Annotated in this window: 53 protein-coding genes (1 of these 53 only partly in view); 28 read left to right on the top strand and 25 right to left on the bottom strand. The window is 69.2% G+C overall.

Annotated features, from left to right (window positions below; translation table 11 throughout):
* Positions 1-1,476, top strand: partial view of an ABC transporter substrate-binding protein gene (locus ACWDNU_RS00530; RefSeq protein WP_449667103.1) — the 3' portion only. Its footprint begins 120 nt before the window's first position; only the last 1,476 of its 1,596 coding nucleotides appear in the window; the start codon falls outside the window, past its left edge; it ends in the stop codon at positions 1,474-1,476.
* 34 nt (positions 1,477-1,510) lie between these two features.
* A complete protein-coding gene (locus tag ACWDNU_RS00525; RefSeq protein ID WP_449667102.1) occupies positions 1,511-2,875 on the top strand; it encodes an NtaA/DmoA family FMN-dependent monooxygenase in 1,365 nt (454 codons plus the stop codon).
* 49 nt (positions 2,876-2,924) lie between these two features.
* Here ACWDNU_RS00525 and ACWDNU_RS00520 read toward each other — a convergent pair whose 3' ends face one another.
* Positions 2,925-3,308: a RidA family protein gene (locus ACWDNU_RS00520; RefSeq protein ID WP_449667101.1), complete on the bottom strand. Its 384-nt coding sequence runs from the start codon at positions 3,306-3,308 to the stop codon at positions 2,925-2,927.
* Between the two features lie 118 nt (positions 3,309-3,426).
* Here ACWDNU_RS00520 and ACWDNU_RS00515 point away from each other — a divergent pair, with 118 nt between their 5' ends.
* From ACWDNU_RS00515 to ACWDNU_RS00465, 11 genes are all read left to right on the top strand, one after another.
* Positions 3,427-3,807 (top strand): RidA family protein, encoded by a 381-nt coding sequence (locus tag ACWDNU_RS00515; protein WP_449667100.1) that lies wholly within the window; start codon positions 3,427-3,429, stop codon positions 3,805-3,807.
* Entirely contained in the window at positions 3,804-4,934 is a 1,131-nt protein-coding gene (locus ACWDNU_RS00510) for an LLM class flavin-dependent oxidoreductase (RefSeq protein WP_449667099.1), read from the top strand. Before ACWDNU_RS00515 ends, ACWDNU_RS00510 begins: the two co-directional genes overlap by 4 nt.
* Positions 4,927-5,262, top strand: a complete 336-nt coding sequence (locus tag ACWDNU_RS00505) for a RidA family protein (protein WP_449667098.1) — start codon at positions 4,927-4,929, stop codon at positions 5,260-5,262. The genes ACWDNU_RS00510 and ACWDNU_RS00505 overlap by 8 nt, the downstream gene beginning before the upstream one ends.
* Positions 5,259-6,026, top strand: coding sequence for an alpha/beta fold hydrolase (locus ACWDNU_RS00500; protein ID WP_449667097.1), 768 nt, complete (start codon positions 5,259-5,261; stop codon positions 6,024-6,026). Before ACWDNU_RS00505 ends, ACWDNU_RS00500 begins: the two co-directional genes overlap by 4 nt.
* A 12-nt stretch (positions 6,027-6,038) precedes the next feature.
* Positions 6,039-7,565, top strand: a complete 1,527-nt coding sequence (locus ACWDNU_RS00495; RefSeq protein ID WP_449667096.1) for a GMC family oxidoreductase — start codon at positions 6,039-6,041, stop codon at positions 7,563-7,565.
* A 63-nt stretch (positions 7,566-7,628) separates the two neighbouring features.
* Positions 7,629-8,885 carry an LLM class flavin-dependent oxidoreductase gene (locus ACWDNU_RS00490; protein ID WP_449667095.1) on the top strand — a complete coding sequence of 419 codons (1,257 nt, stop codon included), beginning with the start codon at positions 7,629-7,631 and terminating at the stop codon, positions 8,883-8,885.
* Entirely contained in the window at positions 8,882-9,730 is an 849-nt protein-coding gene (locus tag ACWDNU_RS00485) for an SDR family NAD(P)-dependent oxidoreductase (RefSeq protein WP_449667094.1), read from the top strand. The genes ACWDNU_RS00490 and ACWDNU_RS00485 overlap by 4 nt, the downstream gene beginning before the upstream one ends.
* A 101-nt stretch (positions 9,731-9,831) precedes the next feature.
* The gene (locus tag ACWDNU_RS00480; RefSeq protein ID WP_449667093.1) at positions 9,832-11,388 is read left to right on the top strand and encodes a class I adenylate-forming enzyme family protein; all 1,557 of its coding nucleotides are present in this window, start codon (positions 9,832-9,834) and stop codon (positions 11,386-11,388) included.
* 270 nt (positions 11,389-11,658) lie between these two features.
* Positions 11,659-11,952: a WXG100 family type VII secretion target gene (locus ACWDNU_RS00475; protein WP_449667092.1), complete on the top strand. Its 294-nt coding sequence runs from the start codon at positions 11,659-11,661 to the stop codon at positions 11,950-11,952.
* Between the two features lie 53 nt (positions 11,953-12,005).
* The gene (locus ACWDNU_RS00470) at positions 12,006-13,328 is read left to right on the top strand and encodes a colicin D domain-containing protein (RefSeq protein WP_449667091.1); all 1,323 of its coding nucleotides are present in this window, start codon (positions 12,006-12,008) and stop codon (positions 13,326-13,328) included.
* A gap of 1 nt (position 13,329) precedes the next feature.
* Positions 13,330-13,632, top strand: a complete 303-nt coding sequence (locus tag ACWDNU_RS00465) for a colicin immunity domain-containing protein (RefSeq protein ID WP_067594576.1) — start codon at positions 13,330-13,332, stop codon at positions 13,630-13,632.
* A 371-nt stretch (positions 13,633-14,003) separates the two neighbouring features.
* Here ACWDNU_RS00465 and ACWDNU_RS00460 read toward each other — a convergent pair whose 3' ends face one another.
* The 5 genes from ACWDNU_RS00460 to xsc form a co-directional block, all read right to left on the bottom strand.
* On the bottom strand, positions 14,004-14,723 hold the full coding sequence (locus ACWDNU_RS00460; RefSeq protein ID WP_449667090.1) for a sulfite exporter TauE/SafE family protein: 720 nt from the start codon (positions 14,721-14,723) through the stop codon (positions 14,004-14,006).
* Positions 14,724-14,916: 193 nt separating this feature from the next.
* Positions 14,917-15,633: a sulfite exporter TauE/SafE family protein gene (locus tag ACWDNU_RS00455; protein WP_449667089.1), complete on the bottom strand. Its 717-nt coding sequence runs from the start codon at positions 15,631-15,633 to the stop codon at positions 14,917-14,919.
* Between the two features lie 296 nt (positions 15,634-15,929).
* The gene (locus ACWDNU_RS00450) at positions 15,930-17,294 is read right to left on the bottom strand and encodes an amino acid permease (RefSeq protein WP_370937349.1); all 1,365 of its coding nucleotides are present in this window, start codon (positions 17,292-17,294) and stop codon (positions 15,930-15,932) included.
* Positions 17,295-17,589: 295 nt separating this feature from the next.
* Positions 17,590-18,954, bottom strand: a complete 1,365-nt coding sequence (locus tag ACWDNU_RS00445; RefSeq protein WP_378397667.1) for an aspartate aminotransferase family protein — start codon at positions 18,952-18,954, stop codon at positions 17,590-17,592.
* Positions 18,955-19,124: 170 nt separating this feature from the next.
* Positions 19,125-20,933: a sulfoacetaldehyde acetyltransferase gene (gene xsc, locus ACWDNU_RS00440; RefSeq protein ID WP_449667088.1), complete on the bottom strand. Its 1,809-nt coding sequence runs from the start codon at positions 20,931-20,933 to the stop codon at positions 19,125-19,127.
* A gap of 143 nt (positions 20,934-21,076) precedes the next feature.
* On the opposite strand from xsc, the gene ACWDNU_RS00435 reads away from it, so the two are divergent.
* The 3 genes from ACWDNU_RS00435 to ACWDNU_RS00425 are packed head-to-tail and all read left to right on the top strand — an operon-like array spanning position 21,077 to position 24,556.
* Positions 21,077-21,922: an IclR family transcriptional regulator gene (locus ACWDNU_RS00435; RefSeq protein WP_370937346.1), complete on the top strand. Its 846-nt coding sequence runs from the start codon at positions 21,077-21,079 to the stop codon at positions 21,920-21,922.
* Between the two features lie 13 nt (positions 21,923-21,935).
* Positions 21,936-22,880 carry an AAA family ATPase gene (locus ACWDNU_RS00430; protein ID WP_449667087.1) on the top strand — a complete coding sequence of 315 codons (945 nt, stop codon included), beginning with the start codon at positions 21,936-21,938 and terminating at the stop codon, positions 22,878-22,880.
* Complete coding sequence (locus ACWDNU_RS00425) at positions 22,877-24,556, top strand: cobaltochelatase CobT-related protein (RefSeq protein WP_449667086.1); 1,680 nt, start codon at positions 22,877-22,879, stop codon at positions 24,554-24,556. Before ACWDNU_RS00430 ends, ACWDNU_RS00425 begins: the two co-directional genes overlap by 4 nt.
* Here ACWDNU_RS00425 and ACWDNU_RS00420 read toward each other — a convergent pair.
* The 5 genes from ACWDNU_RS00420 to ald all read right to left on the bottom strand — a co-directional run bounded on the left by ACWDNU_RS00420 (position 24,553) and on the right by ald (position 30,655).
* Positions 24,553-25,992 carry a sodium:solute symporter family protein gene (locus ACWDNU_RS00420; RefSeq protein WP_449667085.1) on the bottom strand — a complete coding sequence of 480 codons (1,440 nt, stop codon included), beginning with the start codon at positions 25,990-25,992 and terminating at the stop codon, positions 24,553-24,555. The two genes, ACWDNU_RS00425 and ACWDNU_RS00420, sit on opposite strands and share 4 nt — an antisense overlap.
* Positions 25,992-26,225 (bottom strand): DUF3311 domain-containing protein, encoded by a 234-nt coding sequence (locus tag ACWDNU_RS00415; RefSeq protein WP_449667084.1) that lies wholly within the window; start codon positions 26,223-26,225, stop codon positions 25,992-25,994. Before ACWDNU_RS00415 ends, ACWDNU_RS00420 begins: the two co-directional genes overlap by 1 nt.
* Positions 26,222-27,886, bottom strand: a complete 1,665-nt coding sequence (locus tag ACWDNU_RS00410; protein ID WP_449667083.1) for an amidohydrolase — start codon at positions 27,884-27,886, stop codon at positions 26,222-26,224. The genes ACWDNU_RS00415 and ACWDNU_RS00410 overlap by 4 nt, the downstream gene beginning before the upstream one ends.
* A gap of 96 nt (positions 27,887-27,982) precedes the next feature.
* Positions 27,983-29,446, bottom strand: a complete 1,464-nt coding sequence (gene pdxR / locus ACWDNU_RS00405; RefSeq protein WP_449667082.1) for a MocR-like pyridoxine biosynthesis transcription factor PdxR — start codon at positions 29,444-29,446, stop codon at positions 27,983-27,985.
* A gap of 93 nt (positions 29,447-29,539) precedes the next feature.
* A complete protein-coding gene (ald, locus tag ACWDNU_RS00400; RefSeq protein WP_354742086.1) occupies positions 29,540-30,655 on the bottom strand; it encodes an alanine dehydrogenase in 1,116 nt (371 codons plus the stop codon).
* 205 nt (positions 30,656-30,860) lie between these two features.
* Here ald and ACWDNU_RS00395 point away from each other — a divergent pair, with 205 nt between their 5' ends.
* Together ACWDNU_RS00395 and ACWDNU_RS00390 are read left to right on the top strand one after the other, a co-directional pair.
* Positions 30,861-31,850, top strand: a complete 990-nt coding sequence (locus tag ACWDNU_RS00395) for a phosphotransacetylase (protein WP_449667081.1) — start codon at positions 30,861-30,863, stop codon at positions 31,848-31,850.
* On the top strand, positions 31,847-32,524 hold the full coding sequence (locus ACWDNU_RS00390; protein WP_449667080.1) for a phosphonatase-like hydrolase: 678 nt from the start codon (positions 31,847-31,849) through the stop codon (positions 32,522-32,524). The genes ACWDNU_RS00395 and ACWDNU_RS00390 overlap by 4 nt, the downstream gene beginning before the upstream one ends.
* Positions 32,525-32,529: 5 nt before the next feature.
* Here the strand turns inward: ACWDNU_RS00390 and ACWDNU_RS00385 are convergent, their stop codons facing one another.
* Together ACWDNU_RS00385 and ACWDNU_RS00380 are read right to left on the bottom strand one after the other, a co-directional pair.
* Complete coding sequence (locus ACWDNU_RS00385; RefSeq protein ID WP_449667079.1) at positions 32,530-34,056, bottom strand: HNH endonuclease; 1,527 nt, start codon at positions 34,054-34,056, stop codon at positions 32,530-32,532.
* A 38-nt stretch (positions 34,057-34,094) separates the two neighbouring features.
* Positions 34,095-34,661, bottom strand: a complete 567-nt coding sequence (locus tag ACWDNU_RS00380; protein ID WP_449667078.1) for a TetR/AcrR family transcriptional regulator — start codon at positions 34,659-34,661, stop codon at positions 34,095-34,097.
* A gap of 72 nt (positions 34,662-34,733) precedes the next feature.
* On the opposite strand from ACWDNU_RS00380, the gene ACWDNU_RS00375 reads away from it, so the two are divergent.
* Entirely contained in the window at positions 34,734-35,945 is a 1,212-nt protein-coding gene (locus tag ACWDNU_RS00375; protein ID WP_449667077.1) for an FAD-dependent monooxygenase, read from the top strand.
* Here the strand turns inward: ACWDNU_RS00375 and ACWDNU_RS00370 are convergent.
* The 3 genes from ACWDNU_RS00370 to ACWDNU_RS00360 all read right to left on the bottom strand — a co-directional run bounded on the left by ACWDNU_RS00370 (position 35,929) and on the right by ACWDNU_RS00360 (position 38,433).
* On the bottom strand, positions 35,929-36,567 hold the full coding sequence (locus tag ACWDNU_RS00370; protein ID WP_449667076.1) for a cysteine hydrolase family protein: 639 nt from the start codon (positions 36,565-36,567) through the stop codon (positions 35,929-35,931). The genes ACWDNU_RS00375 and ACWDNU_RS00370 overlap by 17 nt on opposite strands.
* A 73-nt stretch (positions 36,568-36,640) precedes the next feature.
* A complete protein-coding gene (locus ACWDNU_RS00365) occupies positions 36,641-37,567 on the bottom strand; it encodes a LysR substrate-binding domain-containing protein (protein WP_370937332.1) in 927 nt (308 codons plus the stop codon).
* A 35-nt stretch (positions 37,568-37,602) separates the two neighbouring features.
* Positions 37,603-38,433 (bottom strand): alpha/beta hydrolase, encoded by an 831-nt coding sequence (locus ACWDNU_RS00360; RefSeq protein ID WP_449667075.1) that lies wholly within the window; start codon positions 38,431-38,433, stop codon positions 37,603-37,605.
* Positions 38,434-38,589: 156 nt separating this feature from the next.
* Between ACWDNU_RS00360 and ACWDNU_RS00355 the strand changes: the two genes are divergently transcribed.
* From ACWDNU_RS00355 to ACWDNU_RS00335, 5 genes are read left to right on the top strand one after another with little or no spacing between them, the layout of a single operon-like run.
* Positions 38,590-40,047, top strand: a complete 1,458-nt coding sequence (locus ACWDNU_RS00355; RefSeq protein WP_449667074.1) for a 2-hydroxymuconic semialdehyde dehydrogenase — start codon at positions 38,590-38,592, stop codon at positions 40,045-40,047.
* Positions 40,044-40,775 carry a 2-keto-4-pentenoate hydratase gene (locus ACWDNU_RS00350; protein WP_449667073.1) on the top strand — a complete coding sequence of 244 codons (732 nt, stop codon included), beginning with the start codon at positions 40,044-40,046 and terminating at the stop codon, positions 40,773-40,775. Before ACWDNU_RS00355 ends, ACWDNU_RS00350 begins: the two co-directional genes overlap by 4 nt.
* Positions 40,776-40,777: 2 nt before the next feature.
* Positions 40,778-41,203 carry a RidA family protein gene (locus ACWDNU_RS00345; RefSeq protein WP_370937327.1) on the top strand — a complete coding sequence of 142 codons (426 nt, stop codon included), beginning with the start codon at positions 40,778-40,780 and terminating at the stop codon, positions 41,201-41,203.
* The gene (locus tag ACWDNU_RS00340) at positions 41,200-41,724 is read left to right on the top strand and encodes a 3-hydroxyanthranilate 3,4-dioxygenase (RefSeq protein WP_370937325.1); all 525 of its coding nucleotides are present in this window, start codon (positions 41,200-41,202) and stop codon (positions 41,722-41,724) included. Before ACWDNU_RS00345 ends, ACWDNU_RS00340 begins: the two co-directional genes overlap by 4 nt.
* A 2-nt stretch (positions 41,725-41,726) precedes the next feature.
* Positions 41,727-42,701, top strand: a complete 975-nt coding sequence (locus ACWDNU_RS00335) for an amidohydrolase family protein (RefSeq protein WP_449667072.1) — start codon at positions 41,727-41,729, stop codon at positions 42,699-42,701.
* On the opposite strand, the gene ACWDNU_RS00330 is transcribed toward ACWDNU_RS00335, so the two are convergent.
* Both ACWDNU_RS00330 and ACWDNU_RS00325 read right to left on the bottom strand, forming a co-directional pair.
* A complete protein-coding gene (locus ACWDNU_RS00330; protein ID WP_449667071.1) occupies positions 42,698-44,020 on the bottom strand; it encodes an NtaA/DmoA family FMN-dependent monooxygenase in 1,323 nt (440 codons plus the stop codon). The two genes, ACWDNU_RS00335 and ACWDNU_RS00330, sit on opposite strands and share 4 nt — an antisense overlap.
* Positions 44,021-44,037: 17 nt before the next feature.
* A complete protein-coding gene (locus ACWDNU_RS00325) occupies positions 44,038-45,153 on the bottom strand; it encodes an LLM class flavin-dependent oxidoreductase (protein ID WP_449667070.1) in 1,116 nt (371 codons plus the stop codon).
* Between the two features lie 142 nt (positions 45,154-45,295).
* Between ACWDNU_RS00325 and ACWDNU_RS00320 the strand changes: the two genes are divergently transcribed.
* Both ACWDNU_RS00320 and ACWDNU_RS00315 read left to right on the top strand, forming a co-directional pair.
* The gene (locus ACWDNU_RS00320) at positions 45,296-46,153 is read left to right on the top strand and encodes an aminoglycoside phosphotransferase family protein (RefSeq protein WP_449667069.1); all 858 of its coding nucleotides are present in this window, start codon (positions 45,296-45,298) and stop codon (positions 46,151-46,153) included.
* A gap of 4 nt (positions 46,154-46,157) precedes the next feature.
* On the top strand, positions 46,158-46,715 hold the full coding sequence (locus tag ACWDNU_RS00315) for a hypothetical protein (RefSeq protein ID WP_449667068.1): 558 nt from the start codon (positions 46,158-46,160) through the stop codon (positions 46,713-46,715).
* A 235-nt stretch (positions 46,716-46,950) separates the two neighbouring features.
* Here the strand turns inward: ACWDNU_RS00315 and ACWDNU_RS00310 are convergent, their stop codons facing one another.
* On the bottom strand, positions 46,951-47,730 hold the full coding sequence (locus ACWDNU_RS00310; protein WP_449667067.1) for a nitroreductase/quinone reductase family protein: 780 nt from the start codon (positions 47,728-47,730) through the stop codon (positions 46,951-46,953).
* Between the two features lie 25 nt (positions 47,731-47,755).
* Positions 47,756-48,778, bottom strand: a complete 1,023-nt coding sequence (locus ACWDNU_RS00305) for an LLM class flavin-dependent oxidoreductase (RefSeq protein WP_449667066.1) — start codon at positions 48,776-48,778, stop codon at positions 47,756-47,758.
* Between the two features lie 101 nt (positions 48,779-48,879).
* Between ACWDNU_RS00305 and ACWDNU_RS00300 the strand changes: the two genes are divergently transcribed.
* Positions 48,880-49,851, top strand: coding sequence for a quinone oxidoreductase family protein (locus tag ACWDNU_RS00300; RefSeq protein WP_449667065.1), 972 nt, complete (start codon positions 48,880-48,882; stop codon positions 49,849-49,851).
* Between the two features lie 2 nt (positions 49,852-49,853).
* On the opposite strand, the gene ACWDNU_RS00295 is transcribed toward ACWDNU_RS00300, so the two are convergent.
* From ACWDNU_RS00295 to ACWDNU_RS00280, 4 genes are read right to left on the bottom strand one after another with little or no spacing between them, the layout of a single operon-like run.
* Positions 49,854-51,437: a dipeptide ABC transporter ATP-binding protein gene (locus ACWDNU_RS00295; RefSeq protein WP_449667064.1), complete on the bottom strand. Its 1,584-nt coding sequence runs from the start codon at positions 51,435-51,437 to the stop codon at positions 49,854-49,856.
* A gap of 3 nt (positions 51,438-51,440) precedes the next feature.
* A complete protein-coding gene (locus tag ACWDNU_RS00290; protein WP_449667063.1) occupies positions 51,441-52,265 on the bottom strand; it encodes an ABC transporter permease in 825 nt (274 codons plus the stop codon).
* Positions 52,258-53,217 (bottom strand): ABC transporter permease, encoded by a 960-nt coding sequence (locus ACWDNU_RS00285; RefSeq protein WP_370937314.1) that lies wholly within the window; start codon positions 53,215-53,217, stop codon positions 52,258-52,260. The genes ACWDNU_RS00290 and ACWDNU_RS00285 overlap by 8 nt, the downstream gene beginning before the upstream one ends.
* Positions 53,214-54,791, bottom strand: coding sequence for an ABC transporter substrate-binding protein (locus ACWDNU_RS00280; protein WP_449667208.1), 1,578 nt, complete (start codon positions 54,789-54,791; stop codon positions 53,214-53,216). The genes ACWDNU_RS00285 and ACWDNU_RS00280 overlap by 4 nt, the downstream gene beginning before the upstream one ends.
* Positions 54,792-55,115: 324 nt before the next feature.
* On the opposite strand from ACWDNU_RS00280, the gene ACWDNU_RS00275 reads away from it, so the two are divergent.
* Positions 55,116-56,336 (top strand): MFS transporter, encoded by a 1,221-nt coding sequence (locus ACWDNU_RS00275; protein WP_449667062.1) that lies wholly within the window; start codon positions 55,116-55,118, stop codon positions 56,334-56,336.
* Positions 56,337-56,342: 6 nt separating this feature from the next.
* On the opposite strand, the gene msrA is transcribed toward ACWDNU_RS00275, so the two are convergent.
* Positions 56,343-56,843, bottom strand: a complete 501-nt coding sequence (gene msrA, locus ACWDNU_RS00270; protein WP_370937312.1) for a peptide-methionine (S)-S-oxide reductase MsrA — start codon at positions 56,841-56,843, stop codon at positions 56,343-56,345.
* Positions 56,844-56,848: the final 5 nt, after the last annotated feature.

The following is a 56,848-nucleotide window of genomic DNA, read 5'->3' as shown; positions in this document are numbered from 1 at the left end:
GAAGCCGGGGACGCCGCGCCGACCGGACCGCGCAAGCGGGGCGGGACTTTCCGGTTCGCTCCCTCGGATTTCGCCGGCACGGTGTCGATGGATCCGCAAGCCTCGGACTCGTCGTTCGCGCTCGCCACGGCGCTCACCGACACGCTGATGGCCCGCGACCACTCGTGGCGTCTTCAGCCGGGGCTGGCCGAGGAGTTCGAGCCCGCGCCGGGAAACTTCAAGACCTGGACTGTCCGGGTCCGCGACGGCGTCACGTTCCACAACGGGAAACCGCTCGGCGCGGACGACGTCATCCACACCATCCGGCGCAACCTCGACCCGAAGAACCCGGGCTTCTCCGCCGGGCTGTTGGCCTCGATCGATCCGAACGGTCTGTCCGCTGTGGACAAACGGACGGTGCGACTGGAGCTGAAATCGCCGAATTCGCAGCTTCGGGACGGGTTCGCCGAGGCGCCGACCGGCATCGTCCCGGTCGGCTTCGACCCGAAGAACCCCGTGGGGACCGGGCCGTTCAAGTACCGGAGCTTCCAGCCGGAACAGCGATTCGTCGGCGTCCGCAACGAGAACTACTGGCGCGAGGACGGCCCGTACCTGGATTCGCTCGAACTGGTCGGGTTCAGCGATCCGATCACCGCGCGGACGAACGCGTTGATCAGCGGCCAGATCGACGGGATGGACCGGGTGCCGGCGAACTTGAGCGCACAGATCCGGGCGAGGAGCGATCTCGCGCTGATCGTGTCCGAGACCGGGGCGTTCGAGTTCACCGGCATGCGGTGCGACCGGGGCGCGCAGTTCGCCGACAACCGGGTCCGGCAGGCGTTCAAGCTGATGCTGGACCGCGACCAGATGGTGAAGACGCTCTACTCGGGCTTCGGCGAGCCGGGCAACGACATCGGCGCGTGGGCGCGGATCGATCCCGCGGTGGACGGCTCGATCCCGCAGCGGCGCCAGGACCTGGACCGGGCCAAATGGCTGCTGAAGCAGGCGGGAATGGAGGGCATGCGCGTCACCTACCGGGTCGGGCAGGTCGAGCCGAGCGCGATGAGCACTGCCACGCTGATGGTGGAGTACGCGAAGGCGATCGGGGTCGAGCTGACCATCGAGCCGGTGCAGAACCTGTCGTCGTTCTACGGTCCCGGCTACTTCAGCTCGCAGCTCAAGAACAGCTACGACTACACCCAATCCCTCTACGACAACGCGTCCTACTGCTGGCTGCCCACCGGCGGGTTCAACGGCGAGCATTTCGACCACCCGAAGGTCAATTCGCTGTACGCGCAGGCGATGACCACGACGGGCGCGAAATACACCGAGCTGATGCACGAACTGTCGCGGGTGATCCACGACGAGGGGCCATGGCTGGTGTGGGGGAGACACAACATCCCCGACGCCTGCCGCAAGAAGTTCACCGGAGCGCGCAAAGACGCGTCCGGACTCGGTTTCAACGGCTTCCGCTGGGACGAGATCTCGCTCGCGTGAACCGTTCGCACACGACCTGAGGAGGCGATCGGCCATGGCCGGCAGGCTGACCTTGCACGCGTTCACCGCATTGGGCTGGCTCGACGGGCAGTTCGGCTTGTGGCGGCACCCGGAAGTGGTCCCGCCGCGCGCCGTCCCGGACCTGCAGTGGTGGAGCGACCTGGCTCGCACCGCCGAACGCGGCTGCATGGACTCGATGTTCTTCGCGGACGCCATGGGCATGGGCGGCTTCACCGCGGACGACCGCGAAGCGGAGGTGCGCGGCGGCCGGATGATCCTGTGGGACCCGGCGGTGACGATCTCCGGGCTCGCCGCGGCGACCGAACACCTCGGATTCCTGTTCACCAGCTCGATCCTGCAAGACCATCCGTTCACGTTCGCGCGCCGCGCCAGCACGCTCGACCAGCTCACCGGCGGCCGTGTCGGGTGGAACATGGTCACCTCCTACAGCCCGAACGCGGCCCGGAACCTGGGGTACGCCGACTTGCCTTCCCGCGAAGAGCGCTATGCGTGGGCCGAGGAATACGCGGACGTGGTCTACCGGCTCTGGGAAGGATCCTGGGAGGACGACGCGCTGCTCGCCGACGTCGCGTCGGGGGTGTACGTGGACCCCGCGAAGGTGCATCCGATCGACTTCGCGGGGGACCGCTACCGGGTGCAGGGTCCGCACCTGACTCATCCGACCCCGCAGCGCACGCCGCTGCTGGTCCAGGCGGGCGGCTCGCCGGCGGGCCGGGAGTACGCCGCCCGGCACGCCGAGATCCAGTTCATCGCGGAAACGGACGAGCGCGCGATGGCGGAGACGGTCTCCGACGTCCGGCGGCTCGCGGTGCGGTCCGGAAGGCGTCCGGACGACATTTCGTTCGTCGTCTCTTCCCGCTTCGTGGTCGGCAGCACCGAGGCGGAGGCGCGCCGGAAGGCCGGCGAACTGTTCGAGCGCGCGGACTTCCCCGATCTCGTCGCGCACCTCAGTTCCGCGATCGGGAAGGACTTCTCCGGACTGGGCCCGGACGATCCGGTCGACCTGCTGAACGACCCGGCCGGGAGCGGCGGCATGTCCGGCAGTCTCCAGGCGCTCGTCGACGGGCTGCCGAAAGACCGGATCCCGACCCTGCGGGAAGTGGTCCGGGCCAGCCGGAACCGCGGCCGGGTGGTGGGCACCCCGGAGCAGATCGCCGACGTGCTGCAGCGGTGGCACGAGGCCGGGGTCGGCGGCGTCACGGTCTCCATCGAGTTGCGGCCGACGTCGCTGGTCGAGTTCGTGGAGCACGTCATCCCGGTGCTGCAGGACCGCGGGCTCGCCCAGCGCGAATACGCGCCGGGCACGCTGCGCGAGAAGCTGATGGGATACGGCGACCGGCTGCCGGACCGGCACCCCGCCGCCCGGCATCGCCGGTGACCGTCCACCACGGACCGGGTTCCGCGGAACCCGGTCCGTTTTCGGAAAATCAGCCCGCCGACGCGATCACATCGATTTCCACCCGGCACGCTCCCGCGAGGCCCGCTACCGCCACCGACCGGATCGGCAGCGGACCGCCCGAGAAATAGTCGTCGAAAGCGGCGAGCATTTCCGGAATGTGCTCGGCCGCGCTGACATAACAGGTCGCCTTGAGCACTCCGGACAGCGCGCCGCCCGCCCCCTCCACGACCTCCCGGATCTGGTCGAGGACGACCCGGGTCTCGGCGGAAACCGTTGCGGTGCCGGGAAGTCGGGCGAACGTGTCCAGGTCGAGAGCCATGCCGCCGGCGAAGACGAGGCCGCCCGCGACCGCGGCTCCGGAAAGACCGAACCGGTCGGCCGCCGCCGGATCTTCGGTGAGGAAAGTGGGCATGGGATACCTCCTGCTTTCTGCGGGGAACGGAAGGAAAACAGCCGGGATTCTCGACATCATACCAAACGGTAGGTATGTTGAGAACGGCACCGAGACCAGCAAGCGTCGGGAGTTGTGCGTGGCGGATTATTTCGAACAGCGAAAGCATCCGGGTTCCTCCGGCGGTTCGGCGAGCGGGGATTTCGCGTTCGCCTCCGGAATCGCGATCGACCCGGCGACGATGCGCCGGGTCCCGGAGGCGGGCACCGTCGGCGAGGAGACCCGCGTGGTGCTGGCCTTGCTGGAAGACCAGCTCGCGCAGGCCGGCTGCGGCCTGGGCGACATCGTCAAGACCACCTGCTACGTCCGCGAGGAGACCGATCGGATGGAGTTCGTTCAGGCTTACCGCGACGTGTTCGCGCCCGGTCCGTACCCGGCTCGCTGCACGGTCGCGCTCGGCGTCGCGGGCGACTGCCGCGTGCAGATCGACGCGATCGCCTACCGAGGAGCGGAATCGTGAGAGTCGACCTTCTGCACGCGCTGGAGAACAAGGACGATGCGCGGCCCTGGCACGAAGTCCTGGAACAGGCGCGACGACGATTCGTCCTCGCCGACCAGCTGGGCATCGACGGGATCTGGATCGGCGAGCACCACTTCGACCACATGGGCGTCGACCAGTCGCCGAACCCCGCGCTGCTGCTGGCCGACCTGGCGAGCCGCACCCGCCGGATCCGGATCGGCATCGCGGCGGTCATTCTCCCGGCGTGGCACCCGATCCGGCTCGCCGAGGACCTGGCGATGCTCGACCAGATGACCGGCGGCAGGCTGGACGTCGCGCTCAGCCGGGGCATCCTGCGAGCGGAGATCATCAACCTCAATGCCGAGGCGGACCGCTCCGACGACGCCCGCAGCAAGGCGATCTTCGCCGAACGCCTCGGCCTCCTGCGCGCCGCCTGGGCACAGGATCCGCTGAAGTGGAGCAGCGAGCGCTTCGAATTCCCGCATCCGGACACCAAATGGCCAGGCGGCCCGAGCGAGTACACGGACGAGAACGGCAAGGCGACCGGCATGGCCGTCATCCCGCGCCCCCATCAGACAGGCGGTCCGCCGCTCTACAGCGTCACCGACACCACCGGCGGTTTCGTCTCGGCGGCCCAGCAAGGATTGAAGACCATCACCTGGTTCCCGACCCGAGGGATTCTCAACGGACTCAACGCGTCCTATCAGGACGAAGCGGAGCGCGGCGGCGGAACCCCGCTGCAGAAAGGATCGGCGGTGCTGCGCGGATGCCTGATCGCCCCGACCGACGCCGAAGCGCGCGAACTGGCCGAACCCGAGGTGACCAGCTCGTTCGCCTACATCGAGAAGGTGCGCGGCATCAAGGTCTGGCTCGACGAGGGCGAGGACCCGGACGATCCGGCGATCCGCGCGACCCCGCCGTTCGACCTGCTTTTCGAACGCGACCATCTGCTCGTCGGTTCGCCGGACACGGTGGCCGAGAAGATGATCCAGTCCGCGCGCGCGAACAACGCGACGCACTGGGTCCTCGCACCGTCGCTGACCGAGAACGACCACTGCGTGGAGCGGACCATGCGGTTGCTGGCCGAAGAGGTCCTGCCGAAGGTGAGGGCATCCGTCAATGACTGACACCGCAGCGTTCGAAGTGCGTTCCACCCGAGAGTTCGCGTTCGTGGGCTCTCCTCTTCCCGAGCCGCACGGCGGCAGCCGGCCGCTGGCCGAGGAGATCCGCGCGGCGATGGCGGGCGTGCAGGCCGGTCTCGAGAGCGTCGGCTGCGCGCTGACCGACGTCGTGAAGGCGACCTGCTATCTGGCCGACGATTCGTACCGCGGCGACTTCTGGGACGCCTGGACAGGGTGGTTCCCGGCGGATGCGCATCCGGTCCGGCTCACCTTGGTCGCCGCGCTCCCGCACGAGGACCGGGTGCGGCTCGAAGTACTGGCGGAGCGGGCATGATCCTCGAACGCTCCGAATGGGGCGACCCAGAAGCACCGCCGCTCGTCTGCGTGCACGGCGTCGGCTCGCACGCGGGGGAGTTCCGCCGCGTCGCGACCAAGCGGTGGGCACGGCGATTCCGGGTGATCGCCTTCGACCTGCGCGGGCACGGCCGCTCCGGCTGGGATCCGCCGTGGACGCACGCCACCTACGCCGACGACCTGCTCGAATCCGTCGACGCCCTCGGCCTGGACCGGCCGGACTGGCTCGGCTTCTCCTTCGGCGGCAGGCTGCTGCTGGACCTGATCGCGCGCCGCCCGGAGAAGATCGGCCGCGCGGTGCTGATCGAGCCGGTCATCCGGATCTCGCCGCAGCTGGCACAGCACCGGGCTGAGCAGGAGCTGACCGGCGACGTGTGGGATTCGGTCGAGGACTTCCTGGGCAGCCGGGAGAACACCGGCGAGCGGAAGGTCGATCCGGAACTGCTGGCCGAGGTCGAGACCCAGTTCGACCGGCTGCCGGACGGCCGGATCAAGCGGCGCACCAGCCAGGCCGCGATCGTGTCGATCTTCAGCGAGTTCGCCGCGCCCGCACCGCCGCCGGAGACCCTGACCCGCCCGGCGCAGCTGATCTACGCGCCCGAGTTCGGCCTGGTGACTCCCGAGCAGCGCGCGGCCTACGAGCCTTATCTGGCCGACATCGTGCAGGTGCCCGGTCAGCACGCGGTTTTCTGGACGGCGTTCGACGAGACCGCTGCCGCGGTGGAGCGTTTCCTGTCAACGTGAAAGGGCGGTTCGATGGACAAGTTCGACTTCGTCGTGGTCGGCGGCGGATCCGCCGGCTGCGTCGTGGCCGCCCGGCTGAGCGAAGACCCGGGCGTTTCCGTTCTGCTGCTCGAAGCGGGCGGCGACGAACGGCGGGCTGACGTCATGGATCCGGCGCGCTGGGAAGAACTACAGGACACCGACGCGAACTGGGGCTTCGAAACGGTGGTGCAGGCCGGGACCGGCCGGGCGCATCCCGCACCGCGCGGCCGGGTGCTGGGCGGGTCCGGCTCGATCAACTGCATGACCCATCTGCGCGGGCACCGGCTCGATTTCGACCACTGGGCGAGCCTGGGTGCGAAGGGCTGGGACTACGCGGGCGTGCTGCCGTATTTCCAGCGGTCCGAGCACGTGCCCGGCGGCGATCCCCGCTACCGCGGAACCGGTGGTCCGTTGCGGCCGCGAGCGCCCGGCGAGCCGCATCGCCTCGGCGAGGCGTTCGTCCAGGGCGCGCTGAGCGCGGGGCACCGGCGAACCGGCGACTTCAACGCCGCGGAGATGTCCGGCGTCGGCCATCCGGAATCCCTTGTCCTGGATGGTTCTCGCGAGAGCACCGCCACCGCGTATCTGCGACCCGCGATGGCTCGGCAGAACCTGACCGTGCGCACCCAGTCGACCGCGCTGCGGCTGACCGTCCGGGACGGGCGTTGCCACGGTGTCGAGTATCTGCGCGACGGTGTCCGCGAGTCGGTGTCGGCGGGCGAGGTGATCCTGTGTGCCGGTGCGGTCGGTTCGCCGCACCTGCTGCTGCTCTCGGGGGTCGGACCGGCGGACGAACTCGCGGCCGCGGGCGTCGAACCGGTGTGCGACTTGCCGGGTGTCGGCCGCAACCTCCAGGATCACATCCTGCTGGCCGGGATCCGTTACCACGCGCGTCGACCGCTCACGGCAACGGGAATGGACGGGGCGACCCTGCTCGCCCGCACCGACGGCGCCGACCACGGACCGGACCTGAACCTGTGCGTGATGAACTTCGATTACCACCTGAGCTGGCAGCAGCCCGCCCCGGACAGCTTCACTTTCGCGATCGGGCACATGCGCCCGGCGAGCCGGGGTTCGGTGCGGCTCGCGTCAGCTGGCCCGCTGGCCGCGCCGCTGATCGACCCGGCCTACGTCCGGGAGCGCGGCGACCTGGACGAACTCGTCAGGGGAGTAGAGCTGGTCGACGAGATCGTGCGGACGGGCGCGTTCGACGAATGGGGCGGCCGGTCGGACACGACCGCGATGCTGCGCCTCGGCCGCACGGAGCTGGAGCACGCCGTGCGCGAGTCGATCAGCAGCTACTTCCACCTCTCCGGCACTGCTCGGATGGGGACCGACGACGAGGCGGTCGTGGACCCGGACCTGCGCGTCCGCGGGATCGACGGACTCCGCGTCGCGGACGCGTCGGTGATGCCGACGGTCGTGTCCGCCAACACCAACGCGGCCAGCATCATGATCGGCGAGAAGGCCGCCGACCTCGTGCGCGGCCGATGCCTGCGCGCCTCATCGGTCCGTTGACCGATGCTCCAGCGAGCTTTAGGTTCCAGATACCAACCGGTCAGTCTTAACTGAGGAGGCAGCATGTCCCAGCGCCCGCCCGGCGCCCGGCCAGGCACCCGTGCCGAACTCCTGCGCGGCCCGTTCGACCCGGGCGGTCAGCCGGAACTGCACCGCGACAAGCACATGCACCTGTCGCTCTTCGCGTGGAACGTCAGCAGCGGGCTGTCGGCGAGCAAGGCCGTGCTCAGCGACCCGGAGCGGCACCAGGAGTTCTGGAAGTGGCCGTCCGCCGCAAAACTGCTGCGCGCGACCGAGGAAGCCGGGTTCGACAGCCAGCTGCAGTACGGGATGTGGAGCGGCTACGACGGGGCGACCCGCTGGAACAACTCGCAGCTGGACTTCGCGACCGCGGCGACCGGTTCGGCCGCGATCACCGAACGGATCGGCATCTACACGACGATCCACGTGGGATACGAGATCCCGCCGCTGCTGCTGGCCAAGATGACCGCGTCGATGGACCACCTTTCCGGGGGAAGGCTCGGCGTGAACATCGTGGCCGGGCAGAACGCCGTCGACTACGCGCAGTTCGGGCTCGTCGGCCCGCCGTCGCAGCAGGTCCGCTACGCGATCGCGGACGAACTGGTGACGGCGCTGAAGCACCTGTGGTCCGCGGAAGAGCCGGTCGACTTCGAGGGCGAGTACTTCCAGTTCTACGGTGCGCAGATCGATCCGCTCCCGACGAGCCGCCCACGGCCGCTGCTGATCTGCGCGGCCGGTTCCGACATCGGCCTCGACTTCGCGACGAGGCAGTGCGACGCGCTGTTCATCACCGCCGACGACAAGGATCTCGACGGCTACGCCCGCCGCGCGGCGAAAATTCACGCGATGGCCGCCGAACACGGGCGCAAGGTACGGATCTGCGCGATGTGTTACGTCGTGATGGACGAGACCGACGCCAAGGCCGCCGAGACGACGGAGTGGATGCGCAGCGAGATCGACCGCGACGCGCTGGAGGTCTGGCTGACGCGCAGCGGGCACATCATGAACAGCGAACGGCAGGAGGTCACCGAGGACCAGTTCGGCGAGGGGCGAGCGAAGAGCGGCGCGAACCAGGACCCGTACCTGGGCATCGGCAAGGACCACTACGAAAGCCTCGGCATGGGGATGGGCGCCTACCAGCTTTTCGGTTCCTACGAAACGGTGGCCGACCAGCTGATCGACCTGTACGAGTCCGGAGTGGAGCAGGTCGCGCTGTGCTTCTTCGACCCGCACAAGGGCGTTCAGCAGATCCGCGACCACGTCCTGCCGCTCCTGCGCAAGCGCGGCTACAACCTGTGACGCCGCGGTCGGGGCCGGTCGCGCTCGTCACCGGCGGCGGAAGCGGCATCGGCCGCGCCACCGTCCTGCACCTGGCCGCCGAGGGCTACCGGGTGGTGGTCGCCGACCTGAACTTGCGCGCCGCCCAGGAAACGGCCGAGTCGGCGGGCGGCTTGGCCGTGCCCGCGGACGTCAGCCAGGAGCCGGATGTCGCCGCCGTGGTGGCGGCCGCGATCGACCGCTTCGGGCAGTTGGACGTGCTGGTGAACAACGCCGGGCTGGGCGGCGCGTTCGGTCCGATCACCGAAATCGAGGTCGAGGACTGGGATTTCACCTTCGCGGTCCTGACCCGCGGCACCTTCCTGGGGATCAAGCACGCGGCGCGCGTGATGACCGCCGGGGCGAGCATCGTCAACATCGGCTCGGCCGCGGCGTACAGCGGAGCGACGCTGGCCTCGACCGCATACTGCGCGGCCAAGGCAGCGGTGCTGAACCTGACGATGTCAGCAGCCGTCGAACTGGCTCCGCGCCGGATCCGGGTCAACGCAGTCTGCCCAGGCCTCGTCCGCACTCCGCTCCTCGAGTCAGGCCGCGGCGACGCACTCGCAGCGGCCAGCCCGCCCGGTCAGCCGTGGCCGCGGTGGGGCCAGCCCGAGGACGTCGCACGCGCGGTCGGCTACTTGGCGGGCCCCGCGGCGGAATTCGTGACCGGCCAGACGATCGTCGTCGACGGCGGGCTCACCGCGGCGGGTCCCGGCCCGGATTTCCCGGCCGCACTGGGGACTGATCCGCGCGCACAAGGCCTGGTCGGAGTGAACCGCGGGACGACCGGGCAACGCAGCGAGGTGCGCCGCCGGATGTCCTGACCCTTGACATCCGGCGACTTGCATATGAAATATTCCGTACGCGTCGGCTGTGTTGGTCCCCTTGCCGGTCGCCGAGCCGTTTCCCGCATTGGAGGGTGAACGTGAGCTTCGAACTCCCTGGCCCGACCGTTTCCTCGCTGCTGCAACGGACTTACGACGTCCATTCCGGACAGACCGCGCTGGTGCACGCCGACGGGACGGAAACGTCCTTCGGCCGCCTGCGCGACCTGGCTTCCGGCCTGGCGGGCGCGCTCGCGGAACTGGGACTCGGCCGCGGCGACCGGGTGCTGATCGCCGCGCGCAACTGCGCGGAGTACGTCATCGTCGACCACGCCCTGTTCTGGGGCGGCTTCGTCCGGGTGGCGGTGAGTTTCCGCCTGCATGCCCGGGAAATCGCCGAGATCGCCGAGGACTGCGCGGCCCGCGTCGTCTTCGCCGACGCCGACCGAGTCACCGAGCTGGACCATGCGCTGCGCACGGCCGGTGTCGAGACGAAAGTCGTCAGCATTGAGTCGGTCGCCGAGCTGGCCGCGCACGACCCCGTGCCGCCTGCCCCCGCGGAGCGCGAAGACCTGGTCTGGATGCCGTACACCTCGGGAACGACCGGCCGCCCCAAAGGCGTCATGCACACTCACCGGAGCATCCTCGCCACGATCCGCAACATGATGGTCGAGCTGCCGCCGATCACCGAGCGGGATACCATGCTGCAGGTCGCGCCGCTGAGCCACCTGGCGGGCTGGTACGGACTCGTCTACACCGTCCGCGGTGCCCGGCAGCTGTTCGCCGCGGAGTTCGACGCTCGCTGGGCGGTCGAGGCGATCGGGAAATACCGCGTGACCGCCATGCCGATCGTCCCCACGATCCTGGCGATGCTGACCGACGAACTCGAACACGGCGACCACGACGTCAGCTCGATGCGAACGATCGTCTACGGCGGCTCGGCCATCGCCCCGGCGAAGCTGGCCCGCGCGATCGCGGCGTTCGGCGACGTCTTCGTGCAAAGCTACGGGCTCACCGAACTGCCCATGCCAGTCAGCAGCCTGTCGCAAGAAGACCACAAATTCGATCCGGCCGGCCCCGCCCCGGAGCGGCTCGCTTCGGCAGGCCGGGTCACGCCGTACATCGAAGTGCGGATCGCCGACGCCGACGGCAACGACGTCCCGCCGGGGGAGAGCGGCGAAATCTGGATCCGCGGCGACATGATGATGACCGGCTACTGGCGCCAGCCGGAAGAAACCGCAGCTTTCCTCCGCCCGGATTCCTGGGCGAGCACCGGCGACATCGGCCGTCTCGTGGACGGCTACCTGTACATCGTGGACCGAAAACGCGACCTGATCGTCTCCGGCGGGTTCAACGTGTTCCCGAGTGAGGTCGAGAAGGTGATCACCGCGGTGGCCGGGGTCGAGGAGGTCGCCGTAGTCGGAGTCCCGGACCCACGATGGGGCGAAAGCGTCCTGGCCGTGGTTGTACGGGAACCGGGCAGCGACCTCACCGAACAGCAGGTGCTCGCCGCCTGCCGGGACTCGATCGCCGGGTACAAGAAACCGCGCCGCGTCGAGTTCGCGGACGCATTGCCGAAAAACTCGTCCGGCAAACTGCTGCGGCGGGAACTGCGCGCGAAATACTGGACCGGTCAGGCCCGCCTCGTGGACGGCTGACCCGCTTCGGGAAAGGGAAATTGACCGCCTCCGCAGTGCCGCTTAACGTGCACCCTGCCCTGGCCAATGCCCCAGATGTACACGAGTGGCCGGGTAGCACAGCGCCACGACACCGGCGCAACCAGTTCAGGAACGCCGAGCCCACCTTGGCTTGAGAAACCGGACAATACCGGGCGTTATGGACCGACTACGGAAAAGCATCACAGCTGGCCCTTCGCTGGTTTAGCCTGACGTCGGGGAGAAGGTGCCGACCTTCCGAGGGAGAGGCCAGTGGATCAGCTGACGGTGGACTTCGCCGTGCTCCGCGATCTCGCCGATTCGATCGCCAGGCACATCGATGTGACGACCGAGGACCTTGACAGCGTCGAAGAACTCGTGCGCGAGCTCGGGCGGAGCTGGCACGGCGAAGCGCACGATCGCTTCCGCGACGCGATCGACGAATGGTCCCGCTCCGCCCGGGAACTTCGCGACCAGCTGCACTGGGTGCGAGAGGTCGTCCTGAACACCCACGACAACCACGCGCGGGCAGTGCACGCCAACATTTCGATCTGGCGGGCGTCCTGATGCCGCCTGCGGTAGCCGCAGTTCAAGCCTCGCCGTCGACGCCGGTCAAAATCGTGCCCGCCGACTTCCACGCCGTGGCGCAGCACTTCATCGACGCCCAAGGCGGCCTGGAACAGATCCGGCAGAACTTCCTTAACGCTCTCGATGCCGCGTCCGGCGCCGCAGGGGCGTGCGACGGCGCCCACCAGTACCAGAACGGCTGGGCCGCCGCGATGGACTCGATCGTCAACGACGGCTTCCGCGCCGCCTTCGACCTGCTCGGATCGATCGGCAAGGGCATCGATGTCTCCGCCCTGAACCACCTCGGCGCAGATCAGTCGAGCGTGCCGGGCAACCCGGGCGGCCCGCCGAGTGCACCGCTGACGCCACAACAGTGGCCGGGAAACACCGACTTCGCGGTGCTCGCTGGCGATTCGCCCTGGTGGATGCCCGGGTTTCTGGAAAAATACATCCCTACCGCGGACACCGGCCGACTCGACGACGCGGCGACCGCGTGCCGCAACGCGGGCGGAGCAGTCCAGGATCTCGTCAACGGCCTCCACGCCCGACTGCAAAGCCTGGTCGGCAACAACAGCTCAGACGACCTGACCGCGCTCGAGCAATTCTGGCAGCGCGCCGCAGGACCGCAGTCGGTCCTCGCCGAACTGCCGGCGGCGCTGGGAAAGCTGGGCGAAAGCCTGGTCGACTTCCGCGTCTGGAACGAGGATACCCAGCAGAAGATCAAGGAAAAGATCAAAGAAGTCGTCGACGACATGGCCGTCGTCGGTGTCATCATCGTCATCGGCAGCATCGCCACCGACGGTGCCCTCGACGTCCTCATCGCCGCGGTCATCGAGGGCCTGGAATTGTTCGGCGTCGACGCCGCCGGCGCACTCGTCGCCCCAGTCGCCGAGGTCGTCACCGCAGCCGAAGCCATCCTGATCACAGCAGGCGGCGCGATCGCCATCACCCAAGGCGTCGTGCCCGCCATGCAAGCCGCGATGAGCAGCACCCCGAATCCGAACATAGAAGGCGCCGACGCGGCGAAAATCAGCGACGAACTCGCCGCGCACGAAGTCCCTGAGCCGAACTATCCGAAAGGCCAGCTGCAGAGCCACTTCAAACACGCGAAGGACTTCGGCGTCGACCAGAACTGGAGCAACGCCGGCGCCAAAGCGTATGAGGATGCGCTGCGAAAGTTCGCGGAAGACCCCGCGAACTCGATCAAGACGGCGGACGTCGGCCGCTACCGCGGGGAACCCGCGATCCTGATCTACAACGAGAACACCCGCGTCTGCGAGGTGCTGAGACCGGATGGAACATACTGGACAGGTTGGAAACTGAACGTCCAGCAGCTTCGCAACGTGATCGAACGAGGATCCCTGGGTGGAGGGTGAGATGAGCGCTTCCGAAGAGAACAAGCGCGACGCGGCCGACTACGGCGAGCTGATCGGACGATTCGTCGACCGCACGATCGACGCTGGCCAGTTCGAGCAGCAATACCTCGACCTGATGAAGAACGACGAGGCTCTGCACCCCGACGACGTGTTCGCCGTCCTTGACGGACTGTTCTCCGAGGTCGACGAGTACTTCGTATCGCCGGAAGCTTCACCGGCAGAGCGCCGCGACCTGGACGAGGCCCTGCGCCGACACGCCGTCGCCGCACTGGCACGCCTGCAGCAACTCGGCGCGCTCGGATAGTCAATGCGCACCACTGCCCGTGGAGTCAGCTTCCGCGGACGGTAGGCCAGGGCCAAACCGACGGGCTGGCTTCTGCGGACAAGCTACGTCGTTCAAAGGGTCAGGTGCAGGCGTGTGGATAAACGTGCAACTCGCCCCTCGGACACACTTTAGCCCTACAGGGCGGGCGGATGGTCGTAGAGACCATCCGCTTTTTGCGTTATAGGGCGCTTCAGGTCGATCTCCTCGTGCAGCTCCCGCAACCGGGCCGGGCGCGTGCTGGTCGACTGGGGCTCGGGATCCGGCAGGGAGCCTGTGACACGTCCGACCGCCGCCGCTCGGGGGCCAGCCGGGGTGTGGTGTCGAACGGTCCCCGGCAGAGGCAGCCTGTGTCAGGCACTGATCATCGTCACCAAACCGGATGTCACGATCAGGCCCACAATCGCTCGGTCGAACACCGCGCGCGGGACGTGGCCGATGAGGCGGCCGCCGAGGATGTTTCCGGCTAGGGCGGCTGCGATCAGGATCGGGAGCTGGGTGCCTAGAGCAGCGGTGTCGAACTGGCCTGCGGTGACCAGGAGCAGCAGGGACAAACAGTTGGTCACCACGAAATAGCCTGCCAGGTCGCCGACGAAGGTTCTTGGGGGGACTTTTGCGGAGGCGAGCAGGACGGCTGGTGGGGCGCCGTTGAGGGAAGTCGTCGTGGAGAGGTAGCCGCCTAGCAGGCCGGCGATTGTTTGTTTCGTTGTGGTCGCGGGGTGGGCTTCGCGGGTTGGGCGGAGCAACAAGCGCAGGCCGGAGAGTACGACCACGGTGCCGGCCAGGATGCGGAGGGCGTGGGGCGGCAGCAGGTGCAGCGTGAGTGCGCCGGCGGCGGCACCGGGGAGGGCTGCGGCGCCTAGAACTGCTACGCGGCGCCAGGCGATGTGGGCTCGTTCGCGGTGGAGCACCGCAAGTCTGGTGATCATGGTGGCGACCAGGTTGATCACGACCACTTGCGGCAGCGGGAATCCGATGAGCAGCAGCAGGGGAGTGCCGACCAGGGACGCGCCGAATCCCGTCAGGCCGCCGATGAAGCCTGCGAAGGCGATGGCTAGTGCGCCGAGGATCATGTGGCCGCCTGGCGGGTGGATGCGGGCCCTACGCGGGGCGGGGCCGGGGCTAGAGACGTTGCCTGGCAAGTGGAGTAGGGGATTCCGCGCCGCCGGGGAGGGGTGAGGCACCGGACAGCGCGGGACGGTGAGCCGTGCACGCGGGATGAGGCGGGGTGGCCAGGATCGGGAGACGCGGCCTGGCTGGTGCGGGTCACGTGACCACCGCTTGGCCTACTAAAGCCAGGGACAGCACGGCGAGGATTCCTAGCACGATCCGGCGGGCATCGCCGCGGGCGTGGTGGTACAGCCAGGTTCCTGCGGCGACTCCGGCAAGGGCGATGGGGAGGAACAGCGCCGTTTGCAGGAGGACGTCACCGGTGAGCAGGCCGCCGGCCCCGGCGGTGGTGACGGTCATCGAGTCGGCCGCCAGGAAGAAGACGACCAGGCTCGCGCGGTTCACTGCCATCGGCAGCGGGGACGCCAGGTACATCAGCACGACTGGCGGGCCGCCCATTCCGCAGGCTCCGTTCAGGACTCCGAAGGCGGTTCCCATGCCCGCGCAGGCGGCTCGGCCGGGCATGCGCCGGGTTCGGTGGCTGAAAGCCAGGGCCAGCGCGGAGAGTCCGACTGCCAACCCGACGGTCAGTCTTGTCGCGCGTTCGGGCAGCGCTGCCAGGAACCAGATGCCGGTCGGCAGTCCCACGAGTGCGCCGGTCAGGAGCCAGCGGACGGACGGGCGGTGGGCGTCGGGCCAGGACTTCGGCAGCAGGGTCACGCTGGAGGCTACTTCCAGCAGGAGCGTGCTCGGGACCACCGCGGGCGGCGGGAGCACCAGGCACAGGCAGCTCACCCAGATCAGGGACGCGCCGAAACCGGAGTAGCCGCGGATCAGGCCCCCGGCCAGCAAGGCGGCGATCGCGAAGGCCATCGCTGCCGGGGGTAGCTGCCAGAAGGTCATCGGTGCGCTGGGGGAGCGGGGACCCTGGACGGGTGCGGCATCTGACCTCCACGACGCGGGCGGATCGGTTTACCTTGCGGGACGTCTGGTCGCGGCGGTAGGTCCAGAATCGTGGCATCGGGAGGTGCCAGCCGGGTGGGACCTCCCGGTGCCGAGAACTGGCAGGCCAAGCGAGGATCGGTTCGGCCGGTCGAGTATCGGCAGACAACGCCAGGCTCCCGGGTCGCGACCGGAAGCCTGGCGTCGTCAGGAGAACCCAGACCGGATCAGGTCGAGGCGACTCCGGCCTCGCCTCGCGAGGAGTCCGTCTCCGTCACCGCGGCGGGACCGGCCGGACGGCGTTTGCGGACCTGGTACGCGATCAGGATCAGCACCAGGGTCACCGCGCTCAGCCAGAACTGCGAGCGGGTCGACGGGAGGAACGCCATGGCCAGGATGACCGCCGCCATCAGGGCGATGGTCGCGTAGCTGAGCCACGGGAACAGCCACATCTTCAGGCTCAGCGCGCCGGGATCGGTGTTCTGCAGGCGTTTCCGCAGCCGCACCTGGGCCAGCGCGATGGCCAGGTAGACGAACAGCGCGACCGCGCCGTAGGAGTTCACCAGGAACTGGAAGATCAGGTTCGGCGAGGTGTAGGCCGCGATAACCGAGACGTACCCGATGACAGTCCCGGCGATGATGGCTCGGCGGGGGACGCCGCTGCGGGACAGTTTCGTGAACATCTTCGGGGCGTCGCCGTTGCGGGTCAGGGCGAACAGCATCCGCGAGGATGTGTACAGGGCCGAGTTCAGGCAGGACAGCACGGCCGTCAGCACGATGGCGTTCATGATCGTCGCCACCGCGGGGACGCCCAGGACGTCCAGGACCGCCGCGTAGGGGCTCACTGCGGTGTCGGGGGCGTTCCAGGCCTTGACCGCGACCACGACGAAGACCGAACCGACGTAGAACAGCACGACGCGGAAGACGATGGAGCGCATGGCCTTGGCGATCGCGCGGCGCGGTTCAGCCGACTCGGCGGCGGCGATGGTGACGATCTCGGCGCCGGTGTAGAAGCCGACGCAGGGGACTACCGCCGCCAGCACCGCGCCGATGCCCATGGGGGCGAAGCCGCCGTGGGAGACCAAATTGCTGACGCCTCCGTGCGAGCCCGGCCAGATGCCGAACAGGTACAGGGCGCCGACCACCAGGAAGACCAGGATCGCGATGACCTTGATGGAGGAGAACCAGTACTCGAACTCGCCGTAGGACCGCGCGGAGACCAGGTTCGTGGCTGTGAGCAGCACGAGCAATCCCAGGCTTAGCACCCACAGAGGCACGTTCGGCAGCCACAGCTGCAGGATCCGGCCGCCGGCCACCGCTTCCACGGCGACCACGATCACGAAGAAGTACCAGTACATCCAGCCGACGGTGAAGCCGGCCCGGTTGCCCATCGCCTCCCTGGCGTAGACGTAGAACGAGCCGAGCGCGGGCCGCGCGACGGTCATTTCGGCCAGCATCCGCATGATGAGCACGGTGATCAGGCCGGCGATGAAGAACGAGACCACCGCCGCGGGCCCGGCCGACTGGATGACCACGCCGCTTCCGACGAACAGGCCGGCGCCGATCACGCCGCCCAGTGCGATCAGATTCATGTGGCGTTGCTTGAGACCCGGTTTGAGACCGCTCTGGGCGGCTGTTTCCGGTGCAGAACCCACGTCTCCTCCTTCCGGCGGCGCCGGGGGACCTCGATGTCCCCGCGCCGACTGCCGCCGCGATGTCGCTGAGAGCTGCTGTGTGGTTCCCGTCACCGTAGGAAGGAACAGGTCCCTCCGCGAGAGCCAGATGCTAGCGATGCTCCGGTACCAGAACGACCCGGTTCCGGACAGCAGGACGGGCGCCGGGCACCCTTGGAACAAAGAGGTACCCAGCGCCCGTCGCGGCTATCCGTCAGGGCTGGATCGCCTTCTCCACGTCGGTGAGCATGCCGTCGACGCCGTGCAGGAGCTCGTCCAGCACGTCCGTGTCGGCCACCAGCGGCGGCGAGATCATGAGCATGGTCGCGCCCCGGTCGTCGCCGCGGAGGATGACTCCGGTGCGGCGGAACGACTCGGGCAGGACTTCCCGCAGGACGGTCAGCGACTCCTGGTCGGTCAGCTCGCGGCCGCCGTCGCGGTCGGCCATCAGCTCGATCGCGTAGAAGAAACCGGTGCCGCGGACGTCCTTGACGCACCGGTGCGCGTCCTTCAGCGACTCCAAAGCCGCCTGCAGCTTCGGGCCCTCGGAGAGAACGTGCTCGGGCACCTTCTCGTCGCGCATCGCGCTGATATTGGCGACCGCGATGGCCGTCGACACCGGGTGGCCGCCCCACGTCGCGCCGTGCGTGAAGACGCCGCCCTTCGGGGAGTCGTACAGCTCGGTGACCAGCTGCTCGCGCACGATCACGCCGCCGAGCGGGGCGTAGCCCGAGGTGGAGCCCTTGGCGAAGGTGATCAGGTCCGGTACGACGCCGGTCAGGCCGTGGCCGAAGAAGTGGCCGAGGCGGCCGAACGAGCAGATGACCTCGTCGGACACCAGCAGGATGCCGTACTTGTCGCACAGCGCCCGCAGCGCCGGCCAGTAGCCCTCCGGCGGGACCAGCGCGCCCCGGCCGTTCTGGACCGGCTCGGCGAAGACCGCGGCGACCGTCTCGGGGCCTTCCTCGAGGATGACCGCCTCGATGGCGCGGACGCAGTCCAGCTGGTCGGCCGGGCCGCAGTCGCCGGTGAAGCCGAGGGTGTTCGGGACGTGCCGGATGCCCGGCAGCAGCGGGCCGAACGGCTCCTTGATCTTGGGCAGGCCGGTGACCGACAGCGCGCCCATCGTCGTGCCGTGGTAGGCCATTTCGCGGCTGATGATCTTCGTCCGCTCCGGCGCGCCCTGGCTGCGGTGGTACTGCCGGACGAACTTCAGCGCGGTCTCGACCGCCTCCGAACCGGAATTCACGAAGAACGTGGTGCCGAGGTCGCCGGGGGCGAGGTCGGCGATGATCCGGGCGGCCTCGATCGACGGCGGGTGCGCCGAGCCCCAGTTGCTGGCGTAGGCGAGGGTGCCGACCTGCTCGGCCGCGGCCTTGGCGATGTCCGCGCGGCCGTGGCCCATGTTGACGCAGAACAGCCCGGCGAGACCGTCGAGGTGGCGGCGGCCCTCGGTGTCGATCAGGTAGCTGCCCTCGCCGCGGACGAACACCGGGAATTCGCTTTGCCAGGTGTCCTTGCGCGTGAAGTGCGGCCCGAGGTGTCGGCGGGCAGTGGCCCGCAGCTCCGTGACGTTCACCTGGCGACCTCCTGTGTGTGCGAGAACGGGAATGTGTCGACGATCGCAATCTTTCTGGTCCACGCCCAGAGCCAGAAAGAGGCCGATCACTAGGGCCAGATCGGGGCCTGGACGCGAAAAACCGGCCGGGCGCGAAGGCCCGGCCGGTTCAGCAGTTCGCTAAGCGGGAATTACACGTAGTCCTGGTACTTCTCCAGGAACCGCACCGGCTTCGACAGCGCGTCGCGGCGGAACGGGTCGCCCAGCTCGCGGGTGCACATGATCTCGATGACCGTCGTGCGGCCGTCGTTCATCTGCGCGTCCACGGCCTTCTGCAGCGCCGGGCCGACGTCCTCGAGCTTGTCCACGACGATGCCGTCCGCGCCCATCGCCTGCGCGATCCCGGCGAAGCTCTCGCTTTCCAGTTCGCCCGCGACAAACCGGCGGTCGTAGAAGTCGACCTGGTTCTTCTTTTCCGCGCCCCACTGGCGGTTGTGGAACACGACGGCGGTGACCGGGATGTCGTGCCGCACCGCGGTCATGATCTCGCCCATGCTCATGCCCCACGCGCCGTCACCGGCGTACGCGATCGCCGGCCGCTCCATCGCGGCGGCCTTGGCGCCGATGATGGTCGGCAGCGCGTAACCGCAGTTGCCGAAGGACATCGGCGCGAAGAACGAGCGCGGCTCCTCGAAGCGCAGGTAGCTGTGCGCCACGGAGTTGATGTTGCCGATGTCGGTGGACACCATCACCCGCGCGGGCATGGCCTTCTCCAGTTCGCGCAGGACCTGGCGCGGGTGCAGCCAGTTGCCCTCCTCCTGGTCCTGCTCGGCGATCATGTCGAGGGAGTACGGGTCCTTCTCGTGGGTCCACTCGGTGAGTTCTTCTTCCCACGCGTCCTTCTCGGCCTTGATCCGCCCGGCGCGTTCGTCGCGGGTGGCGTCGCTGGCGAGGGTGCGGTCGGCGAGGCGCTCGGTCAGCGCGGCGGCGGCGGCCTTCGCGTCGCCGCAGATGCCGACGGTGATCTTCTTGACCAGGCCGAGCATCTTGTGGTCGGCGTCGATCTGGATGATCTTCGCGTTCTTGGGCCAGTAGTCCATGCCGTGCTGGGGCAAGGTGCCGAACGGGCCGAGCCGGGTGCCGAGCGCGATCACCACGTCCGCCTGCGAGATCAGCTTCATCGCGGCCTTGGAGCCCTGGTAGCCGAGCGGGCCGCACCACTGCGGGTGGCTCGCCGGGAAGCTGTCGTTGTGCTGGTAGCTGTTGACCACCGGCGCGCCGAGGCGTTCGGCGAGCGCCTTGCATTCCTCGACGCCGTCGGACATCACGACGCCGCCGCCGGAGATGATGACCGGGAACTCCGCGGTGGCCAGCAGTTCGGCGGCCTGGGCGAGGCTCTTCTCGCCGCCGGGGCCGCGGTCGAGCCGCTGCGGTTCGGGGATCTCGGTTTCGATCTCGCCGTAGAAGTAGTCGCGCGGGATGTTCAGCTGGGTCGGGCCGAGTTCCGCGTGCGCCCGGTCGAAGGCCCGCGCGGTGTACTCCGCCATCCGCTTCGGGTTGTTGACGTGCGCCTGGTACTTGGTGAACTCCTGGAACATCGGCAGCTGGTTGGCTTCCTGGAAGCCGCCGAGGCCGGTGCCCATCGTGCCCGCCTCGGGCGTGATCATCACGACCGGGCTGTGCGCCCAGAACGCCGCCGCGATCGCGGTGACGCAGTTGCTGATGCCGGGGCCGTTCTGCCCGATGACCACGCCGTGCCGTCCGCTGACCCGGGCGTAGCCGTCGGCCATGTGCGCGGCGCCCTGCTCGTGCACGACCGGGACGAGCCGGATGCCGGCCGGCGCGAAGATGTCCATCGCGTCCATGAACGCCGAGCCCATGATGCCGAAGATGTCGGTGACGCCGTTGGCCACCAGCGTCTCGACGAAGGCCTCGGACGGGGTCATCTTCGCCGTTCCGCTGACGACGGTGCGGCCGTCGCCCGTCTTCCTCTCCGCCATGGTGAACTCCTTCGACGCTGAAAGTCTTGGTTTTCGGTACGTGGTGTTCGTAAAAGCTGAACGCGATGGACAATAGGACGCGGCGGGCGGCAGGTCAACCGGCGGTTGCTGGAAACGAGACAGAATGTGCTAGTTTTCGGAACGTGAGTGAGTTGCGGAAGACCAGCGCCGTGGAACTCGTGCGCGAGCCGGACGGCGCGGGACTCGACGGAGACACCCCGACCATGCGGCTGTTCGCGCTGCTCGAGCTGATCGCGGCGAAGGACCAGCTGGTGACGCTGCAGAGCCTGGTCGAGGAGACCGGCCTGCCGAAGCCGACGCTGCACCGGATGCTGCAGCAGCTGGAAGGCGCGGGGCTGCTCGTGCGCCAGGCCGACGGGCGGCATTACGGCACCGGCGACCGGCTGCGCCGCCTCGCGGAGAACCTGCTGCTCAACGCGACGCATCACGGCGCGCGCCGCGCGGTGCTCAACCATCTCGTCGACGAGCTGGGGGAGAGCTGCAACATCACCGCGCTGTCCGGCAGCGAGATCGTCTACCTCGACCGCGTCGAAACGCCCGAGCCGCTGCGGTTCTACCTGCGGCCGGGTTCGCGGGTGCCGATCCACTGTTCGGCCAGCGGCAAGATCATCCTGTCCCAGATGAGCCCGGCGCAGCGGCGCAAGCTGCTCGCGCACGCTCCGCTCAAGCAGTACACGGCCAAGACCGTCACCGATCTCGATGCGCTGGAGGAGGAATTCGCCCGCATCCGGCGCGACGGTTTCGCCCTCGACGACGAGGAATTCCTGCCCGGGCTCGTGTGCGTGGCAGTGCTGGTGCCCAGCCGCACCGGCCGGTCCAACCTGGCGGTGGCGGTGCAGGCCCCGGTCATGCGGCTCACCGCCGACAAAGCTTTGCAGGCGCTTCCCGCGTTGCAGCGGGCCGCCGAAGCGATCAAGGAGGTCGAGGCCGAGGGGTCGGCCGACGACGCCGACAGCATCCCGTCCTGACGGAGGTCCCCCGATGAACCCGTTGAGCGGCAACGGTCCCGACGCCCGGATCGCCGTGCGCGACGCGTTCGGTCTCGATTCGAGCCTGGTAGTCCCGTGCTTTTCCGAACCCGACGAGCACGTGCCCGAGATCGATCCGGCCTACCGGTTCAACCTGGACGTGACGCTCGCGTTGCTGGCCGGGTTCGCGCACAACCGGCGCGTGCTCGTGCAGGGACTGCACGGCACCGGCAAATCCACGCACGTCGAGCAGGTCGCCGCGCGGCTGAACTGGCCCTGTCTGCGGGTGAATCTCGACGGGCACATCAGCCGGCTCGACCTCGTCGGCAAGGACGCGGTGGTGCTGCGCGAAGGCAAGCAGGTCACCGAATTCCGCGAGGGAATCCTGCCGTGGTCGCTGCGGCGGCCGACGGCGCTGATCCTCGACGAGTACGACGCGGGACGGCCGGACGTCATGTTCGTCATCCAGCGGCTGCTCGAACGGGACGGCAAATTCACGCTGATCGACAGCAACACCGTGCTGCGCCCGCATCCGGGTTTCCGGCTTTTCGCCACTGCCAACACGGTGGGGCTGGGCAATCTCAACGGGCTTTACCACGGCGTGCAGCGGCTCAACCACGCGCAGATCGACCGGTGGAACATCGTCGCCGCGCTGGATTATCTGGCCCCGGAAGAGGAAACCGCGATCGTGCGGGCGCGCGTGCCGGGGTTGTCCGGGCCATTGGTCGAGGCGATGGTGGCGGTCGCCGGGCTGACCCGCGAAGGCTTCCGGGCGGGCGATCTGTCGGCGCTGATGTCGCCGCGCACGGTCATCACGTGGGCGGAGAACTGCGAGATCTTCACCGACCCGGCGCTCGCGTTCCGGTTGACCTTCCTGAACAAATGCGACGAGGCCGAACGGCCGGTCGTCGCCGAGTACTTCCAGCGGTGCTTCGACCAGGAGCTGGCCGCGGCGTGAGCACGCCCGAGACCCGGCGGCGCCAGCAGGTCGAGGAGCTGTCCGCGGCGGCGATCCGGGCGGTCAGCGGGTCGCCGGACGCGCATTTCCGGGGCGGGCGCTTGCATCGCGGCACCCGTCCGGTGCCGATGCCCGCGCCGCATCTGCTGGCCGACGACGAGGATCTGCAGTCGTTCCGCGGCGCGGCGGACGGGATGGCGGTGCACCTGAGCCGGTCGAATCGGGACCTGCACAAGCAGTTGCGCCCGGACGGCGGTGTCGAGCGGCTGCTGTTCGAGCTGCTGGAGCAGTTCCGGGTGGAGTCCTTGGTTCCGGCCGGTTTTCCTGGCATGACGGCGAATTTGCGGCGGCGGCACGAACGCTGGTCGCTGTCGGCGCACCACAGTGGACTGACCGAGTCGGCGCGCGGCGTGCTGATTTACACCGTCGCGCAGGTCGCGCGGGCTCGGATCACCGGCGAGCCGGTCGTGGAAGAGACCGAGGATCTGATCGAAGCGACTCGGGCGGCCATCGCGCCGATGCTCGGTACGCAGTTGGCTGGGCTTAGGCGGCATCGCGCTGATCAGGCTGCGTTCGCCGAGCACGCGCGGGCGCTGGCGGAAGCGGTCGCTGCGTTGCTGGAGCCGGAGAATTCTGCAGAGGATGAGGACGAAGCGGAAGCTGCCGCGTACGCGTTGCTGCTGGATTTCGACGACGAAACCGGCAGCGAGGAAGGCGGTGTCGCGGGCCTCGGCGACCACAAAGGACCGGTGGCAGCCGGGCAGTATCGGGTTTTCACCACCGCTTACGACCGCGAGGATCGGGCGGGACCGTTGGTGCGTCCGGAATTGCTGCGGGAGCTGCGCGAACGGCTTGACGCTCGGGTTGCGAAGCAGGGCGTCAACGTGGCTCGGCTCGCGCGGGAGCTCACCGCGATGCTCGCCGAGCCGGAGCGGTCCGGGTGGGACGGTGCGCAGGAGGAAGGGCAGATCGACGGCCGTGCCCTCGCGCGGCTGATCGCGACGCCTGCCGATCATCGCGTGTTCCGGGTCGAGCGGACGGAACCGGTCGCGGACGTGCTGGTGACGTTCCTGATCGACTGCTCGGGTTCGATGAAGGCACACCGGGAAACCGTTGCCGTGCTGGTTGATCTGTTCGCTCGCGCGCTCGATCTCGCCGGTGCCAGCTGCGAGATTCTCGGCTTTACCACGGGTGCTTGGCACGGCGGACGGGCGCGGCGGGACTGGATGCGCGCCGGGCGGCCGAAACACCCGGGGCGGCTCAATGAGCGTCGGCATCTGGTGTTCAAGGACGCTGCGACACCGTGGCGGCGCGCGCGGCGGGACGTCGCGGCGTTGCTGAAAGCCGATCTGTTCCGCGAGGGCATCGACGGTGAGGCGTTGACGTGGGCGGCTGAGCGGGCACGGGCGTGCGAGGCTCGGCGGCGGTTGGTTTTCGTGCTGTCAGACGGAAGTCCGATGGACGGCGCGACCGTGCTGGCCAACGAGGAGCGTTACCTCGACCGTCATCTCGTGCAGGTCGCCGACGGGCTGGAGCGGAGCGAGACGGAGGTGTACGGCGTCGGGGTCGGGCTCGATCTCAGCGCGTACTACCGCCGCAGCGTGGCGCTGGACGCCGCGGAAGGCACGGGGTTCCGTGCCTTCCGCGAGATCCTCGATCTGATGACGCGTCGCTAGCCCGCTGGTTGCGCGACTGGCGAGACGGCGGCTGGTTCGTTGCGCTCCAAGGCGATCGGAGAGCGTCGCTTGCCCGGGGCGAGCAGGCTCCAGCCGAAGACGATCACCAGGTTGACGCCCATCGACACCAACCCGGTGTTGAGGCCGCCGAGAGTCACGCCGGTCGCGTAGAGGACGACCGCGGTCACCACTCCGACCACCATGCCCGTCGCGATGGCGGCGGTGCGCACCCGGCGGGCGAACAGGATCGCCAGCCAGCCCGGCACGACCTGCGCCAGCAGGTTGTAGGTCAGGTTCAGCACGGTGAGCATGAGCGTCGAGGCGGTCAGCGTGAGCACGGCGGCGAGCACCAGGAACACCGCCACCGCCACGACCGTCCAGCGCCGTTGTGCGGCGGGACGGACGTTCGGGGCCAGGTTACGGCTGACCATGCCGCCGATCGCCAATGCCGTCGCCGACAGCACCAGCACGCCGGATAGCGCGGCACCGGCGGCCACGAGGCCCAGAACCGGTTCCGGCAGCAGGCCTTTCGCGGTCACCATGAAGACGGTGTTCGGATTCTTCAGACCGGGGTGCTGCTTCAGCCCGTAGTAGGCGGCGAAGACGAGGAACGGGTAGATCAGCATGTACAGCGGCATCCACACCGTCGAACTCTTCACCGCCCGCTCCGAACGCGCCGGGAACACGTACGCGCCGCCGAAACCGAGGTAGAAGACGACGCTCTGGAACAGGATCGTGGTCATCGCGAACCACAGATCCTGGCCGCCCATCGTGGTTTGCGCCCTCGCCAGCGCCTCCGGCCCGGTCACCCCGGACGTCCCGCCGGCCACCAGCACCGCGGCGAGTCCGACGAGCACTACCCCGAGCAGCATGAACGCGTCCTTGAGGATCGACACGAACGCGGGGGAGCGAATGCCGGACACGGCGATGTAGGCGAACGCGATGACCCCGGCCAGAAGGACGCACTGCACGGGCGTGAGCTTCAGCCCGAGATTGCTCAGCACCACCTGCAGGCCGATGAACTGGTACTGGCCCCACGGCACGAGCGCGATCAGCATCGTGACGCAGGTGATCAGTTCGAGCGTCCGGCTGCCGTAGTGGCGGCCGAAGACGTCCGGGACGGTCATCGCGTCGTGCTTGCGCGCCGCGCGCCAGACCAGCGGGGCGAGGAAGTAGCCCAGCGAATAGGCGAGCAGGATGTAGCCGAGGAACCAGATTCCGTAGCTCGCGCCGTGGGCGTAGATCCCGCTCGGGAAGCCGATCATGGTGCCGATGCTGTACACCTCGCCGACCGCCAGGAAGTACAGCAGCCACGGCGGGAACGAGCGGCCGCCGACCAGGAATTCGGAGATCCCGCCGCCGCGCGACGAGCGGCCCGCCCACAGTGCCAGCAGGATGGAGAGTCCCATGACGACGGCGACAATGAGAATCAGCATTACTGGTCCTCCTTCGCTGCGGGCTTGTCGGCCGGGTAGTGCTTGCGGTCGAAGAACCGCCAGCTGATCCAGAGGCACAGGGTGGTCAGCGGGAAGCAGAGGAACATCCAGAAGAACACCAGCGGGAACCCGGCGACCGTCGCGGGCGAGCCCGCCACCAGCGGGATTCCGCCGAGGATCGCGACCGCGGGGATGCCGAGCCCGATGCACAGGCTCGGCCAGCTGCGGATCATCGGACACCTCCGGCGGGGATCGGATCGCGTTGCCAGACCAGCTGTCCGCCGATCACCGTGGCGTCGACGGTCAGGTCGCGGATCCGGCTCGGGTCCACTGTGGTCGGATCCTCGGACAGCACGATGAGATCCGCGAGTTTGCCGATTTCTAGGCTGCCCTTGGTCTCTTCCTCGCCAGCCAGGTAGGCCGCGTCGATGGTGTAGCCGCGCAGGGCCGCTTCGACGTCGATCGCCTGCTCCGGGCCCAGCAACTGGCCGCTGCTGGTCTGCCGGGCGACGGCGCACCAGATGCCTTCCAGCGGCGGCACCGGCGTGACCGGGGTGTCGGAGTGGAGTCCGAAGTGGATTCCGCGCGAGCGGGCGGACGCGAGCGGGCTGATTCGGCGGGCGCGTTCCGGGCCGAGGAACACGTCGCGGTGCCGGTCGCCCCAGTAGTAGACGTGCTTGATGAAGAACGACGCCGCGATGCCGTTTTCGGCCATCCGGTCGAGCTGGTCTTCGCGGGCGGTTTGGCAGTGTTCGATCCGGTGCCGACGGCCGGTGCCTTCCGGTGCGCCGAGGTGGGCGTAGCCGTCGATGATGGCGTCGATCGCCGCGTCGCCGTTGCCGTGGACGGCGACCTGCCAGCCCGCGGCGTCGAGCGCGGCGATGCGGCGGGACAGTTCGTCCGGTTCGAGCAGCATCATGCCGTGGTCGTCGGGGGCGCAGGTGTAGCCCTCGGCCAGACAGCCGGTGCGGCCCTGGATCGAACCGTCCGCGACGATCTTGATGCCGTTCATGGTGAATCCGTCCGGGTTGGACGGATCGGGCGGCTCCGGAGTGCCTTCGGCGAGGCCGGGCAGGAGGGTGTGGAAGAGGTAGCCGTGGATGCGGGTGTGCAGTTTTCCGGCGCTGGTCAGCATCCGGTACGCGGCGAGTTCCTGTTGGCCGCCGATCAGGCCGATTCCGGTGTCGTGCACGGAAGTGACGCCGTTGCGCAGGTACTCGGCGTCGGCCAGCTGGAGTGCTTGGGCCAGCTCGTCCGGGCCTTGCGAGGGCATCGCGGAGTTGACGAGGAATGCCGCGGTCTCGATGAGGAGGCCGGTCGGTTCGCCGCGTTCGTCGCGGGCGATGACGCCGCCGGGCGGGTCTGGCGTGGCCGCGGTGATGCCGACGGCTTGCAGCGCGGCGGAATTCGCCACGGAGAAGTGGCCGGTCACGTGGGTGAGCAGGACCGGGTTGCGCGGTGAAGCCGGGTCCAGGTCGTGCCGGGTGGGGTGCCGGTTGTCGGCGAGAAGCGTGTCGTCGTAACGGAAACCCTTGATCCATTCGCCGGGGCCGAAGTCGCGCGCCGCCTGCCGGACGCGGTCGGCGATGTCGCTGATCCGGTCGTTGGGCGGGCTTCCGGCGTCGACCGGGGCGGCCAGCGCCATGCCGAAGAACGACGGATGGTTGTGCGACTCCACGAAACCCGGGACGACGGTGCGCCCGGCCAGGTCGAGCACCGTCGTTTCGGGACCGGCGAGGGCGGCGATCGAGCGGTCGTCGCCGATTTCGGTGATCCGGCCGTCGCGGGCGGCGAGCGCGGACGCCCGCGTCCCGCCTCGGTCCAGGGTCAGCACCGTGCCCCCGAGCACCACCAGGTCGGGGGCCGGACGAGCGGATACAGCGGGTTCGCCCACGATGGGACCTCCTTGTCCACGTGTCCTGCCCCCAAGACAGTGCCGGGGGAGCTGGCCCGCGAACAGGTCCAGAAAGCGACCCGCGCGTGGGTCCAGTCAGCTGTCGAGCAGTTCCCGGCAGAGGTCGCCGAGCAGGCGGATCCCGGGGTCGATCGCCGACGGCGGGGTCGCGGAGAAGCCGATGCGGAAGTGGTTGCGCGGCGGGTCGTCGCCGAGGAAGAAGATGTCGCCAGGTTCGATGAGGATGCCCAGTTCCTCCGCGCGTTCCACCAGGAGGCGGCAGTCCAGTTCGGACGGTCCGGTCATCCACAGGCTGACGCCGCCGGGCGGGTACGGGCCCTGTGTCCACGGCAGGTATTCGGTGACCGCGGCGGTGGTGGCGGTCCATTTGCGCATCAGTTTCGTGCGGTAACGGCGCAGGGAACGGTGGTACTCGCCGCTTTCGATCAGCAGCGCCAGCGCCCGTTGCAGCTGGCCCGGCGGGTGGCGCAGGACGTAGCGGCGGGCCTCGCGCAGCGCGCGAACCAGCTCGCGGGGGCCGACGAGGTAGCCGAGGCGGAGGCCGGGGGAGAGGAATTTCGAGAAGGTACCGAGGTAGACGGCGTCGCCGGTGTTGTCGAGCGCCTTCAACGCCGGGGTGGGGCTGCCCTGGTAGCGGAATTCGCTGTCGTAGTCGTCTTCGACGACGACCGTGCCGGACGCGGCGGCCTGGGCGAGGAGCTGGCGGCGGCGGCCGATGCTGAGCGTCGCGTTGGTCGGGTGCTGGTGGCTGGGGGTGAGGTACAGGAGGTCGACGCCGTCGAGGGACTCCGGTGGCTGGAGGCCTCGGGAGTCGACGTCGATCCCGGTCACGCGGGCGCCGGTGCGGAGGAAGATGTGCCGGGCGTCGAGGTAGCCCGGGTTTTCGATGGCGACGACCTGGTCCGGGCCGAGCAGTACGCGGCCGAGCAGGTCGAGGCCCTGCTGCGAGCCGACGGTGATCAGCACTTCGTCGGGATCGGCCTCGATGCCTCTGGTGGTCAGCAGTTGGCGGCACACCATCTCGACCAGCATCGGGTCGTCGGAGCCGACGCTGTCCTGCAGGCTGTGGAAGACGTGCGGCCGGTAGAGGGCGTCGCGGAGGCAGCGTGTCCAGGACCGGGCCGGGAACGCGGTGATGTCGACCTGCCCGGCGAGGAACGGGTACGGATAACTCGCCCAGTCGGTGCGTTTCTCGATGTGCGGTATGTCGGCGTCCGGGAACCGGCGCACCCGGGCCGACCAGTCGATCCGCGATTCGGTGTCCCGGGCCTCCACCGCGCAGTGCGGGCGCATCTCGCCGTTGACGAACAGTCCGCTGCGCTCGCGGCTTTCCACGTAGCCCTCGGCGACCAGCTCCTGATAGGCGAGGTTGATCGTGTTCCGGGAAACGCCCAGTTCGACGGCCAGTTCCCGCGAGCTCGGCAGCCGGCGGGCCGGGTCGAACGTGCCGATGGCGATCCCGTGCTCGATCGCCCGCCGGACCTGGCGGTACAGCGGTTCGTCCGACGAGCGGTCGATCTCGATCAACGTGCGTGGCAAGTGCGCTCTCCCAAGTGGCCGGCGTGGAGCGGGGTGGGCTGAAACGTAACTCGCAGTGGCCGGTTTTCCCACCCCGCGCCACGCCGACGGGGCTCAGGCCAGCGCGTCGGCGACGTCGGTGACGGGCAGGCCGTGCGCGAGCGCGACCGGCTCGTAGGTCAGCGCCCCGGCCACGGTGTTCACGCCGCCGCGGAGTTCGGGCGTGTCCCGCACCGCGGTGCGGAGGCCCTTGTTCGCGATCTCCAGCGCGTACGGGAGCGTGACGTTGGTGAGCGCGTGCGTGGAGGTGTGCGGGACCGCGCCCGGCATGTTGGCCACGCAGTAGAACACCGATTCGTGGACCCGGAAGGTCGGGTCGGCGTGGGTCGTCGGGCGGGAGTCCTCGAAGCAGCCGCCCTGGTCGATGGAGATGTCCACTAGCACGCTGCCCGGCTTCATCCGGGAGACCGTCTCGTTGGACACCAGGCTCGGGGCCTTCGCGCCCGGGACGAGCACCGCGCCGATCACGAGGTCGGCCTCGAGCACCGCCTGCTCGATCGCGTACGAGTTCGCGGCCGCGGTGCGGATGCGGCCCTGGTACATCCGGTCGGCGGCGCGGAGCTTGTCGACGTTCTTGTCGAACAGCACGACGTCGCCCCAGGTCCCGGCCGCGACGGCGACCGCGTTCATCCCGGCGACGCCCGCGCCCAGCACGACCACGCGGGCCGGCGGCACCCCGGAGACGCCGCCGATCAGCACGCCGCGCCCGCCGTTGACGCGCATCAGCGTCTGCGCGCCGACCTGCGGGGCCAGCCGTCCGGCCACCTCGCTCATCGGGAACAGCAGCGGAAGGGAGCCGTTCGGCAGCTGGACCGTCTCGTAGGCCACGGAGGTGGTGCCCGCGTCGAGCAGGGCCTTGGTGCAGGGCTCGCTCGCGGCGAGGTGCAGGTAGGTGAAGAGCAGCTGGTCCGAACGCAGCCGGTGGTACTCCTCGGCGACCGGCTCCTTGACCTTCAGCACCATGTCCGCGGTGCCCCACACGTCGTCCGCGTGGTCGAGCAGCTTCGCGCCGGCGGCCGTGTAGTCCTCGTCGCGGATGGACGAGCCCTCGCCCGCGCCGCGTTCCACGAAGACCTCGTGGCCGGCCGAGGTGAACTCGTGTACTCCGGCAGGCGTCGCCGCCACCCGGTATTCGTGGTTCTTGACCTCGCGAGGCACACCGATCTTCATCGCCTGCTCCCATCTGCCGTGTGTGGTTCCGACCGAGAGTGCGGGACGGCTGGCCACCGCGAAAGTGCCAGAAACCGCTCCTTCGACGGGTCCAGCTGTCGGGCCTTCTGGACCTGTCATCGGGGACTGTTCTGGCTCTGTCGTTTGGGGCCAGGGGCCGAGATCCTGCTCGGGGAGCACTGCCGTCCGCGAGGGAGTTTGCGAGATGACCATGGCCCCTCTGGCCGAGACCTGGCGGGACCGCGTCGGCGACGCCCGCCCGCGGATCGCGCTTGCCGACGGCGCCGATCCGCGTGCCGTCACCGCGGCCGCGCACCTGGTTGAGCGCGGCGAGATCGAGCCGGTGCTGGTGGGGCCTGCGGCAGAGATCGCTGCTGCGGCGGCGGAGCTTGGGTTCGCGGTGCCTCCTTTCGTGGACACTGCTGCGCTGGCTGCCGACGAGGCTGTCCTCGCGCGGCTGGCTACGGCGTTTCCGGACCGGGTGGAGACGGTTCGCAACGATCCCGTTGCCCTCTCGGCTGCGCTTCTCGCGTTGGGTCGGGTGGATGCGTGCCTCGCCGGTGCGACGCGGCCGACGTCCGATGTGCTTCGGGCTGGGCTGCGGATTGTCGGCCTTGCTTCTGGGGTGCGGACTTTGAGCAGTTGCTTCCTGATGCTTTTGCAGGACGGCCGATCGCTCACTTTCGCCGACTGTGCCGTGGTTCCTGAACCAGATGCGGATGCTTTGGCGGATATCGCGGTCGGTGCGGCGTCTACGCACCGCGCTTTGACCGGAACTGAGCCGGTGGTGGCGATGCTGTCTTTCAGTACTCAAGGCAGCGCCAAGCATTCCGCAGTGGACAAAGTACGTCAGGCGACTTCGTTGGTGCGGGAACGGCTGCCTGGTGTTGATGTGGATGGTGAATTGCAATTCGACGCCGCTGTCGTGGATGCGGTCGGGGTGGCCAAGGCTCCGCGGTCGACTGTCGCCGGACGGGCGAATGTGTTGGTGTTCCCCAATCTTGACGCGGGGAACATCGCTTACAAGATCGCGGAACGGCTCGGCGGGGCGACTGCGCTGGGGCCGATTCTGCAAGGCGTGGCAGCGCCGCTGCACGACCTTTCGCGCGGTTGCAGCGCGGCCGACATCGAGACGATGGCCCTGATCAGCGCGGTGCACGCGGTGACCGGGCGGGAAGTGGAGGGGGTCCGATGACGCGAGGCGTGGAGCTGGTCGTGCTGGACATGGCGGGCACGACGGTCCGGGACGACGGTGCTGTCGAGGCTGCTTTCTCCGCGGCGCTGGAGGCCGTCGGAGTTTCGGCGGACTCGCCGGAGCGGGAAGACGTGGATGCCTACGTTCGCGACACTATGGGGCAGTCGAAGATCGAGGTGTTTCGGGCGCTGTTTCCTGATTCCGGGGTTGCGGAGAAGGCGAATCGGGTTTTCGAGAGCACGTTCGCTTCGCAGGCGGTTGAGGTTGCTGCGCCGCTTCCTGGTGCGGAGGAAGCGATCGACAAGTTGCGTGCGCAGGGGCGCCGGGTGTGTCTGAGCACGGGGTTCTCGGCTCGGACGCGAGATGCTTTGCTGCGGCGGCTCGGGTGGACGGATCTGGCGGATCTGGTGGTGTGCCCGGCTGATGCGGGCGGTCGGGGCCGGCCGTTCCCGGACATGGTGCTGACCGCGGTGCTGCGTTTGGGGATCACGGACGTGCGCGCTGTCGCGGTGGCGGGGGATACCGGGTTCGACATGCTGACCGGCCGCCGGGCCGGGGCGTCAGTGGCGGCTGGGGTGCTGACGGGGGCGCATGACGAGGCGACGTTGCGGGCGCATGGGGCTACGCATGTGTTGGGATCGGTGGCTGAGTTGCCTGCGGTGCTTGAGCACTAGCGAACTTACTCTTCCTTCCACTTCGCGGTGACCGTGAGATACAGGTCTCGGACTACTGCGCGATCCAGGCCGTCGGGGATGGAAACGCCTTCGAACCCGGAGTAGTAGTGGTCGCCCGCCAGCGAGGGGGAGATCTCCACGCACAACGTGTCGGGATGGACGGCCAGCAGCCCGCGGTCGAACAGCTTGTGCACGTCGGCGCGCAGAAGCATGCCGTTCTCGTGCGATTCGTGCTTGGCGAACGAAATCAGGTGGGCGGCTTCGAGCACCGCCTCGGGGCACGGTCCGGTGATCGCGCACCGGGTGCCGTACTCGGCGAGCAGATTGTCCCGGAACGCACTCTGGCCGCGGCGGACCTTGGCCCGCGCTTCGCGATGGCCGCCGACGGGGGTCTTGCCCTTGCGGGGCTTGCGCTTCGGCGCGGAAACGGGCGACTCGTCGAGCAGCGTCAGCATCGCGGCGTGGTCGAGGCGCCGGATCGCGTTCTGCTTGGCTCCGTCGCGCAGCCGTTCGAGCACCTGCTCGCGAGAAATCTTTCCGTTGACCGGGCGGTAACCCGAGCCGTAAACGGCGACGAACTGGGTGACGGAAGTCGTCTCGTCGCGAGGCGCGTCGAATTCGTGATGGCAGGTCGCGCGGCGGCACCGGTATCGCGGGCGCTGCACCTTGCGTTCGTCGAAGCGGCTTCCGCCGCACTTCGGGCAGACCCGTTTCGGCTTGAGAACGCCTTCTTGGGCGTCGATCCGCTCGATCCGGCTGACCCCGTGCACCCGTTCGGCGTCCCAGAGCACGACGAGGTCTCCGACGCGGAGCTGCTGCGAGTTGGAGACCAGGTTGTCGTAGACGTACTGGTCGCCGAGCACGTCGGGGTAACCGCCGTTGCCGTCGTACTTCCGCTTGCCCGCAGCGGAGAACAAGGCCCACGCCCCGCGGTCCATCCGGTCGCGAACCTTCTCGGCTTCGGCCAGCATCGCCTCGGGCGCGTCTTCGAACTCCTGCAGCACCTGGTCGTCCAGCTTGCTGCCCCGGGTCCGCACCTTGGTGTACTCCCGCAGCCGGGTCTGCAGGTCGTACAGCTTGCGCTGGACGCTGCTGACCGAGCGGAACTTGTCGCCGTACTGTCCGGGAGCGACCGCGGACCGCAGCAGTATGGACAGTTCGCGAACCCGCGGGTCGGTGGCCCGTGCTGCTTTCCGGTTGTTGGTGAACAGCAGAGCGCACGCGAGGAGCAGCTCGTCCCGGGACCAATCCGGCAGCTGAGGCGTCTGCACGGTGAAGTCCAGCGCGGTCAGCTGCTTCTTGACTGCGTCGAGATCGGCGACTTCGGCCGGTGTGAGAGGAATGTGTCCGGGCAAGAAGGCGTGCGCGGCGGCGGCCAGGGCTTGGATCCCGTAGTGGTTCCCGCGGTCGACGACGACGTAGTCGCACCACATCTCGAAGCCGTATTCCGCGCAGAAAGCCTCTGCTCCGTACTCGTCGTGCTCCACCATCGCCGCGCGGATCACTGCACGGGTCAAGTCCGAGATGCTCACCAGGCAAGGTTATCGGATGCAGACAAAGCCTTTCACGTTTATCGCGCGGGCGGCGCGACCGCGGTAGCGATCAATGCCCGGGCCGCGATCTCGATCCGTTCCTCGTCCCCGGTCACGATCCGGTCCAGACACAGCCCCCTCAACCCCGAAATCAGCAGACTCGCCCGGGCGGCCGCGTCGCGTTCCGCGTAACCCAGGCTGCGGTACACCGGCACCAGCGGGTCCACCATCGCGGTGATCGTTTCCCGTGCGACTTCCAGATATCGCTCCGGTTGCGTAGGGGCCAAAGCCAGCACCTGGAACAGGATGTGGATCGGCCGTTGCTGGCGGCCCCGGGTGATCGCGTGCCACAGGGCGAGGGCTGCTGCGCTGAGGGATTCCTCGTCGTGCACGGAGCGGAACAGCTCGGTGACGTCCGGGCGGCTCGCGGCGATCGCTTCGGTGATCAGGTTTTCCCGGCTGCCGAAGTAGTACAGCAGCATCCGCTTGCTCGTCCCCAGCGCTTCGCCCATCGGCGCGAGCGACAGGTCCGCGATGCCGTGCGTCGCGAGGTAGCCCACGGCTTGCTGCAGCAGTTCGGCGCGGCGGCCGGTTCCGGAATCCACCCCTTGACTGTACCGATCGGTACGTCGTACCGTCCATCTATGTACCGATCGGTACAGGGCGGAGGAGGGTCGATGGCGGGCACAGCACTCTCGGTGGGGATCGTCGGCGGCGGGATCGGCGGGCTGACGCTCGCGCTCGCGTTGCGGCAGCGCGGGATCGGGGCGGAGGTGTACGAGCGGTCGGCCGAATTGCGCGAGGTCGGGGCCGCGGTGGCGTTGGCCGCCAACGGGTCCCGGGTGCTGCAGCGGCTCGGGTTGCGGGACGAGCTGGCGGCGTGTTCCGCGGTGCCGACGGAATTGGTTTACCGGCATTGGCGGGACGGGCGGCGGGTGGTCGCGTTTCCGGTCGGGGACACCTACGAGAAACGGTTCGGCGGGCCGTATTTCGGGGTGCATCGGGCGGATTTGCAGCGGATTCTGGCTGACGCGTGGGGCAAGGTCCATCTTGGCCGGCAGGTGACTGCGGTGGTCGGGGCGGGACCGGGGTATCGGCTCGAGTTTGCCGACGGGACAAGCGAAACCGCTGATGTGGTGGTCGGGGCGGACGGGGTGCATTCGGCTGTGCGCGCGTGGGTGGACGACGCGCTGCTCGCCCGGTACTCGGGTTCGAGCGGGTTTCGCGGGCTGGTGCCGGTGTCGCAGTTGCCGTCGTTGCCGGATCCGGGGGCGATGCAGTTCTGGCTCGGGCCGGGCGGGCATTTGCTGCATTACGCGATCGGCGACGGGTCGGTGGTGAATTTCCTTGCGGTGCTGGACGAACCGGCCGAGTGGGAAGGCGCATCGTGGACCGAGGACATTCCCCGGGAACGCATCGAGACGGCCTTCGACGGCTGGCATCCGGCGGTGCGCGAGATGGTCAGCGCGACGACGTTGTATCAGCGGTGGGGATTGTTCAGCCAGCATCCGCTCAACCGCTGGCATCGTGGCGGAGTGGTGCTCCTCGGCGACGCCGCGCACGCGATGCTGCCGCACCACGGGCAGGGCGCGAACCAGACGATCGAGGACGCGGTGACGCTCGCCGAGTGCCTGGCCCGGGATTCACGCGAGACGGCGCTGGCCCGGTACGAGAAGCTGCGGCGGCCGCGGACTCGTGCGGTGCAGCGGAGTTCGTGGGTGGCGAACGCGCTGCTGCATCTGCCGGACGGCCCGGCGGCCGACGCCAGGGACGTCGCGCTGGGGCGGATCGACGAGACGGTGGAGTGGATTCACTCGCACGACGCTGTGTCGTTGCCCTCCGGACGCCGACGCGACTCCGCGGGGTGGGGGGTCAGGGGTTTGTGGTGAGGGTCTTGAGTTCGGTGCTGGTCAGGACGTGCGTGGTGGACTGGGCTAGGACGACCAGTGTGGCGGCGTGCACTTCGGCGGCGGACATCGCGCCGTGGCCCAGGTCGGGGTGGTCGTAGGTGGCGCAGGCGTCGGACAGCACTCCGGTGCGGAAGTCGCGGAACATCGCGTCGCGGATGGTGGCGTGGACACAGTCCTCAGTGGTCACTCCGGTCGCGATCAGGGTGTCCACGCCGCGGCCGCGGAGCTGCATTTCGAAATCGGTGCCGTAGAAGGCGCTGTAGCGGTGCTTGGGGATCAGCGGTTCGTCGGGGCGGCGGTCCACTTCGGAATACAAAGCGGCGCCGGGTGTGCCCTCGATGAGCGCCTCGCCGGCGGCGATCGGCGGGTACAGGTCGGCGAAGCGGCCCATGTCGGAGCCGTCCGGGCGGTGGACGTGCGCGGTGAAGAACACGGCGATGCCCGCGTCGCGGCAGAACCGGACGGTGTCGTTGAGGACGGGGATCATGGCGCGTCCGGCCGGGGATTCCAGCGGGGCGCCCGGAGCCAGGAAGTCGTGCTGCATGTCGATGACGACCAGCGCGGTGCGGGCCGGATCGACGGTGGACAAGCGGTAACCCATGGAAGCTCCCTCCGCGGAGGTCCCATGAGGTATCACGGTTTGACGTCGGTCGTCAAGAAAGCGACAGAAAGCGTCAGGCGTCTTCGATCTGCGCGGCGACGGTGTGCAGCGACGCGATCAGCGCCTGGGTGGCCGGGTTCAGCCTGCGTCCGGCGGCGAGGGTCAGGCCGACGCTGTGGCCGATGTTCTCCAGCGGCGTCGGCAGGGTGACCAGCCGCGGGTCGTCCATGCCGAGCAGGCCGGGGAGCGCGGCGACCATGGCGGTTTCGGTGAGCAGCTGCCGCACAGTCAAGAACGACGTCGCCTCGACGCGGTTGGCGGGCAGGTCGAGGCCGTGCTGGGCGAAGAGGCTTTCCAGCTCCTGGCGCAGCATCGTCTCGGTGCCGGGCACGATCCATGGGAATTCGGTGAGATCCTCCAACGAGACGCTCTCGCGCGTGGCGAGCGGATGGTGCGCACCGGCGACCACGCGGATCGATTCCTGGTACAGCGCTTGCCGCCGGGTGCCTTCGGTGCCGGGGCCGCTCAGTCGGCCGACGATCACGTCCACTCGGCCCGCGGTCAGCTCCACGAGCAGCGATTCGGGCGTTCCTTCCCGGACCACGACGGTGACCAGCGGGTGGTCTTCTTTCAGATGCGCGATGGCGCGCGGCAGCAGCAGGTTCGAGCCCGCGAGGTGGATGCCTGCGACGACCCGGCCGCGTGTCGCGTCGGCGATCTCTACGACGTGCCGCGCGGCGTGCGTGAGCTGGGCGAGGACCGCGCGCGCGTGTTCGGTGAAGGCAGTGCCGAACTCGGTGGGCGTGATGCCGCGCGGGCCGCGTTCGTAGAGCGGCACGCCGAGAATGGCTTCGAGGTCGTGCAGGCCGCGCGTGACGACCGGCTGCGTGACGTGCAGCGCGGCGGCCGCGCCGACGACGCTGCCCTGCTCGGTGAGGGTGTCCACCAGCACGAGGTGCCTGAGCTTGAGGCGGCCGTCGAGCAGGCGGGGCATCTCCATTCCGGCGACAGTACTGGCCGGGGCGGGCTCCGGCGTCATGGGCGGACGAGTTCGATGAGGGCGCGGCTGAGTGTCGAGGTGGGATCGGCCAGGTCGAGGAAGACGTCGAAATGGTTCCGGTCGGGCACGACGGTGTGCGAACGCGCGACGGGCCAATGCGCATGGAATGCCTTGCTCTGGCGGTGGAATCCGGCGGCTTCGTGTTCGGCGACCGCCACGTGCAGGGGTGCGGTGCCCGGGGGCAGCAAGATCGGGCTGAGCGCTTCCGCGCGCGTGGCGTCGAGGGTCAGCCATGCGTTGGCGAACGAGTCGACCAGCGGGCGGAGGTCGAAGAGGCCGCTGATCGTCATCGCGCCTTTGACGACGTCCTCGGGTACTCCGGCCGCGACCTGCCATCCGGCGACGGCGGTCATGGCGGTCAGATGGCCTCCGGCGGAGCTGCCGACGACATGGATGCGGTCCGGGTCGAGGCCGTGTGCTGCGCCGTGGTGGTGCACCCAGGCGACGGCGGCGCGGACCTGTCGCACGATCTCTTCCAGGGTCGCAGTCGGAGTGAGGGTGTAGTCGGGCACGACGGTGGCGATTCCGGCGTCGGCCAGCGTCCTGGCCATGAACGCGGTGTCGTGGCGCGAGAGCATGCGCCAGTAGCCGCCGTGGACGGCGATCACGACGGGGCGCATCTGTCCTGGCGAGGTGCCCCAGACGTCCAGCCGCTCGTTGCTGAGGGGATCGAAAGCCAGGCCGGCTTGGCCGTCCAGACCGGCGGTGGCGGATTCCGAGGCGGAGCGATAGCGGGCCATGACCGCGTCGAACTCGGTCTCGGTCACCGTGGCCTGCGCGCTGTAGTCCTGGTCGACGTGGCTCACGGGACCCATCCTTTGCCGCCGTCGTCATGCCTGGCCAATGCCCATTCCGGCGAAAGCTATGCCGCGACAGGCATGGCAAAGGCATGTCCGGACGGCTATGGCAGCGGCGGCAAAGAGCATTGGCCAGGCATTCCTGGCGTCCCTACGGTCAGTTCCATGGCTGCGGAACTCCACAACGTCGTCGGCGGGACCCGGGTAGCCGGGCGGCGCACCTTCGAGAAGCTCGACCCGGTCGACGGGTCGCTCGTCGCGCACGTCCACGAGGCCGGGCCGGACGTGGTCGACGCCGCGGTCGCTGCTGCGCGCGCCGCGCTGGACGGGCCGTGGGGTCGCGCATCGGTGGCTGAGCGCACTGCCTTGCTGCGCCGGATCGCGGACCGGATCGAGGAGCGGTTCGAGGATTTCGTCGCCGCCGAGGTCCGCGACACCGGAAAGCCGGAGCACCTGGCTCGTGAGCTGGACGTCGCGCGGGCGGCGACGAACTTCCGGTCTTTCGCCGACACAGTCGCGGCGGCCGGTCTCGATTCCTTTCTCACCGAGTTGCCGAACGGCCGCAAGGCGCTGAACTACGCGGTGCCGAAGCCGCTGGGCGTGGTCGCGGTGATCGTGCCGTGGAACCTGCCGCTGTTGCTGCTGACCTGGAAGGTCGCGCCCGCGCTGGCGTGCGGGAACGCGGTGGTGGTCAAGCCGTCGGAGGAGACGCCGTCGACCGCGACCCTGCTCGCCGAGGTGATCGCGGAGGCGGGTGCGCCGGCCGGGGTGTATAACGTCGTTCACGGCTTCGGGCCGGACTCCGCCGGGGAGTACCTCACCACGCACCGCGGCATCGACGGCGTGACTTTCACCGGCGAATCCCGGACCGGCTCGGCGATTATGCGCGCGGTCGCTCCGTCGGTCAGGCCGGTTTCCTTTGAGCTGGGCGGAAAGAACGCGGCGGTGGTGTTCGCGGACTGCGACCTCGAGAAGACTCTCGACGGCCTCGCCCGGTCGGTTTTCCTGAACACCGGGCAGGTGTGCCTGTGCACGGAGCGGGTCTACGTCGAGCGCTCCGTCTTCGACGCGGTCGCGAGCGGGCTCGCCGAACGGGCAAAGGCGTTGCGGCTGGGCCGACCGGACGCTCCGGACACCACGACCGGGCCGTTGATCTCCCAGCAGCACCGAAAGAAGGTCCAGTCCTATTTGGACCTCGCGGTGGCCGAGGGGGCGACGGTGCTGACCGGCGGTTCGGTGCCGGAACTCGGGCCGGACCTCGCGGGCGGGTCGTGGATCGAACCGACACTGTGGACCGGGCTGGACAACTCCGCGCGGGTCGTGCGCGAGGAGGTCTTCGGACCGGTCGCGGCGCTGATCCCGTTCGACACCGAGGACGAGGCCGTCCGGCTGGCGAACGACACCGACTACGGGCTCGCCGCCGCCGTCTGGACCGCCGACCTGGAGCGAGGCCATCGCGTCGCGCAGCAGATGCGGGTCGGGATGGCCTGGGTCAACACCTGGTACCTGCGGGACCTGCGCTCGCCGTTCGGCGGTGTCGGGCTCTCCGGCATCGGCCGGGAGGGCGGCCTGCACTCGATGCACTTCTACACCCAGCCGACGAATGTGTGCGTGCAGCTATGACCATCGAGGAACGGGCAGCGCTGCTTGACCAGGCGACCGCCACCGGGCAGGCGATTCCACAGCTCACCAGCAGCGAGCCGATGAGCTTGGAGACGGCGTATGCCGTGCAGCACAAAGGAATCGCGCTGCGTGAAGGGCGCGGGGAGACGCTGGCGGGCGTCAAGCTGGGCTTCACTAGCAAGGCGAAGGCCGAGCAGATGGGCGTTTCCGACGTCATCATCGGCTCGCTGACCGACCGCATGCGGATCGAGGACGGCGGAACGTTCGACGCCAGCCGCGGCGTGCATCCGCGGGTCGAACCCGAGGTCGCCTTCCGGCTTGGTCCGGACGGCGAGCTGGTCGCCGTCGCGCCCGCGCTGGAGATCATCGACAGCCGGTACCGGGACTTCCGGTTCAGCCTGGCGGACGTCGTCGCCGACAACACCTCGGCGTCGGCTTTCGTGCTCGGGCCGTGGACGAAGATCGACCAGGTGGCCGCGCTGGCCGTTGAACTGCTCTTCGACGGCGAGGTCGTCGCCACCGGATCGACCGCCGACATCCTCGGCGACCCGCTGCGCGCGCTTCCCGCCGCACAGCGGATGGCCGCCGCGTACGGGCACCGTCTGCTCAGCGGGTCGGTGCTCCTCGCCGGTGCGGCGACCGCCGCCGTGGCGCTGAAAGCGGGAACGCATGTCGAGGCGCGGGTCGCCGGGCTCGGCTCGGTTTCCGTGCGGACAAAGGAGGGATGAGCGTGGCGCAAGCCCATGTCGTCGCCGGGAAGGCGACGCCGCGCGGGCGGTTCCCGCACGTCAAGGTGGTCGGGGACCTCGTGTTCGTCTCCGGCACCAGCAGCAGGCGCCCGGACAACACCTTCGCCGGCGCGGAGGCCGACGAGTTCGGCGTGACCACTTTGGACATCCGGGCGCAGACGCGCGCGGTGATCGAGAACATCCGCGACATCCTGGCCGCGGCCGGCGCGGGACTCGAAGACCTCGCGCAGGTGACCGTGTTCCTGGTCAACATGAACGATTTCGGCGGGTACAACGAGGTCTACGGCGAGTTCTTCGACGAGACCGGCCCGGCCCGCACGACTGTCGCGGTGCACCAGCTGCCGCATCCGCATCTGCTCATCGAGATCCAGGCGATCGCCCGGATCCCCGGCAAGGAGGAACGATGACCGCCATCCCGCCCGTGTTCGATTTCGCCGCGTGGATCAAGGAGCACGAGGACGAGCTGAAGCCGCCGGTCAACAACAAGCAGATGTGGGCCCCGATGGGCGATTTCATCGTGCAGGTCGTCGGCGGGCCGAACCAGCGGACCGACTTCCACCTCGACCCGTACGAGGAATGGTTCTACCAGTACAAGGGCGACATGCACGTCAACCTCATGACCGACGACGGCCCGCGGCGCGTCGACATCCGCGAGGGCGAGATGTGGATGCTGCCGCGCAACGTGCACCATTCGCCGCAGCGTCCGCAGGAGGGGTCGATCGGGATCGTGATCGAGCGGATCCGCGAGGAGGGGACGCTCGAGAAGTTCGTGTGGTTCTGCCTGGAGTGCGACGCGAAGGTGCACGAGGTCGAGTTGCAGGTGCGGGACATCGTCGACGATCTGCCGCCGGTGTTCGAGCAGTTCTACTCGTCCGAGAAAGCCCGGACCTGCGGGGCGTGCGGGACGCTGCACCCGGGGAAGGGCTGAGCGTGCGCGCGATCGACGTCCACAGCCATTTCGTCCCGCATGGCTGGCCTGATCTCGGCGAGGGAATGCCGTGGCTGCGCGCGGAAACCGAGCGCGAGGCCATGATCATGGTCGGGTCGGAGGAGTTCCGCCGGATCCGGTCCGACTGCTGGGACGCGTCCGTCCGCTTGCGCGACATGGACGCCGACGGGGTCGAGGCGCAGGTCGTTTCGCCGACGCCGGTGTTCTTCGGCTACGACACGAGTCCCGGGCAGGGCGAGAAGATCGCGCGGGTCTTCAACGACCTCGCGCTGGAGATCTGCGCGCCCGCGCCGGACCGGCTGATCCCGTTCTGCCAGGTTCCGTTGCAGGACACCGACGCCGCGTGCCGCGAGCTGGACCGCGCGGTGACAGCCGGGCACCGGGGCGTGGAAATCGGCAACCACGTCGGTGACCGCGACCTCGACGATGCCGGTGTCGTGACGTTCCTACAGCACGCGGCGTCGCTCGGCGTGCCGGTTTTCGTGCACCCGTGGGACATGCCGCTCGCGCCGCGCCTCGACCGCTGGATGGCGCGGTGGCTGACCGGGATGCCCGCGGAGACGCATCTGTCGATCATCGCGATGATCCTCGGCGGGGTGTTCGACCGGGTGCCGCCGAGCTTGCGGATCTGTTTCGCCCATGGTGGCGGGTCGTTCGCGTTCTGGTTGGGGCGGTTGGAGAACGCTTGGCATCAGCGGGCGGACATCATCGCCACGTCGGAGAAGCCGCCGTCGGAGTATGTGGGGCGGTTCAGTGTCGATTCGGTCGTGTTTACCGAGGCGGCGCTCCGGAATCTGGTGGATACGCTGGGGGCGGGGCAGGTGATGGTGGGGAGCGATTATCCGTATCCGCTGGGGGAGCGCCCGGCTGGCGGGGTGGTGCGGCGGGCGGAGTTTCTGGACGAGGCTTCGCGGGAGTTGTTGCTGCGAGGGAACGCGAAGCGGTTCCTGGGCTAAGCCAGACCGAGGTGGTCCCGCAACGTGGGTCCGCTGTAGTCCTCCCGGAACACCCCGCGCTCCTGCAGCCTCGGCACCACCTCGTCGGCGAACCGGTCCAGCCCGCCCGGCGTCACGTGCGGGACCAGGATGAACCCGTCTGACGCGTCCGCCTGCACGAGTTCGTTCATGGTGGACGCGACAGTCTCAGCGGAGCCGATGAAGTTCTGTCGTCCGGTGACCTCGATGATCAGTTCCCGGCTCGACAGGTGCTTCGCCTCCGCCAGTTGCCGCCACTCGTTTGCGGTCGCGACCGGGTCGCGGTGCATGCGGACGCTCGCGCGGCCCTTCGAGATCAGGTCGCCGACCGTCGGGTCGAAGGACGGGAGCGGGCCGTTCGGGTCGTGGTCGCTGAGGTCGGTGTTCCAGAGCTGTTCGAGGAACTTGATCGCGGTCTGCTCGCTGACCTGCTGCAACCGGACCTCGTGGGCGAGTTCGTGCGCTTCGGCGTCGGTGTCGCCGAGGACGAAGGTGGCGGCGGGCAGGATGACCAGCTCGTGCGGGGCGCGGCCGTATTTCGCCAGGCGGCCCTTGACGTCCTGGTAAAACGCTTGGCCTGCTTCGAGAGTGCCGTGGCGGGTGAAGATGGCGTCGGCGGTCGCGGCGGCGAATTCTCGGCCTTCTTCGGAGTCCCCGGCTTGGATGGTGACCGGGCGGCCTTGCGGGCTGCGCGGGACCGGGAAGCGGCCGGAGATGTCGAAGTGCTCGTCGTGGTGGGCGAAGTCGCCGCCGTCGGCCAGGAAGCGGCCGGATTCCTTGTCCGCGAGGAGTTCGTCGCCGCGCCAGGAGTCGAAGAGTTCCCACGCTGTGCGCAGGAAGGTTTCGGCCCGCGAGTAGCGCTGGTCTTGCGGGAGGAAACCGCCGCGGCGGAAGTTTTCGCCGGTGAAGGCGTCCCAGGACGTGACGACGTTCCACGCGGCGCGGCCGGCGGAAAGGTGGTCCAGGGAGGCGAATTGCCGGGCTACCTCGAACGGTTCGTTGAAGGTGGAGTTGATGGTTCCGGCCAGGCCGAGGCGATCGGTGACGGCCGCCAGCGCGGAAAGCACAGTGAAGGTGTCGGGGCGGCCGACGACGTCCAGGTCGTAGATTTCGCCGCCCTGTTCCCGCAGCCGCAGGCCTTCGGCGAGGAAGAAGAAGTCGAACTTCGCGCGTTCGGCGGTCTGGGCCAGCTTGACGAACGAGCTGAACTCGATGTGGCTGCCCGCTTCGGGATCGCTCCACACGGTCGTGTTGTTGACCCCGGGGAAGTGCGCGGCGAGGTGGATTTGCTTGGCAGTCATGGAAAATCTCCCGGGAATCAGGCGGCGTAGCGGTTGGCCGGGCGCGGCAGGCCGAGCAGCTCGCGCAGGGTCGAGGCCTCATAACCGGAGCGGAACGCGCCCCGGTCGCGCAGCTCGGGGACCAGCGCGCGGGTGATGGCGGTGAGGTCGTGCGGCAGGGCGCCGGGGCGGAGCCGGAAGCCGGTCAGACCGGCGGCGTGCCAGTCGAGCAGGAGGTCGGCCAGCTGAGCCGGGGTGCCGGTGAAGACATGCGCGTCGGAGATGAACTCGGCGCGGTCGTCCAGCCGGGCCTTGCGGTCGGCGGCGGCTTGCTCGGTTTCGTCGAGGAAGACCGCCAGGTCGGCGAAAACCTGAACGGGCGCACCGATTTCGTCGATGATCGACGCGGCGTGCGCGCGGTCGTTCGGGGTCACGTATACGACGTCGGCTTGGCGGGCGGCGAGGCGGTAGGCGTCGGGACCGTGCGCGAGTGCGGCGACGATCGGCTGGCCCTGCGGCGGACGCGGCGTGATGGACGGGCCTTTGACGGAGAACCAGCGGCCCTCGAAGTCGATGTAGTGCAGTTTGTCGCGGTCGATGAACCGGCCGGTGGCGACGTCGCGGATCTCGGCGTCGTCCTCCCAGCTGTCCCACAGCCGGCGCAGCACCTCGACGTAATCAGCGGCTTCCTCGAACAAGTCCGCGACCTCGGGCGGCGTGCGGCGGCCGAAGTGCTGGAATTCCGCCGGACTTCCGGAAACCTGCACGCGGACCCCGGCGCGGCCGGTGCTGACGTAGTCGAGCGTCGCGATCGCCTTCGACAGGTGGAACGGCTCCGTGTGGGTGACCACGGCGGTCGGGATCAGGCCGATGTTCGACGTCAGCGGCGCGATCCGCGAGGCGAGCAACACCGCGTCGAGCCGGGCTTGCGCACGGTCGGCGCGGGCGGCCGGTTCGGCGGGGTCGCGCAGGGAGAGGAAGTCCTCGAAGGTGACGAAGTCCAGGTGCGCGGCTTCGGCTTCCCGGACCAGCTCAGCCCAGTATCCGGCGGTGAGCAGGTCGGCCGGGCGGGCGTCCGGTTCGCGCCATGCGGCCGGATGCCAGCCGGCGCCTTCCAGCGCGACGGCGAGCCGTGGTCCGGTGAGCCCTGTCATGCTGCGTCCTTTCCCCGTGGATGCCAGCAGTGTGGCTCGGGATCCGGGACGACGGCGACGGTAACCAGGGTCTGGGACAGTCGGCGGGAACGGGAATAAACCGGTTGCCCGCTGTCGCGCTGACCCGGTTTGCTCGATGCTCATGAATCGGATGCACGCGGACGAAGCGGAAATCGACGACGAGCTCGTTCGTCGCCTCGTCGCGGCCCAGTTTCCGCAGTGGGCCGGGCTGGCGGTCTCGCGGGTCGCCTCGTCGGGGACGGAAAACGCGATGTTCCGGCTCGGCGGCGAGCTGGTGGTCCGGCTGCCGCGCCTGGTTCGCGGGGCCGCCGAGATCGGCCACGAACAGCGCTGGCTGCGGTGGCTCGCGCCGCGGCTGCCGGTCGCCGTGCCGGAAGTGCTCGGCGAAGGACGGCCTGGCGAGGGCTTCGACTGGGACTGGTCGGTGCTGCGCTGGCTGCCGGGCGTCAACCCGGATTTCGGCGACGCGCAGGTTGCACGGGATTTGGGTGCGTTCGTGAAAGCGTTGCGCGGCTTGGATACTGCGGGCGCACCGGAGGTCAGCCGGGGTCGTCCGCTGCACACGCGCGACGCGCCGACCCGGGACGCGATCGCACAGCTCGGTGGTGACCCGGCGTATGTCGCAGCGTGGGAGAAGGCGCTCGCGGCACCCGAGTGGGCCGGGGATCCGGTGTGGCTGCACGCGGATCTGTCGCCGGGGAATGTGCTGGTCGACGACGGCGGGCTAACTGCGGTGCTGGATTTCGCGGGAGTCGGGATCGGCGATCCGGCGGTGGACGTGATCCCGGCGTGGAACACGTTCGCGGCGGCCGAGCGGGAGGTCTTCCGCGAGGCGGTGGACGTGGATGACGCGACGTGGGAGCGCGGCCGGGGCTGGGCGTTGTCGATCGCGCTGATCCAGCTGCCGTACTACCGGGAGACGAATCCGGTGCTGGCGGCGAATGCGCGGCGCACCATCGAGGCCGTGTTGGAAGACTGACCCCATGGTCTCTTCACTCGCGCAGCACCCGTCGTCTTGGTGGCGTGAGCAGTGCGCCGCGTTGCTCGGGGACGGCGATTGGCACCAGCTCTACACAACGGCGATGAGCTGGCGCAACGACGGCGGCGCCTACCTGCCGGAGGCGTGGTTGATGGACGTCTGCTCAGCGCTTCTCCACCGGCAGCCGAAGACGGCCGTCCACTGCTGCGACCTGGCATTGCAGCTGTGGGTCGAGCGCACTGGCGACCGGGCTGTTCTCCACTTTGTGCGCGGGCTCCTGATCGCCGACCACCTCGGCGACCCCAAGAGCGCTCTCGACGACCTCGTGCTCGCCGCCGACGGCCCCGGCTGGCTGGGCGGCGAAGACCTCGATCGGGTGCGAGCTGCGGCGGCTACGTCCCGGGTGCGAAAGCCGCGCGCGCAGCCCGCGCCCGGGTATGACCGGGCCTACCGCGACCTGATCTCCACGTCGCCGTCGCTGCCGGTGCCCGAGCCGCTGCCCGAGGACGGCGCGCGGCCGGAACTGTGGAGCCGAGCGTTGCCGTATCTGCGGCGGACCTGAGCTAGTCCAGGTCGACGCGCTGGCTGCCGGCGGACCTGTCTGGTTGGGCGGCGAAGACCTCGATCGGGTGCGAGCCGCGGCGGCCACGTCCCAGGTACGAAAGCCACGCGCCCCCGGATGACGGGCCTGCCGCGACTGGTCTCCACGTCGCTGCCAGTGCCCGAGCTGCTGCCCGAGGACGGCGCGCGGCCGGAATTCTGGAGCCGAGTATTGCCGTATCTGCGGCGGACCTGAACTAACCGAGGTCGATCCGGATCGTCAGCAGGTCGGTGCCGAACGCCTGCACCGCCGTGCTGTTCAAGCGCGGCAACGACTTCAGCCGCGCGCGGGCGTCGTCGTCGGGAAGCAGGTGCGCGACCCCGCGCAGCCAGCGGCCGTGCAGGCGCAGGCGGACGTTCGGATCGGCCTGGATGTTGCGCACGTACTGCGACCGCTCGCCGAATTCGGATACCAGCCAGAATTCCTGGCCGACCCGGCGGCCGCCGATCGGGGTTTGGCGGGGGAGGCCCGAGGTGCGGCCGGTGGTTTCGAGCAGGGTCTGGCCGGGGAGCCGCGACAGCACCGGGTTGCCGAGCCGTCGCTGGAACGTCGTGACGAGCTGGTGCTGCAGGTCGCCGGGCCGCACCCGGCCGGCGGCGTGCCGCAACCGCGCCGGGATGACGAGTTCGTGGATCGGCACGGCGAGGGCCCACAGCTGGCGGGCCGGGAACCGGTCGTAGGTGACTTCGGTGGTCCAGTACACGCGGTCCGCGTCGAGGTGCACGATGTTGCGCGTCGTCATCAGCGGCGACGGCGCTTCGAGCACGACCCGGTCCGGCTCGGCCGAAGCGACCGTCCAGCCCAGCACCCGCTCGGGAGCCAGGCGGGTGGTCAGGCCCAGGCCGAGCCATCCGGTGCGCAGGAAAGCCCGCATCGGCGGCGGAGCGTCCTCCCAGACCGCGCGCGCCCACTGCAGTGCGTCGCGCTGGTCCCCGGCAGGACGGGCAATGTCCACTGTGGACGAAAAATCCGGCACCCTGCCACGCTAGCACTCATCACCGTCAGGACGCCGGTTTCCAGCCCAGCTCCGGGCCCAGCCGGGTGGCCAAGTCGGTGAGAATCTGCACGTAGTCTTCGTGCTCGAAGGTGAACGGGAGCGCGAAGGCGACCTCGTCGACCTCGCGGAAGGCGGCGTGCTGGTAGAGCTGCGAGGCGATTTCAGCGGACGTGCCGACGTAGTCGCGCGAGAACAGCAAACCGCCGGGGCCCTGCGGGGTTTTCGTGCGTGGCAGGCGTTTTGCCGCATAATCCTCGTACTTCGCGCGCTGCTCAGCCGTGGCGCTGTCGGTCGGAATCACCACAAGGCCTTGCGAAACCCGCGCCCGCGCCCCGTCCGGATGGTGCGAGCGGAACGCCCGCACGTGCGACAGCTGGATCTTCTCGAAGTCCGTCGAGCCTTCTTCTGCGCGGACGACGCTGCTGGTCAGGTAGTTCATCCCGGCTTGCCCGGTCCACACCGCCGACCGGGTGCTCGCGCCGCCGTACCAGAGGCGGCTGGCCAGGCCGGGCGAATGCGGCTGCACGCGGTCGGAGAACGTCTCGATGCCTTCGACCCCGCTGAACGTCGAGGCGCGCTCGCCGCGGACCAGCGACAACAGCCGCGACACGCGGTCGTAGCCGAAGTCTTCCTGGTCGCCGGTGTCCGGATACAGCGCGGCCCGCACGTCGTCGTAGTGCATCGGCGGGCTGACACTGACGCCCGGGTTGAGCCGTCCGCCGGACAAGACATCGACGGTCGCGAGGTCTTCGGCGAGGCGCAGCGGGTTTTCCCAGCCGAGCGGGATCACCGCGGTGCCCAGCTCGATCCGGCTGGTGCGCTGGGTGGCCGCGGCGAGCACCGCGACCGGCGACGAGATGCCGTACTGCAGGTGCCGGTGGCGCACCCAGGCGCTGTCGAACCCGAGCTGCTCGCCGAGTTCGAGCACCCGCAGCGTGGATTCGTGGCCCGGGCCAGGGTCGTCGCCGTCGAACAGGCCGATCGTCAGGAAACCCAGTTTGCGCAGCGGTTGCGTTTCGGTCGGCACGGCGCGTCCCTCCTCGGGTGAACTAAGCCGGAATAACCGCGGACCGGCCCAGGTTGTTCCGGCTCGCTGATACCTACGCAGAACACTGGGGAGTACGCAAGATGCGCGCTTTGTCCATCACTCGCTACGGCGGTCCCGAGGTCCTCGAAGAGATCGAGGTGCCCGAGCCCGTTCCGGGGCCGGGCGAAGTGACCATCACGGTCTCGCACGCGTCCGTCGGGCTGATCGACGCGCTGATCCGCCGCGGCACGCTCGCCGAGTACGACTACGCGCCGAAGCCGCCGCTCGTGCCCGGGCTCGAGGTCGCGGGCACGATCCGCGCGGCCGGACCGGGCAGCGGCTTCTCGGTCGGGGACGAGGTCGTCACGCTCACGCTGCCCGGAATGGGCGGATACGCCGACGTCAAGCTCGCGCCCGCCGCTCTCGTCGTGCCGCTGGCCGGCACCGGAGTGGAGCGTGCGCAGGCGGTCGCCGGCCTGGCGAACACCGTGACGGCCTACCTTTCGCTCACCGAGGCCGTGCGGCTGCCGAAGGACGCGCGCGTGCTCGTGCACGGTGCGCTCGGCGGTCTTGCCTCGGTGTATCCCGAGGTGGCGCGGCTGCTCGGCGCGCGCGAGGTTGTCGGCACGGTCCGGCGGCCCGAGCAGGTCGAGGCGGCGAAGCAACTCGGCTTCGACCGCGTCGTGCTGTCCGGCGAACTTGGCGAACTGCGCGAGGAGCGGTTCGAGATCATCGTCGACCCGGTGGGCGGCGACTTGCGCATCGAATCGCTGGACCTGCTCGCGCCGATGGGCCGGATGCTGGTAGTCGGCAGCGCGGGCAGCGAGACCGCGCCGCTGGTGGACTCGAACGCCGTGTGGGGCAAGAACATCGGCGTGATCGGCTTCAACGTGGGCGGCTTCCTGGCCGCCGACCCCGCGCCCGCTCGTCCCGCCGCGGACGCCGTGCTCCCGCTGTACACCGACGGCCGGATCCGGCTCCCGGTCACCGTCCTGCCGATGGCGGAAGCACGTGAGGCGCACCGGCGGATGGACGCGGGCGAGGCCGCCGGACGGCTGGTGCTCGCCAACTAGCGTCACGCGCGCACCTGCTCGCCGCCGGGGATCGCGGCCAGCAGGTCGCGGGTGTACTGCTCGCGCGGCCGCAGCAGGACGTCGTCGGCCGGGCCGAGTTCGAGCAGCTTGCCCTGGCGCATCACCCCGACCTGGTCGGCGATTTCCCGCACCACGGCCAGGTCGTGGGTGATGAACAGGTAGGTCAGGCCGAGTTCGTCCTGCAGTTCCACGAGCAGGTTCAGGATCTGCGCCTGCACCGAAACGTCCAAAGCGGACACTGGTTCGTCCAACACGACGAGATCCGGGCGGAGCGCCAGCGCCCGAGCGATCGCCGCGCGTTGGCGTTGGCCGCCGGACAGTTCGGCAGGCTTGCGGCGCAGCACTGACGACGGCAGCGCGACCTGATCGGCGAGTTCGGCGACCCGTTCGGCCCGGCCGCCGACGCGGAACGCGCGCAGCGGTTCGCCGATCACGTCGGCGATCGAAAAGCGCGGGTTCAGCGAGGCGTACGGGTTCTGATAGACGAGTTGGAACCGGCGGCGGAGCCTGCGCAGTTCGGCGGGGGACAGCCGGGTGACGTCCTGGCCGTCGAAGCTGACCGTGCCCGCGGTCGGGGTCTCCAGGCCGACCGCCATGCGTGCGGTGGTCGTCTTGCCGGAGCCGGATTCGCCGACCAGGGCCAGGGTTCGGCCACGGGTGAGCTGGAACGACACGTCGGCCACGGCTTGCACCGAACCGGCCCGGGACGACGCGAAGGTCTTCGAGACCGAGTCGACCGACAGCAAGACCTCCGGACCTTCCGCGCGGCGCGGCCGGAGCGGTTCGCGGCTGAGACTTGGCGCGGCGGCGAGGAGCCGTTGCGTGTAGTCCTGCGTCGGGGCGGCGAGGAGTTCGCGGGTCGGTCCTTCCTCGACCAGCCGTCCTTCGGACATGACGGCGATCCGCGCGGCCCGGTCGGCGGCCACGCCGAGGTCGTGCGTGATGAGCAGGATCGCGGTGCCGTCGTCGGCGGCCAGTTCCGCCAGATGGTCGAGGATTTCCTTCTGTACGGTCACATCGAGCGCACTGGTCGGCTCGTCGGCGATGATCAGCCGGGGCTGGCCCGCGAGCGCGATGGCGATCAGCACTCGTTGCCGGAGGCCGCCGGACAGCTCGTGCGGATACTGCCGCGCGCGCAGTTCCGCCCGGTCGACGCCCGCCCGTCGCAGCAGTTCCACCGCGCGGGCGGCGGCATCAGTGCGAGCGGCCAGGCGGTGGATCAGCAGCACCTCGGCCACCTGCTCGCCGATCCGCCGGACCGGGTTGAGCGACACTGTCGGATCCTGCGGCACGAGGGCGATCCCGGTGCCGCGCACCTTTCGCCAGTCCCTTTCGGACAGTGCGGTCAGGTCGCGTCCGTCGAAGGCGATCCGGCCGCGGCGGACCAGCCCGCCGCGCGGCAGCAGCCCGATCGCGGCGTGGGCGGTAGTGCTCTTCCCGGAGCCGGATTCGCCGACCACCGCGACGATCTCGCCCGCTCCGACCCGCAGGCTCACGTCCCGCACGGCGGGCACCACGCCGCCCGAGGTGCGGTATGAGACCGCCAGTTCGCTGATCTCCAGCACTTGTCAGCTCCGTTCGCCGTCGAGAGCCCGGGACACGCGGTTCGCGGCCAGCACGACGGCCGCGACAGTCAAGCCCGGGAACGTGGTCATCCACCAAGCAGTGGCCAGGAAATTGCGCCCGCCCGCCACGAGCGCGCCCCACTCGGGCGTCGGCGGGCTCGCGCCGAAGCCGAGGAAACTGAGCGCGGACACTTCGAGCACCGCGATCCCGACCGTCACCGTGGCCAGCACCAGCACCGGTCCGAGCGCGTTGGGCAGCACATGCCGCCCGAGCACTCCCGCCCAGCGCACGCCGGACGCCCGGGCCGCCTCCACGAACACGCCGGAGCGCACCCGCAGCACCTCCGCGCGCATCAGCCGGGCGAACGACGCGAGGTGCGCGACCCCGACGGCGATCGCGACGTTCGTGGTGCCGAATCCGAGCGCGGTCACCAGCGCGAGCGACAGCAGGATCGGCGGGACTGCCTGGAGGACGTCGACGATCCGCATCACCACCGAGTCGAGCCAGCCGCCGCGGAACCCTGCGAGGAGTCCCAGCGCGGACCCGGCGACGAAGGCGACGAGTACCGCGAGGACTGTTGCGCGCAGGGAGAGTCCGGCTCCGTGCACGACGCGGGCGTAGACGTCGCGGCCGGTCTCGTCGGTGCCGAAGAGGTGCGCGAGCGAGGGGCCTTGGAGTCGTTCGGACGGGACGCCGGTGATGGGGTCTTGGCTGGTGAACAGGGTGGGTGCGAAGGCGGCGATCAGCACGGCGGCGAGCACGAGCCCGGAGAGAAGGAGGCCGGGTCGGCGGATGAGGAACCGTTGGGGCAGCACGGTTTCAGACATGCGCGGGCACCTCCTTGCGCACGGACACCCGCGGATCGAGCAGCGGGTACACGAGGTCGACGACCAGGTTGAGCACCACGAAGAAGAACGCGGCGAGCACGATCACCGCCTGCACCACCGGCACGTCCTGCGCGGTCACGGCCGACGCGGTGACCCGGCCGAGGCCGTCGCGCGAGAAGACGGTTTCGGTCACCACCGAACCGGCCAGCAGGTTGCCCGCGACCACGCCTACCAGGGTGAGCGCGGGCAGTCCGGCGTTGCGCAGCGCGTGTCCGAAGTGGACTCGGCGACGGCTCGCGCCCTTCGCCCGCACCACCTCGATGTACGGCTCGGCGAGCTGCGTTTGCAAGCTCTTCGCCAGCACCTGTCCGATGATCGCGCCGGTCGGCAGGGCGAGGGTGATCGCCGGGAGGACCAGCGACGCGAAACCGGTCGAGCCGAGTGCCGGGAACAGTCGCAGCTGGAACGAGAACAGCTGGATCAGCAGCAGCCCGACCCAGAACGTCGGCAGTGAAGTGCCCAGCGGCGGCAGGGAAAGCAGCAGCTGGCTCACCCAGCGGGTGCGGGTGAAGGTGCCCAGCACGGCGATCCCGCCGCCGAAGACGATCGCGAGCACCAAGGCGAGTCCGGAGACGGCGAGCGTCGGCGGCAGCGCGGTGAGGACCTGGTGCGTCGCGTCGTCGCCGGTGGCCACCGAGGTGCCGAAGTCGCCGTGCAGCGCGGCGAGGAGGTGCTTGCCGTATTGCACGATGACCGGGTCGTTCAGCCCGTACTCGGCGCGCAGGGCGGCGATCTGCTCCGGCGACGCGCTGGGACCGCCCTCGGCCGAGCCGAGTTTGGTCAGCACTGCGTCGCCGGGCAGCAGGTACAGGATGATGAACGACAGCGTGAACGCCGCCCACAGCACCACTACGGCCTGCAGGATGCGGCGAAGCAGCGGAAACCCTTTCACGAGCCCGAAACCCAGGCGTCGAACAGCTGCAGCCGCGAGGAAGCCTCGAAGCCGACATCATGCGCGTTCGGGCCGACGCCGAGCACCTGCGTCAGCTCGAACACCGGGATCGAGTACGCCTGCTCCACAATGGTCCGCTGCGCTTTTTCCGCGGCGGGCTTGCGTTTCGCGGCATCGACGGTGGCCGACTGTTCGGTCAGCGACGCGTCGAGCGGGTTGTCCGCAGGCAGCTTGCTCCGGTTGTTCGTCTTCGTGGAGAACTGCTGGCGCAGGATGTCCGGGTCGGCGCGGGTGACGTTGTACCAGAGGAAGTCGTAGTCGCCGGCCTGCTGCAGGCGGGTGACCTCGGCGTTGGTGTGCAGCTCGATCTTCAGGTCGAAACCGATCTTGCGCAGCTGCTGCTGGAGCAGCTCCAGCACGCTCTGGTTCTGGTTGAACACAGCGGAGAACAGCACGGACGCGGACAGCCGCTGCCCGTTCTTCGTCCGGATGCCGTCCGGGCCGGGAACCCAGCCGTCGGACTGCAGCAGCGCCTGCGCGCCGGACGGATCGTAGGCGAGTTCCTTGGACAGATCGGTGTACAGCGGTGTCGCGGAGCCGAGGATGCTCGTGGCGGGCTTGTAGTTCGGGGTGAGCACGGTGCTGGTGACCTCGGGCCGATTCACGCCCTTCGACACCGCCTGGCGCACCTTCTCGTCCGTGAGCACGCCGCGGGTCACGTTCGCGTGCAGGTTGAACACGATGCCGGGGTTCGGGCGGACCGGTTCGGTAAAGCCGTTGCCGGAGAACTGCGGTTCGTCCACCGGCTGCACGTCGGTGATCGCGTCCAGCTGGCCGGACGTCAGGCTGCCGGACCGCACGCCCGGCTCCGGCACGACGCGGAAGTCGATCTTGTCGACGTACGCCTCGCCCTGGTGCCGCCACAACGGCGAACCCCAGTGGTAGCCGGTGCGCTTGCTGAGCACGATGTTCTGGTTCGGCTTCAGGCTGGTGAACACGAACGGACCGGAGCCGATCAGGCCGGTGCCCTGGCAGCGCTGTTCGGCGGTGTGCTTGAACGCGGCCGGCGCGAGCACGCCGAGCGACATCGTGGAGCTGGCCTGCAGGAACTGCGCGCTGGGCTGGCTGAAATCGAGCCGGACGGTCGCCGGGTCGACCACGGTCGCGCCGCGGTAGGCGGCCAGGTAGCTGGACCCGAGCAGGGCCTTCGCGCCGAGAGCCTTGATGCCGTCGAAGCTGGTCTTCACCGCGGCGGCGTCCACGGGGGAGCTGTCGGAGAAGGTCGCGCCGGAGCGGAGGTGGAAGGTGAAGCTCGTCGAATCGGGGCTGACCGTCCAGCGGTCGGCGAGCCACGGCGTGATCGCGCCGGTCTTCGGGTCCTGGTCGGTCAGCGAATCGACCAGCTGACGGCCGACGTTCACCGAGGCGTTCGTGCTGACCTGCTGCGGGTCGATGCAGTCCGGATTGGACGAGATGCCGAGGCGCAGCGTGCCGCCCGGGCGCGGGGGACCGGCGTCCTGCGGGCTCGCGCCGCCCGCCGTGCCGCAGGCGGCGAGCAGCAGCGGAAGGGCCAGCGCGACGGCGAAACGCGACCGCGCGCGGGCGGGACGGCCGGGTCGGGGCGGGGTGTGGCGGGGCACGGAGTTCCTCCAGCGGGGACGGATCGGATGCGTTCAGCTCAACCGTTCGGAGCGGTTCGCTGAAGCCCGTCCCAGCAGGTGAGCGGCTGTCCCGCAATCCGGCCGGGAGCGTGGATTCCGGTTGACGCGCAAGGGAAAGCGTGGCCCGCGCTCGCGTGATAACCGGCGCGGTTTTGTTCGGCGAGGAAGTCCGGAGAGCGGGAGCGCGCGGCGGTGTGCTGCGGAAAACCGGTTGCGCCGCGGGGGACACTGGCGGACATGGCGGGGTGGGGTGGGAGCGGATCGGCTTGGGTCCGCCTGCAAGCGGTGGCTGTGTCCGGTTCGACCTGTGAAGGGCTTTTGCTTGCCGCGCTGCCCTTGTTGGCCGTCTCGATCACCACTGACCCGCGTGCGGTGTCCTTGGTGAACGTCGCCGGGCAAGCGCCGTGGCTGCTGCTTTCGCTGTTCGCCGGAGTGGTGATCGACCGGGTCCGGCGGACGACCGTGCTGGCTTGCGCGTACGCGGTGCAGATCGTCGCCGCGCTTTCCTTGGCGCTGCTGGGTTCCACCGGTTCGCTGAGCCTTCCCGCGTTGCTGGTGGTGGCCTTCGTGCTCACCACGGCGCAGGTCTTCGGCGACGGCGCGGCCGGTTCGGTGGTGCCCGAGGTCGTCGCGCCGGATCAGCTCAACATGGCCAATTCCCGGCTGCAGGTGATCGACCGCGGCATGGTCCAGTTCGTGGTCCCGCCCGCGACGGGGTTGCTGATCGGGATCAGCGCGGGACTGCCCGCGTGGCTGGCCGCCGTCGCCGCGCTCGCCGCATTGCTGCTCGCGCGCGGGATTCCGTCCGCGAAGCCGGTGCGCACGCCCGCACATCCGCTGAAAGACGTCACGGCCGGGCTGCGCTACCTCGTCGGGACGCCGTTGCTGCGGTCGATCACCATCACGGTCGCGCTGGGCTCGTTCGCGGCGGCCGCGGGGAACTCGATGCTCGTCCTCTACGCCACGAAGGAACTGCACCTCGCGCCGTTCGGGTACGGCGTGCTGCTGGCCTGCCTGGCCGTCGGGTGGGTGGCGTCGTCGTTCTTCGTGGACCGGTTCGTGCGGCGGTTCGGCTACTCGACGGCAATGCGGATCGCGCAGGTGTGCGGGGTGCTGAGCCAGCTGCTGATCGCGATCGTGCCGCCGTGGCCGGTGCTCGTCGGTGCGGTGCTGATCTTCCTGACCGGGACGACGTTGATCTGGAACGTGTGCTCGCAGTCCAGTCGTCAGCGGTTCACGCCGTCAGCGCTGCTGGGGCGGGTGCTGACCAGTCACCGCGCGCTGGCCTGGGGGCTGACGCCGTTGGGTGCGCTCGCCGGTGGGTTCGTGGCGGTTCACTGGAGCTTGCGCGGCGTGTGGGTGATGGCGGCGGCGGTGCAGTTGCTGGGGACGACGTTTGTGTGGCGTCAGTTGTCCCCGGCGGCGTTCCGCGACGCCGAGGCCGCGATGGCGCGCTGAGACTCCTCAGGCGCGCTTCGGCAGCTTCCAGCCGGGACGCGGGAAGTGGCAGGTGTACCCGTTGGGGTAGTGCTGCAGGTAGTCCTGGTGCTCGGGCTCCGCTTCCCAGAAATCGCCGGCCGGGGTGACTTCGGTGACGACTTTGCCGGGCCAGAGGCCGGAGGCGTCGACGTCGGCGATGGTGTCTTCGGCGATTTGTTTTTGCTCGTCGGTGGTGTAGAAGATGGCGGATCGGTAGCTGGCGCCGATGTCGTTGCCCTGGCGGTTCTTCGTGCTGGGGTCGTGGACCTGGAAGAAGAACTCCAGGAGCGCGCGGAAGTCGGTTTGGGCGGGGTCATAGGTGACTTCGATGGTTTCGGCGTGGGTGCCGTGGTTGCGGTAGGTGGCGTTGGGGACGTCGCCGCCGCTGTAGCCGACGCGGGTGGCGGTCACGCCGGGCTGGTGGCGGAACAGCTCCTCCATGCCCCAGAAACACCCGCCGGCCAGGATTGCCTTTTCCGCTGCCATGTCGC

The sequence above is a fragment of the Amycolatopsis sp. NPDC003676 genome, assembly GCF_053587275.1.
This window is presented reverse-complemented; position numbering and strand designations above follow the sequence as displayed.

Coding starts and splice junctions, on each gene's coding strand:
- ACWDNU_RS00525 (WP_449667102.1), top strand. CDS start 1,511: ATGGCCGGCAGGCTGACCTTGCACGCGTTCACCGCATTGGGCTGGCTC.
- ACWDNU_RS00520 (WP_449667101.1), bottom strand. CDS start 3,308: ATGCCCACTTTCCTCACCGAAGATCCGGCGGCGGCCGACCGGTTCGGT.
- ACWDNU_RS00505 (WP_449667098.1), top strand. CDS start 4,927: ATGACTGACACCGCAGCGTTCGAAGTGCGTTCCACCCGAGAGTTCGCG.
- ACWDNU_RS00500 (WP_449667097.1), top strand. CDS start 5,259: ATGATCCTCGAACGCTCCGAATGGGGCGACCCAGAAGCACCGCCGCTC.
- ACWDNU_RS00495 (WP_449667096.1), top strand. CDS start 6,039: ATGGACAAGTTCGACTTCGTCGTGGTCGGCGGCGGATCCGCCGGCTGC.
- ACWDNU_RS00490 (WP_449667095.1), top strand. CDS start 7,629: ATGTCCCAGCGCCCGCCCGGCGCCCGGCCAGGCACCCGTGCCGAACTC.
- ACWDNU_RS00465 (WP_067594576.1), top strand. CDS start 13,330: ATGAGCGCTTCCGAAGAGAACAAGCGCGACGCGGCCGACTACGGCGAG.
- ACWDNU_RS00460 (WP_449667090.1), bottom strand. CDS start 14,723: ATGATCCTCGGCGCACTAGCCATCGCCTTCGCAGGCTTCATCGGCGGC.
- ACWDNU_RS00455 (WP_449667089.1), bottom strand. CDS start 15,633: ATGGCCTTCGCGATCGCCGCCTTGCTGGCCGGGGGCCTGATCCGCGGC.
- ACWDNU_RS00450 (WP_370937349.1), bottom strand. CDS start 17,294: ATGAATCTGATCGCACTGGGCGGCGTGATCGGCGCCGGCCTGTTCGTC.
- xsc (WP_449667088.1), bottom strand. CDS start 20,933: ATGGCGGAGAGGAAGACGGGCGACGGCCGCACCGTCGTCAGCGGAACG.
- ACWDNU_RS00430 (WP_449667087.1), top strand. CDS start 21,936: ATGAACCCGTTGAGCGGCAACGGTCCCGACGCCCGGATCGCCGTGCGC.
- ACWDNU_RS00420 (WP_449667085.1), bottom strand. CDS start 25,992: ATGCTGATTCTCATTGTCGCCGTCGTCATGGGACTCTCCATCCTGCTG.
- ACWDNU_RS00415 (WP_449667084.1), bottom strand. CDS start 26,225: ATGATCCGCAGCTGGCCGAGCCTGTGCATCGGGCTCGGCATCCCCGCG.
- ald (WP_354742086.1), bottom strand. CDS start 30,655: ATGAAGATCGGTGTGCCTCGCGAGGTCAAGAACCACGAATACCGGGTG.
- ACWDNU_RS00395 (WP_449667081.1), top strand. CDS start 30,861: ATGACCATGGCCCCTCTGGCCGAGACCTGGCGGGACCGCGTCGGCGAC.
- ACWDNU_RS00390 (WP_449667080.1), top strand. CDS start 31,847: ATGACGCGAGGCGTGGAGCTGGTCGTGCTGGACATGGCGGGCACGACG.
- ACWDNU_RS00375 (WP_449667077.1), top strand. CDS start 34,734: ATGGCGGGCACAGCACTCTCGGTGGGGATCGTCGGCGGCGGGATCGGC.
- ACWDNU_RS00370 (WP_449667076.1), bottom strand. CDS start 36,567: ATGGGTTACCGCTTGTCCACCGTCGATCCGGCCCGCACCGCGCTGGTC.
- ACWDNU_RS00365 (WP_370937332.1), bottom strand. CDS start 37,567: ATGGAGATGCCCCGCCTGCTCGACGGCCGCCTCAAGCTCAGGCACCTC.
- ACWDNU_RS00355 (WP_449667074.1), top strand. CDS start 38,590: ATGGCTGCGGAACTCCACAACGTCGTCGGCGGGACCCGGGTAGCCGGG.
- ACWDNU_RS00350 (WP_449667073.1), top strand. CDS start 40,044: ATGACCATCGAGGAACGGGCAGCGCTGCTTGACCAGGCGACCGCCACC.
- ACWDNU_RS00340 (WP_370937325.1), top strand. CDS start 41,200: ATGACCGCCATCCCGCCCGTGTTCGATTTCGCCGCGTGGATCAAGGAG.
- ACWDNU_RS00330 (WP_449667071.1), bottom strand. CDS start 44,020: ATGACTGCCAAGCAAATCCACCTCGCCGCGCACTTCCCCGGGGTCAAC.
- ACWDNU_RS00325 (WP_449667070.1), bottom strand. CDS start 45,153: ATGACAGGGCTCACCGGACCACGGCTCGCCGTCGCGCTGGAAGGCGCC.
- ACWDNU_RS00320 (WP_449667069.1), top strand. CDS start 45,296: ATGAATCGGATGCACGCGGACGAAGCGGAAATCGACGACGAGCTCGTT.
- ACWDNU_RS00315 (WP_449667068.1), top strand. CDS start 46,158: ATGGTCTCTTCACTCGCGCAGCACCCGTCGTCTTGGTGGCGTGAGCAG.
- ACWDNU_RS00300 (WP_449667065.1), top strand. CDS start 48,880: ATGCGCGCTTTGTCCATCACTCGCTACGGCGGTCCCGAGGTCCTCGAA.
- ACWDNU_RS00290 (WP_449667063.1), bottom strand. CDS start 52,265: ATGTCTGAAACCGTGCTGCCCCAACGGTTCCTCATCCGCCGACCCGGC.
- ACWDNU_RS00275 (WP_449667062.1), top strand. CDS start 55,116: ATGGCGGGGTGGGGTGGGAGCGGATCGGCTTGGGTCCGCCTGCAAGCG.
- msrA (WP_370937312.1), bottom strand. CDS start 56,843: ATGGCAGCGGAAAAGGCAATCCTGGCCGGCGGGTGTTTCTGGGGCATG.